Annotated in this window: 56 protein-coding genes and 1 other RNA gene (2 of these 57 only partly in view); 37 read left to right on the top strand and 20 right to left on the bottom strand. The window is 63.2% G+C overall.

What is annotated here, in order from left to right; translation table 11 throughout:
- On the bottom strand, window positions 1-150 hold the start of the coding sequence (gene gatA / locus BC443_RS16440; protein ID WP_071232913.1) for an Asp-tRNA(Asn)/Glu-tRNA(Gln) amidotransferase subunit GatA. The gene continues 1,308 nt to the left of window position 1, outside the view; the window shows 150 of its 1,458 coding nt (coding positions 1-150); the start codon lies at window positions 148-150; the stop codon falls past the left edge of the window.
- Window positions 151-388: 238 nt separating this feature from the next.
- Entirely contained in the window at window positions 389-679 is a 291-nt protein-coding gene (gene gatC, locus BC443_RS16435) for an Asp-tRNA(Asn)/Glu-tRNA(Gln) amidotransferase subunit GatC (RefSeq protein ID WP_071232912.1), read from the bottom strand.
- Between the two features lie 270 nt (window positions 680-949).
- Between gatC and BC443_RS16430 the strand changes: the two genes are divergently transcribed.
- The 7 genes from BC443_RS16430 (at window position 950) to tldD (ending at window position 11,504) form a co-directional block, all read left to right on the top strand.
- The gene (locus BC443_RS16430) at window positions 950-1,987 is read left to right on the top strand and encodes a rod shape-determining protein (RefSeq protein WP_071232911.1); all 1,038 of its coding nucleotides are present in this window, start codon (window positions 950-952) and stop codon (window positions 1,985-1,987) included.
- Between the two features lie 56 nt (window positions 1,988-2,043).
- Window positions 2,044-3,015 carry a rod shape-determining protein MreC gene (gene mreC, locus BC443_RS16425; protein WP_276232420.1) on the top strand — a complete coding sequence of 324 codons (972 nt, stop codon included), beginning with the start codon at window positions 2,044-2,046 and terminating at the stop codon, window positions 3,013-3,015.
- Between the two features lie 2 nt (window positions 3,016-3,017).
- Window positions 3,018-3,497 (top strand): rod shape-determining protein MreD, encoded by a 480-nt coding sequence (gene mreD / locus BC443_RS16420; protein ID WP_071232910.1) that lies wholly within the window; start codon window positions 3,018-3,020, stop codon window positions 3,495-3,497.
- A 188-nt stretch (window positions 3,498-3,685) separates the two neighbouring features.
- A complete protein-coding gene (locus tag BC443_RS16415; RefSeq protein ID WP_071232909.1) occupies window positions 3,686-4,288 on the top strand; it encodes a Maf family protein in 603 nt (200 codons plus the stop codon).
- A 256-nt stretch (window positions 4,289-4,544) separates the two neighbouring features.
- On the top strand, window positions 4,545-6,008 hold the full coding sequence (gene rng, locus BC443_RS16410; protein WP_071232908.1) for a ribonuclease G: 1,464 nt from the start codon (window positions 4,545-4,547) through the stop codon (window positions 6,006-6,008).
- 28 nt (window positions 6,009-6,036) lie between these two features.
- The gene (locus BC443_RS16405; protein WP_170835896.1) at window positions 6,037-10,038 is read left to right on the top strand and encodes an AsmA-like C-terminal region-containing protein; all 4,002 of its coding nucleotides are present in this window, start codon (window positions 6,037-6,039) and stop codon (window positions 10,036-10,038) included.
- 11 nt (window positions 10,039-10,049) lie between these two features.
- Window positions 10,050-11,504, top strand: coding sequence for a metalloprotease TldD (gene tldD / locus BC443_RS16400; protein ID WP_071232972.1), 1,455 nt, complete (start codon window positions 10,050-10,052; stop codon window positions 11,502-11,504).
- A gap of 105 nt (window positions 11,505-11,609) precedes the next feature.
- Here the strand turns inward: tldD and yjgA are convergent, their stop codons facing one another.
- On the bottom strand, window positions 11,610-12,125 hold the full coding sequence (gene yjgA, locus BC443_RS16395) for a ribosome biogenesis factor YjgA (protein ID WP_071232906.1): 516 nt from the start codon (window positions 12,123-12,125) through the stop codon (window positions 11,610-11,612).
- A 125-nt stretch (window positions 12,126-12,250) separates the two neighbouring features.
- On the opposite strand from yjgA, the gene pmbA reads away from it, so the two are divergent.
- Window positions 12,251-13,591 (top strand): metalloprotease PmbA, encoded by a 1,341-nt coding sequence (gene pmbA, locus BC443_RS16390; protein WP_071232905.1) that lies wholly within the window; start codon window positions 12,251-12,253, stop codon window positions 13,589-13,591.
- A gap of 197 nt (window positions 13,592-13,788) precedes the next feature.
- On the opposite strand, the gene BC443_RS16385 is transcribed toward pmbA, so the two are convergent.
- The 11 genes from BC443_RS16385 to BC443_RS16335 all read right to left on the bottom strand — a co-directional run bounded on the left by BC443_RS16385 (window position 13,789) and on the right by BC443_RS16335 (window position 22,639).
- Window positions 13,789-14,178, bottom strand: a complete 390-nt coding sequence (locus BC443_RS16385; protein ID WP_071232904.1) for a hotdog domain-containing protein — start codon at window positions 14,176-14,178, stop codon at window positions 13,789-13,791.
- A gap of 70 nt (window positions 14,179-14,248) precedes the next feature.
- Window positions 14,249-15,604, bottom strand: a complete 1,356-nt coding sequence (mgtE, locus tag BC443_RS16380) for a magnesium transporter (protein WP_071232903.1) — start codon at window positions 15,602-15,604, stop codon at window positions 14,249-14,251.
- A gap of 108 nt (window positions 15,605-15,712) precedes the next feature.
- The gene (locus BC443_RS16375) at window positions 15,713-15,982 is read right to left on the bottom strand and encodes an HPr family phosphocarrier protein (protein WP_071232902.1); all 270 of its coding nucleotides are present in this window, start codon (window positions 15,980-15,982) and stop codon (window positions 15,713-15,715) included.
- Window positions 15,969-16,925, bottom strand: a complete 957-nt coding sequence (gene rapZ, locus BC443_RS16370; protein ID WP_071232901.1) for an RNase adapter RapZ — start codon at window positions 16,923-16,925, stop codon at window positions 15,969-15,971. Before rapZ ends, BC443_RS16375 begins: the two co-directional genes overlap by 14 nt.
- A gap of 2 nt (window positions 16,926-16,927) precedes the next feature.
- Window positions 16,928-17,410, bottom strand: a complete 483-nt coding sequence (gene ptsN / locus BC443_RS16365) for a PTS IIA-like nitrogen regulatory protein PtsN (protein WP_071232971.1) — start codon at window positions 17,408-17,410, stop codon at window positions 16,928-16,930.
- 9 nt (window positions 17,411-17,419) lie between these two features.
- Entirely contained in the window at window positions 17,420-17,728 is a 309-nt protein-coding gene (gene raiA / locus BC443_RS16360) for a ribosome-associated translation inhibitor RaiA (protein WP_071232900.1), read from the bottom strand.
- Between the two features lie 131 nt (window positions 17,729-17,859).
- On the bottom strand, window positions 17,860-19,293 hold the full coding sequence (locus BC443_RS16355; protein ID WP_071232899.1) for an RNA polymerase factor sigma-54: 1,434 nt from the start codon (window positions 19,291-19,293) through the stop codon (window positions 17,860-17,862).
- Window positions 19,294-19,442: 149 nt separating this feature from the next.
- Window positions 19,443-20,168, bottom strand: a complete 726-nt coding sequence (gene lptB / locus BC443_RS16350; RefSeq protein ID WP_071232898.1) for an LPS export ABC transporter ATP-binding protein — start codon at window positions 20,166-20,168, stop codon at window positions 19,443-19,445.
- 100 nt (window positions 20,169-20,268) lie between these two features.
- Complete coding sequence (gene lptA, locus BC443_RS16345) at window positions 20,269-20,811, bottom strand: lipopolysaccharide transport periplasmic protein LptA (RefSeq protein ID WP_071232897.1); 543 nt, start codon at window positions 20,809-20,811, stop codon at window positions 20,269-20,271.
- On the bottom strand, window positions 20,808-21,437 hold the full coding sequence (gene lptC / locus BC443_RS16340) for an LPS export ABC transporter periplasmic protein LptC (protein WP_071232896.1): 630 nt from the start codon (window positions 21,435-21,437) through the stop codon (window positions 20,808-20,810). Before lptC ends, lptA begins: the two co-directional genes overlap by 4 nt.
- A gap of 191 nt (window positions 21,438-21,628) precedes the next feature.
- A complete protein-coding gene (locus BC443_RS16335; protein WP_071232895.1) occupies window positions 21,629-22,639 on the bottom strand; it encodes a KpsF/GutQ family sugar-phosphate isomerase in 1,011 nt (336 codons plus the stop codon).
- Between the two features lie 200 nt (window positions 22,640-22,839).
- On the opposite strand from BC443_RS16335, the gene BC443_RS16330 reads away from it, so the two are divergent.
- The 9 genes from BC443_RS16330 to hisD all read left to right on the top strand — a co-directional run bounded on the left by BC443_RS16330 (window position 22,840) and on the right by hisD (window position 29,742).
- Complete coding sequence (locus BC443_RS16330) at window positions 22,840-23,655, top strand: ATP-binding cassette domain-containing protein (protein WP_071232894.1); 816 nt, start codon at window positions 22,840-22,842, stop codon at window positions 23,653-23,655.
- A complete protein-coding gene (mlaE, locus tag BC443_RS16325; RefSeq protein ID WP_071232893.1) occupies window positions 23,652-24,434 on the top strand; it encodes a lipid asymmetry maintenance ABC transporter permease subunit MlaE in 783 nt (260 codons plus the stop codon). Before BC443_RS16330 ends, mlaE begins: the two co-directional genes overlap by 4 nt.
- Window positions 24,431-24,892, top strand: a complete 462-nt coding sequence (mlaD, locus tag BC443_RS16320; RefSeq protein WP_071232892.1) for an outer membrane lipid asymmetry maintenance protein MlaD — start codon at window positions 24,431-24,433, stop codon at window positions 24,890-24,892. The genes mlaE and mlaD overlap by 4 nt, the downstream gene beginning before the upstream one ends.
- An 89-nt stretch (window positions 24,893-24,981) precedes the next feature.
- Complete coding sequence (locus BC443_RS16315; RefSeq protein ID WP_071232970.1) at window positions 24,982-25,611, top strand: ABC transporter substrate-binding protein; 630 nt, start codon at window positions 24,982-24,984, stop codon at window positions 25,609-25,611.
- Window positions 25,608-25,970, top strand: a complete 363-nt coding sequence (locus tag BC443_RS16310; protein ID WP_071232891.1) for an STAS domain-containing protein — start codon at window positions 25,608-25,610, stop codon at window positions 25,968-25,970. The genes BC443_RS16315 and BC443_RS16310 overlap by 4 nt, the downstream gene beginning before the upstream one ends.
- Window positions 25,971-26,115: 145 nt before the next feature.
- Window positions 26,116-26,370 (top strand): BolA family protein, encoded by a 255-nt coding sequence (locus tag BC443_RS16305; RefSeq protein WP_071232890.1) that lies wholly within the window; start codon window positions 26,116-26,118, stop codon window positions 26,368-26,370.
- 57 nt (window positions 26,371-26,427) lie between these two features.
- Complete coding sequence (gene murA, locus BC443_RS16300; RefSeq protein WP_071232889.1) at window positions 26,428-27,690, top strand: UDP-N-acetylglucosamine 1-carboxyvinyltransferase; 1,263 nt, start codon at window positions 26,428-26,430, stop codon at window positions 27,688-27,690.
- 18 nt (window positions 27,691-27,708) lie between these two features.
- Window positions 27,709-28,356, top strand: a complete 648-nt coding sequence (gene hisG, locus BC443_RS16295; protein WP_071232888.1) for an ATP phosphoribosyltransferase — start codon at window positions 27,709-27,711, stop codon at window positions 28,354-28,356.
- A 75-nt stretch (window positions 28,357-28,431) separates the two neighbouring features.
- Window positions 28,432-29,742 carry a histidinol dehydrogenase gene (hisD, locus tag BC443_RS16290; protein ID WP_071232887.1) on the top strand — a complete coding sequence of 437 codons (1,311 nt, stop codon included), beginning with the start codon at window positions 28,432-28,434 and terminating at the stop codon, window positions 29,740-29,742.
- 70 nt (window positions 29,743-29,812) lie between these two features.
- On the opposite strand, the gene BC443_RS16285 is transcribed toward hisD, so the two are convergent.
- Complete coding sequence (locus tag BC443_RS16285; RefSeq protein ID WP_083387477.1) at window positions 29,813-31,108, bottom strand: Do family serine endopeptidase; 1,296 nt, start codon at window positions 31,106-31,108, stop codon at window positions 29,813-29,815.
- Between the two features lie 284 nt (window positions 31,109-31,392).
- On the opposite strand from BC443_RS16285, the gene BC443_RS16280 reads away from it, so the two are divergent.
- The gene (locus BC443_RS16280; protein ID WP_071232886.1) at window positions 31,393-32,151 is read left to right on the top strand and encodes a Nif3-like dinuclear metal center hexameric protein; all 759 of its coding nucleotides are present in this window, start codon (window positions 31,393-31,395) and stop codon (window positions 32,149-32,151) included.
- A gap of 130 nt (window positions 32,152-32,281) precedes the next feature.
- Here the strand turns inward: BC443_RS16280 and BC443_RS16275 are convergent, their stop codons facing one another.
- Window positions 32,282-32,734: a DUF1043 family protein gene (locus tag BC443_RS16275; RefSeq protein WP_071232885.1), complete on the bottom strand. Its 453-nt coding sequence runs from the start codon at window positions 32,732-32,734 to the stop codon at window positions 32,282-32,284.
- A gap of 186 nt (window positions 32,735-32,920) precedes the next feature.
- Between BC443_RS16275 and zapE the strand changes: the two genes are divergently transcribed.
- The 5 genes from zapE to BC443_RS16250 all read left to right on the top strand — a co-directional run bounded on the left by zapE (window position 32,921) and on the right by BC443_RS16250 (window position 36,515).
- Complete coding sequence (zapE, locus tag BC443_RS16270) at window positions 32,921-34,102, top strand: cell division protein ZapE (RefSeq protein WP_071232884.1); 1,182 nt, start codon at window positions 32,921-32,923, stop codon at window positions 34,100-34,102.
- Window positions 34,103-34,331: 229 nt separating this feature from the next.
- Window positions 34,332-34,760: a 50S ribosomal protein L13 gene (gene rplM / locus BC443_RS16265; RefSeq protein ID WP_071232883.1), complete on the top strand. Its 429-nt coding sequence runs from the start codon at window positions 34,332-34,334 to the stop codon at window positions 34,758-34,760.
- Window positions 34,761-34,771: 11 nt separating this feature from the next.
- On the top strand, window positions 34,772-35,161 hold the full coding sequence (gene rpsI, locus BC443_RS16260; protein ID WP_071232882.1) for a 30S ribosomal protein S9: 390 nt from the start codon (window positions 34,772-34,774) through the stop codon (window positions 35,159-35,161).
- A 191-nt stretch (window positions 35,162-35,352) separates the two neighbouring features.
- Window positions 35,353-35,979: a glutathione S-transferase N-terminal domain-containing protein gene (locus BC443_RS16255; RefSeq protein ID WP_071232881.1), complete on the top strand. Its 627-nt coding sequence runs from the start codon at window positions 35,353-35,355 to the stop codon at window positions 35,977-35,979.
- A gap of 35 nt (window positions 35,980-36,014) precedes the next feature.
- Window positions 36,015-36,515 (top strand): ClpXP protease specificity-enhancing factor, encoded by a 501-nt coding sequence (locus tag BC443_RS16250; protein ID WP_071232880.1) that lies wholly within the window; start codon window positions 36,015-36,017, stop codon window positions 36,513-36,515.
- A gap of 125 nt (window positions 36,516-36,640) precedes the next feature.
- On the opposite strand, the gene BC443_RS16245 is transcribed toward BC443_RS16250, so the two are convergent.
- Genes BC443_RS16245 through BC443_RS16230 form a run of 4 tightly spaced genes read right to left on the bottom strand, consistent with a single transcriptional unit; the run spans window position 36,641 to window position 40,082 of the window.
- The gene (locus BC443_RS16245; RefSeq protein ID WP_071232879.1) at window positions 36,641-37,195 is read right to left on the bottom strand and encodes a BON domain-containing protein; all 555 of its coding nucleotides are present in this window, start codon (window positions 37,193-37,195) and stop codon (window positions 36,641-36,643) included.
- A 5-nt stretch (window positions 37,196-37,200) separates the two neighbouring features.
- Entirely contained in the window at window positions 37,201-37,794 is a 594-nt protein-coding gene (locus BC443_RS16240) for a phosphoheptose isomerase (protein ID WP_071232878.1), read from the bottom strand.
- Window positions 37,795-37,816: 22 nt separating this feature from the next.
- Window positions 37,817-38,218: a YraN family protein gene (locus BC443_RS16235; protein ID WP_071232877.1), complete on the bottom strand. Its 402-nt coding sequence runs from the start codon at window positions 38,216-38,218 to the stop codon at window positions 37,817-37,819.
- Window positions 38,202-40,082: a penicillin-binding protein activator gene (locus tag BC443_RS16230; protein ID WP_071232876.1), complete on the bottom strand. Its 1,881-nt coding sequence runs from the start codon at window positions 40,080-40,082 to the stop codon at window positions 38,202-38,204. Before BC443_RS16230 ends, BC443_RS16235 begins: the two co-directional genes overlap by 17 nt.
- 241 nt (window positions 40,083-40,323) lie before the next feature.
- Between BC443_RS16230 and rsmI the strand changes: the two genes are divergently transcribed.
- The 14 genes from rsmI to ftsA all read left to right on the top strand — a co-directional run.
- Entirely contained in the window at window positions 40,324-41,178 is an 855-nt protein-coding gene (rsmI, locus tag BC443_RS16225) for a 16S rRNA (cytidine(1402)-2'-O)-methyltransferase (RefSeq protein ID WP_071232875.1), read from the top strand.
- A gap of 205 nt (window positions 41,179-41,383) precedes the next feature.
- An RNA gene (gene rnpB, locus BC443_RS16220) (RNase P RNA component class A) lies at window positions 41,384-41,734 on the top strand.
- Window positions 41,735-41,765: 31 nt separating this feature from the next.
- Window positions 41,766-42,767, top strand: a complete 1,002-nt coding sequence (gene rsmH / locus BC443_RS16215) for a 16S rRNA (cytosine(1402)-N(4))-methyltransferase RsmH (protein WP_071232874.1) — start codon at window positions 41,766-41,768, stop codon at window positions 42,765-42,767.
- 8 nt (window positions 42,768-42,775) lie between these two features.
- Window positions 42,776-43,108, top strand: coding sequence for a cell division protein FtsL (ftsL, locus tag BC443_RS16210; protein ID WP_071232873.1), 333 nt, complete (start codon window positions 42,776-42,778; stop codon window positions 43,106-43,108).
- Window positions 43,105-44,835 carry a penicillin-binding protein 2 gene (locus BC443_RS16205; protein WP_071232872.1) on the top strand — a complete coding sequence of 577 codons (1,731 nt, stop codon included), beginning with the start codon at window positions 43,105-43,107 and terminating at the stop codon, window positions 44,833-44,835. The genes ftsL and BC443_RS16205 overlap by 4 nt, the downstream gene beginning before the upstream one ends.
- Complete coding sequence (locus tag BC443_RS16200) at window positions 44,832-46,364, top strand: UDP-N-acetylmuramoyl-L-alanyl-D-glutamate--2,6-diaminopimelate ligase (RefSeq protein ID WP_071232871.1); 1,533 nt, start codon at window positions 44,832-44,834, stop codon at window positions 46,362-46,364. Before BC443_RS16205 ends, BC443_RS16200 begins: the two co-directional genes overlap by 4 nt.
- Complete coding sequence (gene murF, locus BC443_RS16195) at window positions 46,361-47,761, top strand: UDP-N-acetylmuramoyl-tripeptide--D-alanyl-D-alanine ligase (protein ID WP_071232870.1); 1,401 nt, start codon at window positions 46,361-46,363, stop codon at window positions 47,759-47,761. The genes BC443_RS16200 and murF overlap by 4 nt, the downstream gene beginning before the upstream one ends.
- A gap of 9 nt (window positions 47,762-47,770) precedes the next feature.
- Window positions 47,771-48,853, top strand: a complete 1,083-nt coding sequence (gene mraY / locus BC443_RS16190; protein WP_071232869.1) for a phospho-N-acetylmuramoyl-pentapeptide-transferase — start codon at window positions 47,771-47,773, stop codon at window positions 48,851-48,853.
- Window positions 48,854-48,857: 4 nt separating this feature from the next.
- On the top strand, window positions 48,858-50,270 hold the full coding sequence (gene murD, locus BC443_RS16185; RefSeq protein WP_083387476.1) for a UDP-N-acetylmuramoyl-L-alanine--D-glutamate ligase: 1,413 nt from the start codon (window positions 48,858-48,860) through the stop codon (window positions 50,268-50,270).
- Entirely contained in the window at window positions 50,264-51,478 is a 1,215-nt protein-coding gene (ftsW, locus tag BC443_RS16180; protein ID WP_247643311.1) for a putative lipid II flippase FtsW, read from the top strand. Before murD ends, ftsW begins: the two co-directional genes overlap by 7 nt.
- Window positions 51,475-52,560, top strand: a complete 1,086-nt coding sequence (murG, locus tag BC443_RS16175; protein ID WP_071232868.1) for an undecaprenyldiphospho-muramoylpentapeptide beta-N-acetylglucosaminyltransferase — start codon at window positions 51,475-51,477, stop codon at window positions 52,558-52,560. The genes ftsW and murG overlap by 4 nt, the downstream gene beginning before the upstream one ends.
- Window positions 52,561-52,594: 34 nt before the next feature.
- Window positions 52,595-54,004, top strand: coding sequence for a UDP-N-acetylmuramate--L-alanine ligase (gene murC / locus BC443_RS16170; protein WP_247643315.1), 1,410 nt, complete (start codon window positions 52,595-52,597; stop codon window positions 54,002-54,004).
- 91 nt (window positions 54,005-54,095) lie between these two features.
- A complete protein-coding gene (locus tag BC443_RS16165) occupies window positions 54,096-54,815 on the top strand; it encodes a cell division protein FtsQ/DivIB (protein WP_071232866.1) in 720 nt (239 codons plus the stop codon).
- Window positions 54,816-55,174: 359 nt separating this feature from the next.
- Window positions 55,175-56,284, top strand: partial view of a cell division protein FtsA gene (gene ftsA, locus BC443_RS16160; RefSeq protein WP_071232865.1) — the 5' portion only. 162 nt of this gene lie beyond the right edge of the window; the window shows 1,110 of its 1,272 coding nt (coding positions 1-1,110); its start codon is at window positions 55,175-55,177; its stop codon lies off the right edge, out of view.

The following is a 56,284-nucleotide window of genomic DNA, read 5'->3' as shown; positions in this document are numbered from 1 at the left end:
CAGCGCCTGGTCACGAGTGACGGTGATGAAGCTGTTGATGTCGCCATCCAGCCGCTCGATGCGGTCGAGCAGGCTGGTGGTCAGCTCTCGATTGGAAAAGTCGCCGGCCTTGAGCCCTTTGGCGAGCTCCGTGAGCGTCATATGGTGCATGGGGTCGCAGTTCCCTGAATCAAATCGCTACGCAGAATGGGTGACAAACGGTGCCGGCCCATCGAAGAAGTGGCGCCGAACCTGGTCGTCTCGCCATCGGCGTCGAACTCGTTTGTCGGTTCATGACGTCGAACGCATTCGGCTATTCACGGCGTCGAACTTATTCGGCTGTTCACAGCGTCGAACTTATTCGGCTGTTCACAGCGTCGAACTTATTCGGCTGTTGATAGCGTCGAACTTATTCGACGACGCGCGGTACCAGATAGAGGCCATCGGCCGTTTCCGGCGCACAGGCCTGGAAGGCTTCGCGCTGGTTGGTCTCGGTGACTTCGTCCGGTCGCAGACGCTGAGTGGCGTCGAGCGGGTGAGACAAAGGGGCTACGCCGTCGGTGTCCACTGCCTGCAGGCGGTCGACCATTTCCAGGATCCGGGTCAGATCGTCGACATAGCCGGCAGCTTCGGCGTCGCTGTTGAGGCCCAGGCGTGCCAGGTGCGCTGCGCGCAACACGTCTGCGTGTTCGATTGCCATGTAGTGAAGGTCCTCTCGTTGGGACATCGCGTCGTTGGTGTCGGAGACGCCGCATCGGCGGCGGTTGCGTCTCCGGAACGATTCGTCTCTGAGCGTTCGTTGCAAAAAAGGTCGCGAAGGTTCGCGACTTCCTGTTCGCCACGTCAAGAAATGGAGGAGACATTATCATATTCGCGCCCCCTCTGGCAGGCTCGCGCTTGCTGCTTTACCCCCACGGTGATACCGTTTGCGTCCGCACAGGGTTCCGGTCTGGACTAGGTAAAAGTTTCCATGTTTAAACGTTTACGGGGGCTGTTCTCGAGCGATCTGTCGATCGATCTGGGAACCGCCAACACGCTGATTTACGTCCGCGGTCGCGGTATCGTCCTGGACGAACCCTCCGTTGTGGCGATTCGCCAATCCGGCAACATGCGCAGTGTTGCGGCCGTCGGCCTCGACGCCAAGCGGATGCTGGGGCGCACGCCCGGTAACATTACCGCCATCCGTCCGATGAAGGATGGCGTGATTGCTGACTTCACCGTTACCGAGCAGATGCTGCAGCACTTCATACGCAAGGTTCACCAGAGCACCTTCCTGACTCCCAGCCCGCGCGTGCTGGTGTGCGTTCCCTGCATGTCGACGCAGGTCGAGCGCCGCGCGATCAAGGAGTCCGCCGAGGGCGCCGGGGCGCGCGATGTCTATCTGATCGAGGAGCCGATGGCTGCCGCGATCGGTGCCGGTCTGCCAGTCGAGGAAGCCCAGGGATCGATGGTCGTCGATATCGGTGGCGGCACGACCGAGATCGCGATCATTTCGCTCAACGGGGTGGTCTATTCCGAATCCGTGCGTGTGGGTGGCGACCGCTTCGACGAGGCAATTACTTCCTACGTGCGCCGTCACTACGGCAGCCTGATCGGTGAAGCCACGGCGGAGCGGATCAAGGAAGAGGTCGGGTGTGCCTATCCCGGTGGCGAGCTGCGCGAGATTGATGTGCGCGGCCGCAATCTGGCCGAGGGCATTCCGCGCAGCTTCACGCTCAACTCCCACGAGATTCTCGATGCGCTGCAGGAGCCGCTGGCGTCCATCGTGACCGCGGTCAAGAGTGCGCTGGAGCAGTCGCCGCCGGAGCTTGCCTCGGATATCGCCGAACGTGGCCTGGTGCTGACCGGTGGCGGGGCCCTGTTGCGGGACATCGACAAGCTGATCGCCGAGGAAACCGGCCTGCCGGTCATCATCGCCGAGGATCCGCTGACCTGCGTGGCACGCGGTGGCGGCAAGGCGCTCGAGATGATCGATCAGCATACCTTCGAACTGCTCTCCAGCGATTGAGGCCAGCCGCGACGGATGACGCCACCGGTGGCGCCATCCGTCCTCGGTAGATGGGGGTGAGGCCTATCAAACCGCTGTTTTCCTACGGCCCGATACCGACGTACCGCATGCTGTTGTGTGCGGTACTGGCATTCGGGCTGATGTTTGCCGAACATCGCTTCAGTGCGGTGGAGACGGCACGTTCTCATTTGACCACGGTCGTGGCGCCCATTCAGTGGCTGGTGGCGCTGCCGAGCGAGGGTGTGCGCTGGAGCGCCATGGCGATCTCCGATCAGCAGGCGCTGATCGACGAGAACGGGCGGCTGCGCGAGCAGTTGCTGACGCTCTCCAACCGCGTGCAGCGCATGGCGAGCCTGACCGCCGAGAACATCCATCTGCGCGAGCTGCTGAACGCGCCCAATCCTGCCGACGTGCCCTATATCACCGCCGAGCTTTTGTCGCTGGACTCCGATCCGTTCACCCAGCAGATGGTGATCAATCGCGGTCGCCGCGACAGTGTCTACATCGGCCAGCCGGTGATGGATGCCTCGGGGCTGATCGGTCAGGTAGTGTCGGTATCCGCCTATACCAGCCGCGTGCTGATGGTGGCCGACGCCAACCACGCCGTGCCGGTGGAGATCAATCGTAACGGTCTGCGCTTCATCGCCCAGGGCACCGGTCAACTCGATACGCTCAATATCCCCAGCGTGCCGGCCACGGCGGACATCCGCGAAGGCGACCTGCTGGTGACCTCCGGCCTGGGAGGGCGTTTCCCGCAGGGATATCCGGTGGCCCGGGTGGATGAAGTCAAGCGCGAGTCGAGCCAGGCATTCATGGAGGTGTCGGCCGAGCCGATTGCCCAGCCGGAGCGATCGCGCTATTTCCTGCTGCTGTTTCCCCCCGAGCGACCCGAGGTGAAGCTGGACGGACCGGAGCGTATGGCGCGGCAGGTGGTCTGGCCGGGGGATCCGGCGCATCCCGACGCCAACCGTATCAGTGAAGAGGCGTTGACCGCAGCGCTGATGCTGCAGTCGACGGAGCAGGAGTGAACATGGGCCCGTTCGGTTATCTCTTCGTCTGGTTCACGCTGCTGCTGGCGCTTTGCCTGCAGGTGATGCCGCTGCCGGATGCCTGGCTGGTATGGCGTCCGGACTGGCTGGGCGTGTTGCTGGCCTACTGGTGTGTCGCCACGCCGCAGCGGGTCGGCGTGCTGCATGGGTTCGTGCTGGGCCTGATGCTCGACCTGATCGAGGGCGCGCCGCTGGGGCAGAATGCGCTGGTGCTCTCGCTGTTGGCCTATCTCTTCTTGCTGCTCTATCAGCGCTTCCGGGTCTACTCGATCTGGCAGCAGGCGGTGCTGGTGTTCATCCTCCTGGGTATCGCGCAGCTGGTGGAGCAGTGGCTGCGCACGATCTTCGGGCCGATCTCCGTCAGCCTGGAATTCCTGCTGCCGGCACTGATCGGCGGGCTGCTGTGGCCGTGGCTCTTCACCATGATGCAGGTGGTGCGGCGCCGGCTGGGGATCGGTTAGAAAACACTGCCTAAATGTCTGCGCAGGCGAAGCGATGCTGGAGCGCCAGCTCGACCGGAATTCTCACCTATATCCCCTAGGCTCCGGTTGCTGCGCTCCGGGCGTCTTGCGATGGAGTGCCGTCCACTTCATCCTGCTCGACGATTGATACAGCGTTTCCTCGGTCTGTCTTCACCTGGAGCCTTCGGATGCTTTCTACCGCTATTCCCATGCTGCGCCTGGCATCGGCCTCGCCGCGCCGGCGCGAGCTGCTCTCATCGATCGGTGTGGCGGTGGAGGTGGCGCCCACGGATATCGACGAGTCGCGCCGCAAGGGCGAGTCGCCCGAGGATTTCGTTTCCCGGCTGGCCCGCGAGAAGGCCGAGGCGGGCCACGTCGACAGTTCGTTGCCGACGCTGGGCGCGGACACTGTGGTGGTCTGCGATAACGCCATCTTCGGCAAGCCGAACGACGAGACGCACGCCCGCGAGATGCTGGCGGCGCTGTCCGGGCGGACCCATCGCGTGCTCTCGGCCGTGGCAGTGATCGGCGCCCACGGTATGCGTGACTGTCTCGTTGCCACTCGGGTGTCCATGCGCCGCATCGACGAGGCGGAAATGGCCGCCTACTGGGCGACGGGAGAGCCGGCGGACAAGGCCGGCGGTTACGCGATACAGGGCCGCGCCGCAATCTTCGTCGAGCGCCTGGAAGGAAGCTATTCGGCGGTCGTCGGGCTGCCGCTTTACGAGACGGCGGGACTCATGCGCGCTCAGGGCATCGCCTTGTGGGATGGTGTCGGGGCTGTGTCATAATCCCGAGCACGGCCCCAACAACTCGCGAGAATCCGTTGACGACCTCGCGAGCTAGAGTCTCGATTTTGGATAATTCGGGCGAAAACACTTTAGGAAGCGGAGTTTACATGGGGTTAAATGAGCATTCCGAAAGTGTCTGACTCGCTTCGCTCGCCCTACGGGCCAGCCTCCGGCTGTTGTCTCCGCGAAGCTCCGACTCAACAATGTCTGGCCGACGCGCAGCAGATCGTAGGCAGGTTCTGACAAGGATGTCCGCATGAGCGGTGAAGTACTGATCAATCTGACTCCGATGGAGACGCGGGTTGCCGTGGTGGAAAACGGCGTGCTGCAGGAAGCCTTCATCGAACGCAGCCGGCGCCGCGGTATCGTCGGCAACATCTACAAGGGCAAGGTCGTGCGCGTGTTGCCGGGCATGCAGGCCGCCTTCATCGATATCGGGCTCGAGCGCGCGGCGTTCATCCACGTCAACGAAGTGCTGCCGCCCGATGCGCCCCACGAAGAACCGGCCTCGATCAGTCATCTGCTTTACGCGGGGCAGCCGCTGGTGGTCCAGGTCACCAAGGACCCCATCGGTTCCAAGGGCGCGCGGCTGACGACCCATCTCTCCATTCCTTCCCGCTATCTCGTCTACATGCCGGATTCGCCTCATGTCGGCGTGTCGCAGCGCATCGAGGACGATACCGAGCGCGAGCGACTGAAGGCGCTGGTCGAGAGCGGCAAGGCCGAGCTGCCGGACGAAGGCTGCGGTGGCTTCATCATTCGCACCGCCGCCGAAGGCGTCGGCCAGGAAGAGCTGTTCGCCGACATGGTCTTCCTGCAGCGTCTGTGGCAGAAGATCGCCGAGCGACGCGCCACGGCGCCGGTTGCGACGCCGATCTACGATGACCTGCCGCTGTTCATTCGCACCCTGCGCGACGTGATGCGGGACCAGATCGAGAAGGTGCGCATCGACTCCCGCGAGAACTACTTCAAGCTCAAGGAGTTTGCCCGGGAGTTCATGCCGACGATGGAGTCGCGCATCGAGTACTATCCCGGCGAGCGGCCGATCTTCGATCTCTACAGCGTCGAGGACGAGATTCAGAAGGCGCTGGGGCGCAAGGTGCAGCTCAAGTCCGGCGGCTATCTGGTCATCGACCAGACCGAGGCGATGACCACCATCGACGTCAACACCGGCGGCTATGTCGGCCATCGCAATCTCGAAGAGACCATCTTCAAGACCAACCTGGAAGCGGCCACCGCGATTGCCCGCCAGCTGCGACTGCGCAATCTCGGCGGCATCATCATCATCGATTTCATCGACATGGAAGAGCTCGAGCATCAGCGTCAGGTACTGCGCGTGCTCGAGAAGTCGCTGGAGCGGGATCACGCCAAGAACAAGCTGACCGGCGTCACCGAGCTGGGCCTGGTGCAGCTGACCCGCAAGCGCACCCGAGAGAGCCTCGAGCAGACGCTGTGCGAGCCGTGCCCGACCTGTCTGGGTCGTGGCTCGCTGAAGACACCGGAGACGGTCTGCTACGAAATCTTCCGCGAGATTCTGCGCGAAGAGCGTGCCTACTCGCCGGAAACCTACATGGTGCTGGCATCGCAATCCGTGGTCGATCGTCTGCTGGACGAGGAATCCGCCGCCGTGGCCGATCTCGAGTCCTTCATCGGCAAGACCATCCGCTTTCAGGTCGAGGCCCACTACTCCCAGGAACAGTACGACATCGTACTGATGTGAGCCGATGAGCCGTCCGTGGATCACTCGTTTGCGATTGACATGGCGCTGGCTGCTGACGCTGGTCGCTCTCGTCGCCATCGTCGTCGCCGTGCTCTCGACCGGCGTTCGACTGGCGGCGTGGCAGATCGACAGGCTGAGTCCCTGGCTTGCCTCGACGCTGGAACATCAGCTCGATGCCCAGGCCGAATTCGGCCGACTGTCGCTGGCAGTTCACCACTGGAATCCTCGTCTGGCAGTCGACGATCTTCGCCTGACCAGCGAAAGCGGCCAGCCACTGTTCCGTATCGACCACGCGGCAGGCCGTCTCGAGACTCTGGCGAGCTGGCAGCTGGGCGTGCCGGTGATTCGGGGTGGCGAAATCGATGGCATGACGCTGCATCTCTACCAGACCGCCGATGGACAGTGGGCCTGGCCGGACGGCGCGGGCAGCCGCTGGTTCGGCGGTTCCGACGATTCGAAATCTTCGTCTTCACTCGGCGTCGATGGCTGGCTGCGCACGCTGATGCGCCAGCAGGCGACATTCGAGGATGTCACGCTGGTGCTGCATGGACAGCGCGAGCAGGATGGGCAGCGCGAGCAAGCGCGGGTTTCGGTATCGCAACTGGCGCTGGCCAGTCGAGGCAGTCAGGCGTCGATTCAGGCGACGCTGGCTGTCGGAAACGAACACGCCGGGCAGCTACATCTGACGATCGGGAACGGCGACCAGGACAAGGGCGCTGGCGTGGATACGCCCGGCGGCGTCGGTCATCCCGAGGCGCGCTTTGCCGGAACGCTCGATCTGGCTGCGCTGTCGCCGGCGCTGGCGGTGGCGAGTTCGGGCTGGGCCAGGGCGCTGGGAGAGATCGACGGGCAGGCATCCGCGACAGGAGAGTGGCGTGACGGCGGATTGCGCGACGGCCGTCTATCCGTGGACATTCCAACCCTCCGAGTGGTCGATACCAGCAATGAAATCTCCGAGACGCTGACACAGCTAGGCTTCGATGCGGGGCTGCAGAGAGGGACGGACGGCCACTGGCAGGCCTGGCTGGACGGCCTGACGCTCTCCCATGCCGGGCTGGCGGCGATCGACTGGCCGCAGCAGCTGCAGGCGCGATCCACCGACAGCGGCTGGCGGCTGCGCAGCGCGCCCTTCGAGCTGGCGGGCATGACGGATTACCTGCGCTACCTGCCGCTGCCGTTCGAGCTTTCCCAGACCTTGATCCAGCTCGACCCTCGCGGTCACGTCGCCGGCCTCGAAGTAGGGCAGGATCATGGGGAATGGTATGCGCAGAGTGCACTCGAGAAAGCCTCGGTAACGGCCTGGAACGAAATCCCCGGTGGCGGCCCCCTCGATGCATGGGTCACCTATCGCGGGCGTGGTGGCACGGTTTCCTTTGCCGGAGACGAATCGACGCAGTTCTCGATCCCCATCGTCTACGCCGATCCGCTGGATCTTTCCCACGCCAGCGGTCAGGTCGACTTCGAATTGACTCGGCAGGGCGCCGTCATCAGCGGCCAGAATCTCAAGGCGGGGTGGCGTGGTGCTAGTGCCGAAGGGCGGTTCGGCCTGACGCTCTACGATGCCCAGGACAAGCCCGGCACCTTCCTCCTCGATCTCGCCTTTGCCAATGCCGATGCGCGAAACTCGCGAGTGCTGTCGTGGCTGCCGACGCGGGTGATCGATGACGAGCAACTGCGCGAGTGGTTCGGCGGCGATATCGGCGGCATCGTCAAGCAGGGAAAGCTGGGGCTATCGGTCACCTTGAGCGACAAGGAAGCGCCGGAAGGGAAGATGTTCGTCAACCCGGACGACTACTTCACCCTGTCGCTGGACGTCGCCGACGGGCGGCTACAGTACGCGCCGGACTGGCCGGCACTGGAGCGGGTCTATGGTCACCTGCAGATGCAGAACATGGATCTCGATGCCGACATCGAACATGCCACCAGCCATGGTCTGACGACGCGAAACGCGGTGGTCAAGCTGGCCGACAAGCAGCTGAGCATCGACGGCGATGTCAGTGGCAGTAGCGGCGGCGTGCTGGATTTTCTGGCTCACGCACCGCTGGAGTCGATGAGCGAAACGTTCTCGCGCTGGCAGAGCAAGGGCGCGGTCGATGCCAGGCTTCATGTCGCCATGCCGATGACCGAGGAGAGCGATGCCGAGACCGACATGATGGTCGATATCCAGGGGCAGGTCGACGCAAAGAGGCTGACCTTTCCCGAACTGCAATTGACGCTGAACGATATTGGCGGCGACTTGCGTTATCGTCGTGAAAAAGGCGAGGACTACGTCACGGGGGATCTGAACGCCCGTGCTTTCGACGGATCGACCCAGGCTCACTTCAACATCGGTGGCTACCAGAATGGCCCCAGCGGTATCGCGTTCGAGGGGCAGGTGCGGGGGAGCGGGCTGCTCGAATGGGCCGGTCTGGCCCGTGTCGATGGCCTGCTGAGCGGTTCCTTCCCTTATCAGGCCAGCGTGGTTTTCGAGGACCAGGGCGATTCCAAGGACCAGGGCGATTCCAATAGCGGCATCAGCCTGACGCTGCGTAGTGACCTGCAGGGGCTGGCAATCGCATTGCCGCCGCCATTCGGCAAGGTACCCAAGGCTAGGGAGCCGTTGGCGATCGATGCCGATATCGCCGCGGGTACCGGCAGCGTGACGCTGGGCAGCTGGGGGCACGCGCGCTGGCGCACGATCGAGGATCAGGCGCAGGGGCAGGTATGGCTGGAAGGGTGGCCGGGCAAACAGGCGGCCTGGCCCAGCGAGCCGGGCTGGTATGTGCTGTGGCGCCCGGACCGCGTGGATACGCAGCGGTGGGTCCAGGCGCTGACCCAGTTGGGGGTTACGGAGGCGAATTCGACGCCGGAAAGCCGCCCCGAGACCACGCTGGAAGAGGATGTCGGAAATCCGGACGTCCAGCCTGTGAACGAGGGTGACGGGCTCAAACGGGTGGCGCTGTCGACGCCATGCATCCTGGTGAAAGGTCGCTGTCTCGGGGGCTTGCAGGTCGACGCCGCACCGCTTTCCAATGGCTGGCGGCTATCGCTCGATGGCGGCATCGCCGTTGGCAAGGCCAGCTGGCAGCCGGAGGCAGCGATGCCGATCGATGTCGACCTGCAGCGACTCAATCTCGATGCGCTGACGCCCAGGAAAGCGGAAGATCAAGACCAGGCATCGAACCTGATGGGCGAGATCGAAGTCGCGCCTCATCCGATTGCGCTGCCTGCAGAGCTTGCCAAGGCGCCAGCGGGCCACGTGCGCGTCGCGGAGTTCGAGCGCCAGGGGCAGCGATTCGGGCCGTTGGAAGCGACCTGGCAGGCCGACGAGCAGCGGTTGTCCGTCGAGCCATTGACGCTTTCTCTGGGCGAGCTGGACCTGTCGGGATCGCTCGACTGGGAAGCCGCCGGGAGCGCGAGCCTGAGCCGGGCCCGGCTACAGGCCAGCGGTGGCGATGTCGGGAGTGTGTTCCGTGTGCTGAATCAGCAGGTGCCGATTACCAGTGAAAGCGCCGAGGTCGATCTCCAGCTATCCTGGCCGGGTGCGCCCTGGCAGTTTGCCCTGCCGCTGTCCACGGGGCGGGTTCAGGCCACGATGGGCAACGGGCGGCTGCGTCAGATCCATTCGTCCGGGGCCAAGCTGGTGGGGCTTTTCAATCTCGACAATATCCTGCGGCGTCTGCAATTGGATTTCTCTGATGTCACCAGCGGCGGTACCTCTTTCAATGGCCTCAACGGCAGCGCTACCCTGTACAACGGGCGTCTGCAGACCGAAGGGCCGATCGTGATCGATGGCACCGCGACCCGGTTCACGCTGGCCGGCAGCGTCGATCTCAATCGCCAGACGCTGGATCAGCGTCTCGGGATCACCGTTCCCGTGAGCCAGAATCTGCCGCTCGTCGCGGTCATGGCCGGCGCGCCGCAGGTCGGGGTCGGCCTGTTCGTCTTCGACCAGTTGTTCGGCCGCTGGCTGGATCGGGCGACGCAGATTTACTATCGCATCGAGGGCCCCTGGTCCTCGCCGAACATCAACCTGGAAAGTGCCCAATGACACTGAGTCCGATGAGACAAACGAGTGATGATGCCCTGAAGCAGGCGTCGACGCTGTTGTTGACCCCGGGTGGGCTGGACGTGGAATCGTTGAATGTCGGCCTCGGCCACGCCATGGGCGTCGGCATCGATTACGCCGATCTCTTTTTCCAGCGCACCTGGCACGAGATGTGGGTACTGGAGGATGGGGAGGTCAAGGACGCCAGCTACAGCATCGATGGCGGCGTCGGCGTGCGTTCGCTCTCCGGCGAGAAGACCGGATTCGCCTACTCCAGCCAGATCAGCCAGGATGCCCTGCTGGATACCGGGCGCACGGCTTCCGGTATCGCCCGCAGCGGCCAGCGGCACGCCCCGAAGTCGATCCAGGTCGCCGCGGCGGCCTCTCGCTATCAGGGCATCGACCCGTTGAGCGGGTTGAGCGCCGAGGACAAGATCGCCATGCTCAAGCAGGCGGATCGCGTGGCGCGGGCGGCAGACCCCAGCGTGACACAGGTCAGCGCATCGTTGACCGGTGTTCACGAAGTGGTGCTGGTATGCGCCAGCGATGGCACGCTGGCGGCCGACATCCGTCCGCTGGTGCGCTTCAACGTCAACGTGATCGTCGCGAAGGACGGCAAGCGTGAACGGGGCAGCGCCGGCGGTGGCGGCCGTTATTCCATGGAGCGATTGCGCGACGAGAACGTGGCCGACAAGTACGCTCGCGAAGCGGTCCGCCAGGCACTGGTCAATCTGGACGCGGTGGCCGCGCCGGCGGGCCAGATGCCGGTGGTGCTGGCCAATGGCTGGCCCGGTATCCTGCTGCATGAAGCGGTGGGTCACGGGCTCGAGGGCGACTTCAACCGCAAGGGAAGCTCCTCCTTTTCCGGTCGCCTGGGTGAACGGGTCGCCGCCAAGGGCGTCACGGTGGTGGACGATGCCACGCTTACCGATTGCCGCGGGTCGCTCAGCATCGACGACGAGGGGACGCCGGGCCAGTACACGCCGCTGATCGAGGATGGCATTCTCACCGGCTACATGCAGGACAAGCTCAACGCCCGGCTGATGGGCATGAAGCCCACCGGCAACGCGCGTCGGGAATCCTACGCCCACGTCACCATGCCGCGCATGACCAACACCTACATGCTGGCGGGCCAGGACGATCCGGAAGAGATCGTCAAGAGCGTCAAGCGCGGCATTTATGCGGTCAGCTTCGGCGGCGGCCAGGTGGACATCACGTCCGGCAAGTTCGTGTTTTCCGCCTCCGAGGCGTATCTGATCGAGGACGGCAGGATCACGGCACCGGTCAAGGGCGCCACATTGATCGGCAATGGTCCCGAGGCCATGTCGCATGTCTCGATGATCGGCAACGACATGGCGCTGGATAGCGGCATCGGAGTCTGCGGAAAAGAGGGGCAGGGGGTGCCGGTCGGCGTAGGCCAGCCGACGCTGAAGCTGGACGAGATCACGGTCGGTGGTACGGCATCCTAGGCCACGAGCCACGAGCCACGAGCCACGAGCCACGAGCCACGAGCCACGAGTGCAGAGGATGCGTAACTCGACTGTTTGCCGAGGCCGGAGCGTCGCGGCTGGCGCTCAGAGCCCGACGGTATCGCGAATCAGCTGGAACAGCTTGCGCGAACTGGCGGGCGGCTTGCCGCGCTGCTTCTCGCTGCGAGCGTTGCGAATCAGCTGGCGCAGTGCCTGGCGATCGACCTGGGGATGCGCTTCGATGAACGGCTCCAGTGCGGCGTCATCGTCGATCAGGCGATCGCGGAGCTGCTCGAGCCGATGGAAAGCCGCGTTGCGCTGGGCATGCTCCTGGTCGATCTCCTCGAAGGCGGCCCGGATCGCCTCGCGATCTTCCTTGCGCATGACCTTACCGACGTACTGCATGTGGCGACGGCGGCCTTCGTGGGAACGGATGCGCCCGGTTTCCTCGACAGCGTCACGCATGTCGTCGGATAGCGGCAGTCGAGCGCGCACGGCCGGGTCCAGCGCGATGATGCGTTCGCCCAGTGCCTGCAGCTCCTGCATTTCGCGTTTGAGCTGGCTCTTGCTGGGAGGTGCGTCGTCCTCGAAAGCCATGTCGTTGTCCGAACCCTTGCCCATGTTGTTACCCCAAGCGACGAATGAAGGCCGCAGTATATCAGTGTGAACCCGCACGCCAACGCATGGGTGCATCGTACCCAGGTCCGAATGTCGATGATCCGAGTTTCATGAATCAGGAGTCTGAGATGAGTCAAGCTTTCAATGCCGAGGCGCAGCAGTCGCGTCTTGAGGAGCGCGCCGGCATGGCGCTGGAGCTCGCCAAACGACTGGGAGCGGACGCCTGCGAGGTGGGTGCCAGCGTCGACCAGGGGCTGGGCGTGAGCGTGCGTCTCGGCGAGACCGAGACCGTGGAGCTCTCCCGCGATCAAGGCATTGCGGTCACGGTGTACGTGGGCAACCGCAAGGGCAACGCCTCCTCGTCGGACGCGGGCGATGCCTCCATTCGTGCCGCGGTCGAGAAAGCCATTTCGATTGCGCGATATACCGGCGAGGATCCGGCTTCGGGGCTGGCGGATGCCGAACTGATGGCGACCGATCTGCCGGATCTGGATCTGCATCATCCCTGGGCGTTGAGCACGGACGAGGCGATCGAGCTGGCGTTGCGCTGCGAAACGGCCGGCCGCGAGCAGCCGGGCATCACCAACTCGGAGGGAGCGAGCCTGTCTTCTTCCGAGGTGGTCACGGTCTACGCCAACAGTCACGGCTTTCTGGGCAGCAAGCGTGGCACGCGGCACTCGCTCTCGTGTCTGCTGATCGGGGGCAGTGGGGACGGCATGCAGCGCGATCATGATTTCACCACAGCGCGCCGGGCCAGCGATCTGGCAAGCCCCGAGTCGGTGGGCATCAGCGCCGCCGAGCGCACTCTGCGCCGGCTGGGCGGCCAGCGCCCGAAGACCGGCCGTTTGCCGGTGCTGCTGGCGCCGGACATGGCGCGCGGATTGGTCGGCAACCTGCTCAACAGCATTGCCGGCGGTGCGCTTTATCGCGAATCCTCGTTCCTTTGCGACCAGTTGGGCGAGACGCTGTTTCCCGAGTGGTTCTCGCTGGGCGAACATCCGCGCGAGCTCGGTGGCTTGGCGAGTGCCGCGTTTGATGGCGACGGCGTGGCCACGCGTGACAACGTCTTCATCGATCGCGGCAGGCTGGCGAGCTACATGCTGGCTGCCTATAGCGCTCGCCGGCTGGGGCTAGAGACCACCGGCAACGCCGGCGGCGCGCGTAACGTGCGCATCCAGGCACCGACCACCTCGCTGAAAGACCTGATGCAGCAGATGGGGACGGGTATCATGGTGACCGAAATGATGGGTCAGGGGCTCAATTCAGTGACCGGGGACTACTCGCGGGGCGCTGCGGGCTTCTGGATCGAGAATGGCAAGATCTCTCATCCGGTGGAGGAGTTCACGGTGGCGGGCAACCTGCGCGATATGTTCGCCGGCCTGCAGGGCGTGGGTGACGACATCGACCGCCGCGGCAGCATCCAGACCGGTAGCTGGCTGCTCGACTCGATGACCATCGCGGGGCAGTAGACGCTGGAGCTACGGGCTACGACTGCGCTGGCTTCGGGGCGCTAAACAGCAGCTACGAGCTACGAGCTACGAGCTACGAGCTACGAGCTACGAGCTACGAGCTACGAGCTACGAGCTACGAGAAACGTCAGCGACGGTGTCGCTGACGTTTTGTTTTTCCCGACAGGAACCGCATTCTGGTTTCGCGGCTCGCGGCTTCAGCCCTCAAGGCGGTCCTTGATATAGGTAATCTCGGTGCGACCGTGGGGTGCGGGGGTGCCGTCTTCGCCGAGATTCACGAAGACCATTCTGTCGATCGTCAGGATGCTCTTGCGGGTGATCTTGTTGCGCACGTGGCATTCCAGCGTGATCGAGGTGGTGCCGAAGTGCGTGGCGGTAATGCCGAGTTCGATGATATCCCCCTGGCGGGCGCTGGAGACGAAGTTGATCTCGGAGATGTACTTCGTCACGACCTGGGCGTTGCCCAGCTGGATGATGGCGTAGATCGCGGCTTCTTCGTCGATCCAGCGCAGCAGGCTTCCGCCGAACAGTGAACCGTTGGGATTGAGATCCTCGGGCTTGATCCATTTGCGGGTATGAAAGTTCATCCGCTGCTCCTCGTTGGCATCACCCGGCGTCGTGGCCCGCCTGGGTTCGATGATCGGGCCTGCCGGGTCGTTACAGGTAAAAGGCGGTCGCCAGACCCAGGAAGGCGACGAAGCCGACCACGTCGGTAATGGTCGTCAGCAGCACGCCGCCGGATAGCGCTGGGTCGATCTTGAATTTCTTGAGCAGTACCGGGATCAGGGTGCCGGCCATCGTGGCGACGGTCAGGTTGATGACCATCGCCATGGCGATGATCTGCCCCAGCCGGATGTCGTCGAAGCGGAAGACCGACATGGTGCCCACGACCACGGCCCAGATCAGGCCGTTGGTCATGCCGACGAGCAGTTCGCGGATCAATAGCCAGCGCACGTTGGCGCCGGAGACGTGGCCCAGCGCAATGCCGCGAATCAGCACGGTCAGCGTCTGCGAGCCGGCGATACCGCCCATGCTGGAGACAATCGGCATCAGCACCGCGAGGGCCGCGATCTGCTGAATGGTGTCCTCGAAGAAGCCGATGGCGATGGAGACGATCGTTGCCGCGATCAGGTTGATACCGAGCCAGAACGCCCGGCGACGGCTCGTTCGCAGCGCCGGGGCGAAGGTGTCTTCGTCCTCGTCGAGACCGGCCATGCTCATGACCTGGTGCTCGGCATCCTCGCGGATGACGTCGACCACGTCGTCGATGGTGATACGGCCGAGCAGTTTGCCGTCGATGCCGACCACCGGCGCCGAGATCAGGTCATGCTTCTGGAACAGCGTCGCGACGTCGCTGTCCGAGGCGGTGGCCTGTATCGAGTGGAAGTCGGTTTCCATGACCTCGCGCACCAGCACCGAGACATCGGAGACCAGCAGGCGGTTGAGCGACAGAATGCCGATCAGCTCGTCACGACGCGTGACGACCAGCAGGGTGTCGGTGGCATCGGGCAGGCGCTCGTGGCGGCGCAGGTAGCGCAGGACCACATCCAGCGTGATATCCGGGCGAATGGTGATCGCGTCCGGGTTCATCAGGCCGCCGGCGGTGTCCTCCGGGTAAGAGAGGACCGCTTCGACCCGCTGGCGCTCCTGCGCCTCCATCGACTGGAGGACTTCCTGGATGACGGTATTGGGTAGCTGTTGCAGCAGGTCGGCGAGGTCGTCGACATCGAGACCCTCGGTCGCCGTCAGCAGCTGTTCGGCATCCATGCGGTTGAGGAATTCGATCTGGACGTCATCGCCCAGATACTGCAGCACGTCGCCATGCAGCTCGGGGTCCAGCAGGCCCCAGAGAATCTCGCGTTCCTTGGGCGGGCTGGACTCGAGCAGATGGGCGACATCCACCGGCGCCAGGCCGCGATTGAGCATGCGCCGTGCCTGATCCAGCGCGCCGCTTTCAAGAGCTTCGTTGAGCTTGGCCAGCCGTGGCTGCAGCTTTTCGGGATTGTTGCTCATCCTGAACGGTCATCCTTGAACGACTGGCGGGATGAGCATTCTACCATCGTCGAGCAAAATGACGAGGATGGAAAACGCTGTTCACGAACGCTGTGGAAGGAGCGGGAGCTACTCGTCCTCGTGGAAACGCGCCTCGAAAAGCTCGATGATGGCCTCCATGGCGGCGTCTGCATCGTCGCCTTCGGTCGTCACGGTCAACTCGGTTCCGCAAGGCGCGGCCAGCATGAGTAGAGACATGATATTGGCGGCATCGGCCTGGCGTTCACGGTGATGAATCGCCACACGGACGGCGAAGGGCTGGCAGCATTGGACCAGTTTGGTGGCGGCACGGGCATGCAGTCCGCGACGATTGGTCAGGCGAAGTTCACGTGTCGGCATCGCGCTTGAGTGATCCTGCGTCTTTTGATGGTGCATCCTGCGGCGCCGGCTCTCGCGGTGTGGAACCCTGCGAGAGGGCGGTATGGATACCGAGTTCGCGATGGCGAAGTCGGATGTCGGCGGATTCATGGTGGAAATGGCGGGCCAGGCGCTCGATCAGGTAGACCGAACGGTGCTGGCCACCGGTGCAACCGATCGCCACCGTCAGATAGCTGCGGTGACTGGCCAGGTAGGCCGGCAGCCAGCGGTCCAGCCAGGCATGGATGTCGCCGGCCATGGCGTGGACGTCGGGATAGGTTTCCAGAAATTCGACGATCTGAGCGTCGCGGCCGTCATAGGCACGCAACCCGGGATCCCAGAACGGGTTGGGCAGGCAGCGCGCGTCGAACACCATGTCGGCATCCAGCGGAACGCCACGTTTGAAGCCGAAGGATTCGAAGGTCAACGTCAAACGGCCACCGGTGTGCCTGGCGACCTGTTCTCCGATCCGTGCACGGAGTTCGTGGACCGAGAGCCCCTGAGTATCGATCACCAGATCGGACATGCGGCGAATCGGTGCAAGATATTCCTGCTCGTGATCGATCGCCTCGGCCAAGGTCATGTCGTTGCCGCGGGTCAGCGGGTGGCGTCGTCGGGTCGCCGAGTAGCGTTCCAGCAGAATCTTGGCATCGGCGGTGAGATAGACGACCTGCGTGTCGATTCCGCGTTCACGTACTGCGTTCAACAGGACCGGGAAGCGCTCCAGCGCTTCCGGCAGGTTGCGGGCATCGATACTGACCGCCACGTTGGGGCGTGTGGGCGGGGCGCTGCGCAGTTCGTCGATCAGTGGCGCCAGCAGGTTGGCCGGGAGGTTGTCGATGGCATAGTAGCCCAGGTCTTCCAGTGCCTGCAGGGCGATCGATTTTCCCGAACCGGAGCGACCACTGATGATGACGAGTTGCATCTCTAGTAGCCGTTATCGCTGGGTTGGTGATGACGGATGGCATCGATCAGCGCGTCGTGCAGCGCTTGCTGAGTCTCTGCGTGACGCAACTGCTGTCTGACGCTGCCCTGATTCATGACGCCGGCGACTTCGGCCAGTAGCGAAAGGTGGGTATCGTCCGCTTCCTCCGGTACCAGCAGCACGAATACCAGATCCACCGGTTCACCATCGATCGCGTCGAAGTCGATGGCGTCCTTCAGGCGCATGAATCCCGCGATCGGCCCCTTGCAGTGAGGGCTGCGCGCGTGGGGGATGGCAACGCCGTTGCCGATCCCCGTGCTGCCCAGTCGCTCACGGCCGATCAGGCGGCTGAAGACTTCCTGGCTGTCCAGGCTGGGTGTGTTTTGGGCGATGAAGGTGCTGAAAAATTCCAGCAGACGTTTTTTGCTGCCCCCCGTGACCCCGTAAAGGGTGCGTTCGGGAGGCAGAATGCTTTCCAGTGTCATCATCAGGCGTTAACGGGCGCCGGCGCCTTGGGCGCGGGCTTGTGCCTTCTCTTTGTGTTTGACCAGTTGACGGTCGAGTTTGTCGGCCAGTGAATCGATGGCGGCATACATGTCGGTATCGCTGGCTTCGGCGTGCAGATCGCCGCCTGCGGCATGCAGGGTACAGGCTGCCTGTTGGCGCTCCTTCTCGACACTCAGGGTGACCTGAACATTGGTGATGTTGTCGTAGTGACGCTCCAAACGAACGAGTTTTTCTCCGACATAGTCCCGGAGGGCATCGGTCAGCTCGACATGGTGGCCGGTAACGTTCACTTGCATGACACACTCCTGTTGCGGCAGATGGCACTTTTGATTGTAACCCTTTTCAGGTCACTGCAAAGGCATCGTGATCGATATCGCCCGGTTTGGCGAGCCCTGGATCGATTTTGCCTCGTCGTGCAGTCGGGACGTCAGGAAAGGCGCTTGCGTTCGCTGGACGAGGGAATGCCCATGGCTTCCCGATATTTGGCCACGGTGCGCCTGGCAACGCAGATATCGGACTGGGCAAGCAATTCGACCAATTTGCTGTCCGAGAGCGGCTTCCTGGGGGGCTCTTCGCCGATGAACTTCTTGATCCGGGCGCGAATCGCCGTGCTCGAATAGCTGTCGCCTTCCCCGCGCTGACCGCCCACCTGGCTCGAGAAGAAGTACTTGAGCTCGAACACGCCGCGTGGCGTGTGGATGTACTTCTGGGTCGTGACACGGGAAATCGTCGACTCGTGCATGTCGACGCTACCGGCGATATCGGCCAGGATCAGCGGCTTCATGGCTTCTTCGCCGCGCTCGAGGAAATCGACCTGGCGCGACATGATCTCCCGGCCGACACGCAGCAGCGTGTCGTTGCGGCTCGACAGGCTCTTGAGCAGCCAGCGGGCCTCTTGCAGATGCTGGCGCAGGAAGGTGTTGTCGTCACTCTTGTCGGCGCGCTTGATCAGGGCGGCGTAGTCGGGCTGGATGCGCAGACGCGGCAGCGCCTCGGCGTTGAGCTCGATGCGCCAGCCCTCGGGGGAGGGCGTGGCGACGAGGTCGGGAATCACGTAGTCGTCGCGGCTGGTATCGAAGCGCTGCCCGGGGCGTGGTTCGAGCGTGCGGATCATTGCGATGACGCTGTCGAGTTCGTCGTCCTCGAGCCGCAGTCGGCGTTTGAGCAGTCGCCGATCGTTGCCAGCCAAGGCCTCAAGAAACTGGCGCACCAGGCGTTTGGCTTGTGGCAGCAGCGGGGTATCCGTGTCCAGCGTGCCGAGCTGGAGCAGCAGGCATTCGCGCAGGTCGCGGGCGCCGACCCCGGTGGGGTCGAACTGCTGCAGGCGCATCAGCATGTGTTCGAGATCCGCCGTGGTCACGCGGTCGCCGCGCTGGGTGCGGAGGCTGAGGGCCAGCTCGTCGAGCGAGCCGGTGAAGTAGCCGTCGTCATTGATCGCGTCGATCAGACATTCGCCCAGCTCGCGCTCGCGGTCGTCGAAATCGCCCATCGCCATCTGCCACAAAAGGTGGTCGTGCAGACTGGTGGCAGCGGCGTTGCGGTCGAAATCCGGCGCCTCTTCGCTGCCACTGCTGCTGCCCAGCGATCCGGCGGTGGCGTCCTGATAGGTGTCGCTCCAGTCGCTGTCGAGCGCCAGCTCTTCGGGAATGTCGCTGGACCAGTCGTCTTCCGGCGTCTCCTGGGTCTCCTGCTCCGAGTACGGCTCTTCCAGCTCCAGCATCGGATTGGATTCGAGCGCTTGTTGAATCTCCTGGCACAGGTCGAGCGTCGACAGCTGCAGCAGTTGAATCGCCTGCTGAAGCTGAGGCGTCATGGTCAACTGCGTGCCGACTCTGAGTTGCAGCGAAGGCTTCATGGACATGGCGAAACGGACGTCATAATCAACGAGGGAATAGCCACGTTACTGATTGATCTGACGACATGCAACGATTTATGCAAGAAACATGCCACTAAGGGCGGCTCAGGTAGGGCTGGCCGCCGGAAAGAAACAGGATAGGGCGGGAAATCGGATTATAACCGGAATTCGTGGCCAAGATAGACGTCGCGAACGCGCTGGTTGTCGAGGATGGCATCCGGGCGGCCCTCGGCAATGATCTGTCCGTCGCCGACGATGTAGGCGTTGTCGCAGATGTCCAGCGTTTCGCGCACGTTGTGATCGGTGATGAGAACGCCGATCTCCCGATCGCGGAGCTGGCGGATGATGCTCTTGATATCACCGACCGAGATCGGATCGACGCCGGCGAAGGGCTCGTCGAGCAGGACAAAGGCCGGCTCCGTGGCCAGCGCGCGGGCGATCTCGACGCGCCGGCGTTCGCCGCCGGACAGGCTCATGCCGAGGTTGTCGCGAATATGGTCGACGTGAAAATCGGCGAGCAGCCGCTCGAGCTGTTCGCGTCGCCCGGCGCGGTCCAGATCCTTGCGCGTCTCGAGAATGGCCATGATGTTGTCGGCGACACTCAGTTTGCGAAAGATCGAGGCTTCCTGCGGCAGATAACCGATCCCGGCTCGGGCCCGGTCGTGCATCGGTGCACGGCTGAGGTCGTGGTCGTCAATATGAACGCTGCCGGCATCGGCCTTGACCAGGCCGACGATCATGTAGAAGGAGGTGGTCTTGCCGGCGCCGTTGGGGCCGAGCAGGCCAACGATGCTGCCCTGGCGCAGGGTCAGGCTGAAATCGTGGACGACGCGACGTCCCTTGTAGCTCTTGGCCAGATTGGCGGCCGTTAGCGTTTTCATGGATACGGTCCTTGTGGCGACGCGGCGCAGAGCGATTCGGGCCCGGTGGGCATGGTCGGAAACAGAGCCCGAATCTTCTCTGGAGTCATGACTGTAAGAACTATTGGGACGGCTGCTCGGAAGCGTTGCGCGGCGTGAGGGTCATGCGAACGCGACCGTCGCCGCTGCCGTCGCCGTCCTGGCTGGAACGAGCCTGGACGCGGCGCGAGTCGAGATAGTATTCGACGTAGGCGCCATCGAAGGTGTCGCCGGCCTGATGCAGTTCGGCGTTGCCGACCAGTTCCACGCGGCGCTCGGCGGCATGATAGATGACGGTATCGCCCCACCCCTTGACGATCGCTTCGTCGGGGGCCGGCCGCTGTTCGAGATAGGCGCGCTCGCCACCGCCGCCCTTGGCTGTGACCTGGCTGACCTGGCCGTCGTCGGCTCGCTGGATGTCGACGCGTGCGGCCTTCAGGTTCATGCTGCCTTGCTGCATGTCGACGCTGCCGGTATAGACCGCGGTACCCTGACGGTCGTCGAGCTCGAGCTGGTCGGCGGCGATCTCGATCGGCGCGCTGGCATCGCTTTCCAGTGCCATGGTCGGAAGGCTGGTGAAGCCCAGCGCGGTAAGCACCAGGAGTTGGCCGAGTTCTCGCCTCATGATCCTTGATCCTCAGATTGCTGTGACTGGGATTGCTGTGATTGGGATTGCTGTGGCAGGTACCCCTGCACGTTATCGGTCAGGCGCATACGGTCTTCGTCGATCCAGGCGTCGAAGCGATCACCGCGCATGCGCTGGTCATGCTGACGTAACACAGAAGACGTGTCACTCCATGCGTGGGCTTCGCGGTTGTCGTAATGCAGTGTCTGCGTTTCCAGGCTCCATGCCTGTTCGGGTTGTACCAGACGTGCATTGCCTTCCAGCGTCAATTGTTCGCCGCCCCGGCTCAACTGGCCGGTATCGCTGGTTACCTGCCATTGGCGCTGCTGGTCGTCGATGAGGTAGCCGTGGGGTGTCTCGGTACGAATGACATCGTCTGCAGGCGTGTGTACCAGCCGCGGCGTATCCAGGCGTTGATAGGCACGCCCCTGTGCATCGAAGCGCGTCATTCTGGCATCTTCGAGGTAGTAGTCGGGCTCGCCGCCCGCCGTGTTGCTGATGGCGGACTCCTGCTGGTCTTCGCCGCGCTGATCCAGATAGGTCAGCCCGCCACCCAGTATCAGCAGTAGTGCCAACAGGCCGAGGCGCCGCCACCAGGGTGACTGAAATCCGGCTGTCTTGGCCACGGTTGCTCCTTGTCTTAAACGAAAGCCTTGATCGAATTGGCGTTGATGAATCTATGAGCTCTGACGGCTCGAACCGCATCGTTGTCCGGGTGCTGGAAACGACATGGTCATTTCATTGAGACGATGCCATCAGGGTACAACGTCGACGACGAATCAGATGTTCGACGATGAATCGGATGTTCGACGACGAATCAGATGACTCCGCTTCTCAGCAGGTCGTGCATGTGAAGCGCTCCCACGGGGACACCCTCTTCGATCACGGCCAGTGCGGTGATCCGATTGTCCTCCATGATCCTTACCGCTTCCGCGGCCAGCATGTCGGGCGTCGCCGTCTTGCCACCCCGGGTCATGACGTCGTCGACACGAAGCAGGGTGAAATCGCCGCGCTGGTCGAGCGTTCGGCGCAGATCGCCGTCGGTATAGACACCGACCAGCAGGCCGCGTTCATCGACGACGCAGGTGAACCCCATGCCCTTGAGCGTCATCTCCAGCAGCGCCTCTCGCAACGGGCTGCCGGTGGGAACGCTGGGGAGTCGGCTGCCTTCGTGCATGAGGTCGGCGACGCGCAGCAGCAGGCGTTTGCCGAGCGTGCCGCCCGGATGCGAGAGGGCGAAATCGTCGGCGCTGAAACCGCGCGCCTCGAGCAGCGCCAGCGCCAGCGCGTCGCCCATCGCCAGCGCGGCGGTGGTGGAAGAGGTCGGCGCGAGATCGTGGGGACAGGCTTCGCGGGAGACGCCGACATCGATATGCACGTCGCTGTAGCGCGCCAGGGTGGATGCCGGCCGGCCGGTCAAGCTGACCAGCGGCGCGCCGAGGCGCTTGAACAGCGGGAGCAGGCCGGTGATTTCCTGAGTTTCGCCCGAATTGGACAGGGCGATGACCACGTCGTCGCCGGTAATCATGCCGAGATCGCCGTGGCTGGCTTCGCCGGGGTGTACGTAGAACGCCGGCGAGCCGGTGCTGGCCAGGGTGGCTGCCATCTTGCGGGCGACATGGCCGGACTTCCCCATGCCGGTCACGATAAGGCGGCCACGACAGTCGAGCAGCAATCTGCAGGCGGCGTCGAAACAGCCGTCGAGTTTCTCGACGAGTTCACCAATGGCCTGCTGTTCCAGTGTCAGCGTGCGTCTGGCGCTGGCGCGAAAATCTAGCGTAGCGGGTTTGCTCTGGGACGCGGCGGAAGCGACTCGGGGATCGGTCATGGCATGAATGTCGTCGTGGAATGGTGGGCGCAGGGCGATCTCGGCGCGGCGCGATACGCAAGAGTATACCTTCGATCGTCTAATGATTCGTCCCTTTGCAGGATAGCAGGTGTAACGGTTGTTCAGTGACGGCTGGTCGCTACTGTCAAGGTTAGGATACAATGTTCGATAATTGATCTCACTGGATTGGTGGATGCTGCATGGATGATCCGATTATGGTCGAGGTCAAGGATCTGCATTTTTCCCGCGGCAACACGGATATCTTCCGTGGTGTCGACTTGCAGATTCCGCTCGGCAAGATAACCGCCATCATGGGGCCCAGCGGAACCGGCAAGACGACACTGCTGAAGTTGATCGGTGGTCAGCTGGTGCCGGACCGGGGGCAGGTTCTGATCGACGGCCAGGACGTACACCAGCTATCGCGGCGTTCGCTTTTCAAGCTGCGCCGTCGCATGGGCATGCTGTTTCAGAGCGGCGCGCTGTTTTCGGACCTCGACGTGTTCGAGAACGTCGCGTTTCCGCTGCGTGTACATACCGAGCTGCCGAACGCCATGGTGCGTGACATCGTGCTGATGAAGCTTCAGGCGGTCGGGTTGCGTGGCGCACGCCACCTGATGCCATCCGAACTGTCCGGCGGCATGGCTCGACGGGTGGCGCTGGCTCGCGCGGTGGCGCTGGATCCGGATCTGGTGCTCTACGACGAACCTTTCGTCGGCCAGGATCCGATTTCGATGGGGGTATTGGTGCAGTTGATCAAGAAGGTCAACCAGGCGCTTGGGCTGACCGCCGTGATGGTCTCCCATGACATCAAGGAGACGCTGTCGATCGCGGACTACGTCTACATCATCGCCGATGGCAAGGTCATGGCGCACGGCACTCCGCAGACGCTGGACGTCAATGATGACGCCCATGTGAAACAGTTCGTGCATGGCGAACCCGACGGCCCGGTGCCGTTCCATTACCCGGCACCGGATTTCTTCGACGACATCCTGGCGCCGGCGGGGCAGTTCTCATGATGCGACATATCCATGCGCTCGGGCGGGCGACGCTCGATATCGTGAGTTCGATCGGCCGGGCCGGGCTGTTTCTGGTCCAGTCGATCGTTTGCCTGCCATCTCGCGAGGGCTTTCATCTTTGGGTCCGACAGATGCACTTCGTCGGCGTGATGTCGGGGGCGATCGTGCTGGTGTCGGGGCTGTTCATCGGCATGGTGCTAGCGCTACAGGGCTTTACCATTTTGGTCGGCTTTGGTGCCGACGAGGCGCTGGGGCAGATGGTGGCGTTGTCGTTGGTTCGTGAGCTGGCTCCCGTGGTCGCCGCGCTGCTGTTCGCCGGCCGCGCGGGATCGGCGCTGACCGCCGAAATCGGTCTGATGAAAGCCACCGAGCAGCTCACCAGCATGGAGATGATCGGCGTCGATCCGCTGCGTCGCATCGTGGCGCCTCGACTCTGGGCCGGTTTCGTCTCGTTGCCCATTCTGACGGTGATGTTCGCCGTGGTCGGCATCTGGGGCGGGTATCTGGTCGGCGTCGACTGGCTCGGCGTCTACGAGGGCTCCTACTGGAGCAACATGCAGGACAGCGTCGACTTCGTCGACGATGTGCTCAACGGCATGATCAAGAGCTTGGTGTTCGGGCTGGTCGTGACCTGGATCGCGGTCTTCCAGGGCTATGACCTGATTCCCACCTCGGAAGGTATTTCGCGCGCGACCACCCGCACGGTGGTATACGCCTCGCTGGCGGTATTGGGCCTCGATTTCGTGCTCACCGCGCTGATGTTTGGAGACCTCGGATGAAGCGCAACAACTTGTTGGAACTGGGCGTCGGCATTTTCATGCTGGCAGGCATTCTGGGGCTGGTGTTCCTCGGGCTCAGGGTCAGCGGTCTGGGCATTGGCGTGCCCAACGACACCTTCACGCTGACGGCCAATTTCGCCAACATTGGCGGGTTGCGGCCGCAATCCAAGGTCACCATGTCCGGTGTGCGCGTCGGCAAGGTGACCAATATCCAGCTCGACCCCAAGTGGTTCGATGCCAAGGTCACCATGGAGCTGGATTCGGAATACGAAGGCAAGCTTTCCAATGACACCACTGCGGCCATCCTGACCTCCGGTCTGCTGGGCGAGCAGTACATCGGCCTGACCGTGGGCGGGGCGCCGGAGATGCTGCATGACGGTGACGTCATCCACGACACCCAGCAGGCGCTGGTGCTGGAGGAACTCATCCAGCAGTTCGTGTCGAACATGGCCAATTGATTTCAGACGAGGAGTCGATGATGAACATGAGTTTTGCGCGGTATGACTCGGCGGCGCCGAAGCGCGTCTCAGGCCTGAGCAGGGCCTGGATGGCAGGTGTTGCCCTCGTTGCAATGTGTCTGGCGAGCGTCGCGCCGGTGGCCCAGGCCCAGCAATCGCCGACCCAGGTGATTCAGCAGAGCGTCGATTCGCTGATGTCCGAGCTGGAGGGCAAGAAGGACTACTACGCTCAGCACGAGGGTGAGCTCGCCAAGCTCGTCGATACCAACATGGCGGAAGTGGCCGATTTCCGTTACATCGGCGCCAGCGTCATGGGGCGCTATTTCCGTGGTGCCACGCCGGAGCAGCGGTCTCGGTTCGTCAACGTCTTCCGCAAGACATTGATCGACACCTATGCCAAGGGGCTGGTGACGTTCGACTACCAGACGCTCCGGGTGAAGGAGAGCGAGAACGCCGGACGCTACGAGGACCAGGCATCGGTCCCCATGGAGGTGGTTTCCACCAGTGGTGAAACCTTCCCGGTCAATTTCACGCTTCGCCAGAACGATGGCCAGTGGAAGGTGATCAACGTGATCGTCAATGGCATCAACCTCGGCCTGACGTTCCGTAACCAGTTCGATCAGTCGATGCGTGACAACAATCGTGACATCGAGACCGTGATCAACAACTGGGCGCCGGAAGTCGGTACCGACGAGCTTGAAAAGGGCGGCGACGCGTGAGTCTGCTGCTCGAACGCGAGGACGCCACGCTGGAAGTCGTCGACGGCAACGTGCTGACGATTCGCGGCGAGGCGGACTTCGACAGCGCTGGCCCGCTGGCCCAGGCGGGGCGCCACTGGCTGGCGGATCAGCCGGAAAACGCCAAGGTCTCCTTCGACCTGACCGGCGTGCAGATCCCCAGCAGTGCGGTACTCAGCGTGCTGCTGGTGTGGGTGCGTAGCGTGCAGCGTCACTCGCTGAGCCTGCAGCGGGTGGCGCTGTCATCGGCCTTGAAACGGCTGATGGATATCACGGAACTGGCGCCGCTGCTGCCGGCCGTCGAGACGACCTGCGTCGAACCGATGCAGACTCCGCGTTAGATACACGATCCGCAGTCCTTGAGTGAAACGGTGGCTTGCGGCGTTTTTGCACACCGCCAAGATCGCCAAGACGGGGCGCTTTCCGCTACCATGTGGCGCTTTCCCTGCGCATCCGGCGCAGCAGCCACAAGGGAGCCCGATCGTCATGCAACCCAGCGATGTCAAAAGCCGTCTCGAAAGCCAGATCGATGGCTGTGAATTTCATATCCAGGGCGAAGGCTGCAACTTTCAGGTCATCGCCGTGGGCGAGGTTTTCGAGGGCATGAGCCCGGTCAAGCGCCAGCAACTGATCTACGGTGCCCTGGTCGACGAGATCGCCTCCGGCGCGCTGCACGCCATCAGCATCAAGACGTATACGCCTGCCCAGTGGGAAACGGCGCCCGAGAATCCCGGCGTCTGATCTTCCTTCTGGGCCTCTCGGGCCGGTCATCTCTATTCGATTCTATAGCGAACCTTCATGGACAAGCTGATCATCACCGGTAATGGGCCGCTCGATGGCGAGGTCTGGGCCAGCGGGGCGAAGAATTCCGCGCTGCCGATTCTGGCCTCGACGCTACTTGCCGACGAGCCCGTTACCATCGGCAACCTGCCGCACCTTCAGGACATCACCACGACGCTCGAACTGCTCGGCCGAATGGGCATCGAGCCGGTCATGGGCGAGAAAATGAGCATCCAGATCGACGGTTCGCAGGTGCGCGACTGCCACGCACCTTATGAATTGGTCAAGAAGATGCGCGCTTCGATTCTGGTGCTCGGTCCGCTGCTGGCGCATTTCGGTACCGCCGACGTGTCGCTGCCGGGGGGCTGCGCCATCGGCTCCCGGCCGGTCGACCTGCATATCCGGGGGCTCGAGGCGATGGGGGCCGACATTACCGTCGAGGGAGGCTACATCCGCGCCCGCGTCGATGGCCGGCTCAAGGGTGCCACGATCTTCTTCGATACCGTGACTGTGACCGGCACCGAGAATCTGCTGATGGCGGCCACGCTGGCCGAGGGCACGACGATACTCGAAAATGCCGCGCGCGAGCCGGAAGTGGTCGATCTGGCCGAGTGCCTGATCGCCATGGGCGCCAACATCCGTGGGCAGGGCACCGATACCATCACCATCGAAGGTGTCGAGCGCCTCCACGGCTGCCACTATGATGTGATGCCGGACCGTATCGAGACGGGGACGTTTCTTGTCGCCGCCGCCGCGACCGGTGGGCGGGTTCGCGTGCGCAAGACCCGCGCGGACATCATGGAGGCGGTGCTGGCCAAGCTCGAGGAAGCCGGGGCGACCATCACCACCGGCGAGGACTGGATCGAGCTCGACATGGGCGGGCGCCGGCCCAAGGCCGTCAACCTTCGTACCGCGCCCTATCCGGCTTTCCCCACCGATATGCAGGCGCAGTTCGTGGCGCTGAATGCGGTGGCCGAAGGGACCGGCACGGTGGTCGAGACGATCTTCGAGAACCGCTTCATGCACGTGCAGGAGCTCAATCGCATGGGGGCGCATATCGCTCTCGAGGGCAACACGGCGGTCGTGACCGGTGTCGAAAAGCTGTCCGGCGCGCCGGTGATGGCGACCGATCTGCGGGCTTCGGCAAGCCTGGTCATCGCGGCGATGGTGGCTCAGGGTGAGACGATGGTAGACCGGATCTATCACATCGACCGCGGCTACGAGTGCATCGAAGAGAAATTGCAGCTACTGGGCGCGCGCATTCGTCGCGTGCCGGGTTAGGCGACGGCAAGAGAGAACATGAGCAACCAACTGATTCTGGCCCTGTCCAAGGGCCGTATCCTCGAAGAGACCCTGCCGCTGCTGGCGGATGCGGGCATCACGCCGGCGGACGATTTCGGCAAGAGCCGCAAGCTGCTGTTCGATACCAATCTGCCGGACGTCAAGCTGGTGGTCATTCGTGCCGTGGATGTGCCGACCTACGTGCAGCTGGGCGCGGCCGATCTTGGCGTCGCCGGCAAGGACGTTCTGCTGGAGCATGGTGCCGAGGGGCTCTACGAGCCGCTCGATTTGGGGATTTCACGCTGCCGCTTGATGACGGCGGGCATCGTGGGTGCGCAACCGGCGCATGCCAAGCGGCGAGTCGCGACCAAGTTCGTCAATGTGGCGCGCCGCTATTACGCGGAGCAGGGCATCCAGGCCGAAGTGATCAAGCTCTACGGGGCGATGGAACTGGCGCCGTTGATGAACCTGGCGGACGAGATCGTCGATATCGTGGATACCGGCAATACCCTGCGGGCCAATGGCATGGAACCGCGTGAGCTGATCGAGAACATCAGCACGCGACTGGTGGTCAACAAGGCGTCGATGACGATGAAACACGAGCGGTTGAGGCCGCTGATCGAGCGCCTGCGTCAAGCCGTGGCATCGCGTCTTCCGGCCGCCTGAGACGTCGATCCGTCAGGCGTGCCTGGCGTGCCGGTCGGTGGACGGCGATCGGCCGAACGTAGAGAGAATGCAAAGATGAGCCAAACGACTACCATTGCCCGCCTCACCACGCGGGATACCGATTTCGATACGCGTCTCGAGTCACTGCTGGCCTGGGAGGGTGTCTCCGACCATGAGGTCGGGGAGCGGGTCGCGGAGATCATTGCCGCCGTTCGCCAGCGCGGCGACGACGCCGTGATCGAGTACACCAACCGTTTCGACCGTCTGTCCGCCACCGACATGTCCGAGCTGACGATCGGCCCGGCACGTCTCGAGGCGGCATTCGAGAGCGTGCCGACGGAACAGCGCGAGGCGCTGCGGCATGCCGCCGAGCGCATCCGGCTCTACCATGAGCGCCAGAAGCCGGAATCCTGGCAGTACAGCGAGCCGGATGGCACCGTGCTGGGCCAGAAGGTGACACCGCTCGATCGGGTCGGTATCTACGTACCCGGTGGCAAGGCCGCCTATCCCTCGTCGGTACTGATGAATGCCGTGCCGGCGCACGTCGCCGGCGTGCGCGAGATCATCATGGTCGTGCCGACGCCGGATGGCATCGTCAACGAACTGGTACTGGCCGCGGCGCACCTTGCCGGGGTCGACCGGGTGTTCACGCTGGGCGGCGCCCAGGCCGTGGCGGCGCTGGCTCATGGCACTCGGAGCGTTCCTCGGGTCGACAAGATCGTCGGGCCGGGCAATATCTATGTGGCGACGGCCAAGCGCGCGGTATTCGGGCAGGTGGGCATCGACATGATCGCCGGTCCCTCCGAGATCCTGGTCGTTTCCGATGGCGGGACCGATCCCGACTGGCTGGCAATGGACCTGTTTTCCCAGGCCGAACATGATGAAGACGCGCAGGCGATTCTCGTCACCTGGGATGCCGAACATCTCGAAGCAGTCCAGGCGTCCATCGAGCGGCTGCTGCCGACCATGGAGCGCGAGGCGATCATCCGTGAATCGCTGGCGCGGCGCGGCGCGCTGGTGCTATGCGACGGCCCCGAACAGGCGGTCGAGCTGATCAACCGGATCGCTCCCGAGCACCTGGAGCTTTCCGTGGAGGCGCCGCAGGAGATGGCAGCGAAGGTGCGTCATGCCGGGGCGATCTTCATGGGGCGCTACACCGCGGAAGTGCTGGGTGACTACTGTGCTGGCCCCAACCACGTGCTGCCGACTTCCGGCACGGCACGCTTTTCGTCGCCGCTGGGTGTCTACGATTTCCAGAAGCGCTCTTCACTGATTCAGTGCTCCCCGGAGGGAGCCGATACGCTGGGCCGGACCGCCTCCGTGCTGGCGCGAGGGGAGTCGCTGACGGCTCACGCGCGCTCGGCGGAGAATCGCCTGAAGCGCTGAGCAGTCACTGTTCGGACCTGTTCGATCGCCGCCCTTGCCGGGGCGGCGATGTCGTTTCTGGCCTATGACGCTATGGAGAGGTGCCTTCCTTGTCGGTGCCGGGTGTGGGGGAGGCCGAATCATCGGCATCCGCCGGTGCATTGGCTTGACGGGCGGCATTGTGGCCGGGCTCGACAGGTTGCGGGCGCTCGCCGACGGTCAAGGTGATCTCCCGCTTTTCACCGCCCCGGACGATGGTCAGCGGGAGCTGGGTGCCGGGCGGAATTTCGGCAATGTCGACCTGGGTTTCCCGCGGGTCGAGGATCGGCTTGCCATCGATCGCCAGCAGAATGTCGCCGGGTCTTAGCCCAGCCTCGTCTCCAGGGCCGCCGGGCACCACATTGGCGATGATGACTCCGCTCAGTGTCTTGAGGCCGAACGAGGCGGCCAAGTCCGGGGTCATCTGCTGGGCGTCGATGCCCAGCCAGCCGCGGATGACACGTCCATGGGTCACGATGTCGTCGAGGATGCCGCGTGCCAGATTGGCCGGAATCGCGAAGCCGATGCCCTGCGAGCCGCCGGAGCGGGAAAAGATTGCCGTATTGATACCGATCAGAGAGCCGTTGGCATCCACCAGCGCGCCGCCGGAATTGCCCGGGTTGATGGCAGCATCGGTCTGGATGAAATCTTCATAACGGCTCAGGCCGAGGTGATCGCGTCCGGTGGCGCTGATGATGCCCATGGTCACGGTCTGGCCGACGCCAAAGGGGTTGCCGATGGCCAGCGTGACGTCGCCGATGGCAATGTCTTCCGAATTGCTCAGTTTGATGACCGGCAGGTTCTTCAGGTCGATCTTGAGTACGGCCAGATCGCTGTCCGGATCGGTTCCGATGACCTGGGCGATGGCTTCACGACCATCTCGCAGCGCGATCTGGATCTGGTCGGCGTCATTGATGACGTGGTTGTTGGTCAGGATGTAACCTTCTTCGCTGACTACCACGCCGGAGCCGAGGCTCGACAGCATGCGCTGGCGCTGCGGCATGTTCTTGCCATAGAACTGGCGAAAGAAGGGGTCCGACATCAATGGGTGCTGGCTGGTGTCGACGACGCGCGACGAGTAGACGTTGACGACTGCGGGGGCGGCGCGGTTGACGGCCCGGGAATAGCTGACCGGGCCTTCGTGACGATCCAGTGCCGGCGCGTCGACGACATCGGGTGGCGGCCGTTCGGCATTCTGTGAGCCGGTCGTGGTGGCGATGCCGACTGGCCGGGAGGTCTCCTCGGGTGCGCCCCGTCCCAGCAGTGACGGAAACGCGTAGAGCAAGACGACGGCAAGCAGAATGCCGCAGAGGGCGGGCCACAGATAGGCGGCTAGGTGGCGGCGCATGTGCTGAGTCCTTAGACTGAAAACCCGAGTGGTCTCGTGAAATCCGTGTCGCCGTGTCACCGAATCGATATGTCATCCTTGCGACTCGAGGACGCCGCAAGCGGTTTGTCGGAGCCTCGCCGGCTGCGGCAAGCGACCGAATATGCAATCACGTCAGGCTCGTCGATCGAGAGGGGACGAGTTAGAGAAACGACGTCCGTCATCACATCTCGCAACGTGGGCGAGACCATGGCGACAAGTGACACAAGTGTAACATTCACCAAGGCTTTTCGCTGGGAGACAGTATGATTTTGCGGCAGACGCTACAGGCGGCTATCGATACGGAGCTGCGTACCGATGCGTTCAAGGACTACACGGTCAATGGGTTGCAGGTAGAGGGACGGGAGTCGATCGGCCGGATTTTGACCGGAGTGACGGCCTGTCAGGCACTGCTGGACGAGGCCGTCGCGTGGGGAGCCGATGCCGTGCTGGTGCACCATGGGTATTTCTGGAAGAACGAGCCGGTCAGCGTGACGGGGATGAAGCGCCGTCGTTTCGCTACCTTGTTGAACAACGATCTCAACCTGCTGGCCTATCACCTGCCTTTGGATGCACACCTTACGCTGGGCAATAACGCCTGTCTGGGGCGGCGGCTGGGCTTCGAGGTGGAGCGTTGTCTCGATGGCGAGCTCGGGCAGGGGTTGCTGTGGATGGGCAAGCCCGACACCGAACTGGATAGTCGGGCGCTTGCGGCTCGCCTCGAGCAGGCGCTGGGCCGCACGCCTCTGTTGATCGAAGGGCATGTCGGCACCATCCGCAACGTGGCCTGGTGTACCGGCGGCGCGCAGGACATGCTGCCGCTGGCGGCCGAGGCGGGGGCGGACGCTTTCATTTCCGGCGAGATTTCCGAACGTACCACGCACATGGCGCGCGAGATGGGCATTACCTACCTTGCAGCGGGGCACCATGCCACCGAACGAGACGGTATCCAGGCTTTGGGCGAGTGGTTGAAAGGCCGCTTCGGCATCGAGCACCGTTTCGTGGATATCGACAATCCGGCGTGAAGGGAGAAGGCCGGCATGAAGGAAGAAAGTCGGCGTGAAGAGGGAAGAATAGGAGGGGAAAGAATATAAGGTGAAGGGTAGATGGGGCGGCCCGTCGGGAGCCGGTTTCGACTGCCGACGGGGAGAGACATCAATAGCGAGGCGGCTGGGGAGCGCTATCCTGCTGTTCGGCCGTCTTGCGCTGACGGACGCCATAATCCTCGGCTAGCGTGCCGCCTGTGCCATCGGCGTAGTCACGCGGTACCTGCGGCGCATCGACGTCTTCGCTTTCGTCCTGAGTGCCGTGCAGCCGGCGTTTCAGCTTGAGGTCATCGACCAGCTTGTCCGCGCCATTGATCAGATGCTGCTCGAGATCGTGGCTCTGGCGCTGAATGCTGGAAGCCAGATCGGCCACTTTGGCAAAGTGATCGTTCAGGGCATCCTTGACCTGATTGAGTTCCAGTTCGGTTTCGGCCAAGCGCTGGCGCACTTTCTGGTTGCGGGCCACGTTGGCGTTCAGCAGATGGTAACAAAGGGCGCCGATACCGATGCCCGCCAGGAAGCAGGCGATTGCCAGAATCCAGTCGATATTGCTTTCGTTCACAATGCGCTCCTCATCGTCGTGCTGGGCACGACCTTTCTCATAGACCGTTCTTAAGGTCGGTGCGGGGCCATTATATCGACCCGCTCGGCTACCGGGTCAAACCTTCCTTGTCTGACTGCCACTGTCAAGACTTTCGTCGGAGGTTATAATGCCGCCACCTGTTTCGACCGAGGCCACGATACCGCCATGAGTTCTCCCCAGTCTGCGACGTCACATTCGAACGCCATGACGCCGATGTCTCGCTACCGCGCCGATCTGGAGCGTGATGACTTCAGCTACGACGCCGCGCAGGAGAATGCCGTCAAACATCTGCAGCGTCTGTATGACGATCTCCAGCGAACCCCGGCTCCCAGGCCGTCCGCCGCTGTCTCCGGGGAGTCGAAGCTCTCCAAGATGGCGGGACTGTTCGGCAAGCGCAAGGCATCGGAGCCCCAGGCACCCGAGAAGCCGCAGGTGATGGGACTCTACTTCTGGGGCGGTGTGGGTCGCGGCAAGACCTACCTGGTCGATGTGTTCTACGAATCGTTGCCGTTCGATCGCAAGATGCGAACGCACTTCAACCGATTCATGCAGCGCGTGCATCGCGAACTCGAGGTGCACAAGGGCGAAAAGAATCCGCTGACCCGGATCGCGGCCAAGTTCGCCGGAGAGGCGCGCGTGATCTGCTTCGACGAGTTCTACGTCAAGGACATCACCGATGCGATGATCTTGGGCAATCTCATGGAAGCGCTGTTCGCGCAGGGCGTCGTGCTGGTGGCGACTTCGAATATCGTGCCTGACGATCTCTACAAGGACGGCCTGCAGCGGAGCCGGTTTCTTCCGGCAATCGATCTGCTCAAGCGCCACTGCGAGGTGGTCAATGTCGATTCCGGCGTGGACTATCGCCTGCGGGCGCTCGAGCAGGTCGAGATATTCCATTCTCCGCTCGATGCCGATGCCGAAAAGCAGCTGGCGAAGAGTTTCCGTTCGGTGGCCGGTAGCGAGGGGCAGCGCGATGAGACGCTGACGGTCAATCATCGCAAACTGACGACGCGCCGTCGCCATGAAGGCGTCGTCTGGTTCGATTTCAAGATGCTCTGCGACGGACCGCGCAGCCAGAACGATTACATCGAGCTGTCGCGGGAATTTCATACCGTGCTGGTGTCGGATGTGCCGCGCATGGGCGGGAGCAACGACGATCAGGCGCGGCGCTTCATCAGCATGGTCGACGAATTCTACGATCGCGCGGTCAAGCTGCTGCTCTCCGCGGAGACCGAGGTCGAATCGCTCTACACGGGGGGCAACCTCAGTTTCGAATTCGAGCGTACGCTGTCGCGCCTTCAGGAAATGCAGTCCCGCGATTATCTGGCGTTGGCGCACAAGCCGTGAACCAGGTCGAGGCCGATCGACAGAAGTGGCCCAAGAATGGTCGCGTAGCAAATTGCAAGTCGATCTTTCGTCGCTCGTCGGGCTCGTGTACAATGCGCGCTCTTCGATCCGTTGCCGTCCGAATGGAAGCTGCTCTGCGGCCTTCGGTGGACGAGCAACCCAAGAAAAATAGGGATGGCCGAGAAGCATCCGCTTCGACGCCCAAATACGCTTATTTGGTGAAACACTCATGAAGACGTTCAGTGCCAAGCCGCATACCGTGCAGCGCGATTGGTATGTCGTTGATGCATCGGGCAAGACGCTCGGTCGTCTGGCGACAGAAATCGCTCGCCGCCTGCGTGGCAAACACAAGCCGGAATACACCCCGCACGTCGATACCGGCGATTACATCGTCGTCATCAACGCCGAGAAGGTTCACGTGACCGGTAACAAGGCGCAAGCTAAGAACTACTACCGTCACACTGGTTACCCGGGCGGTCTGCGTACCATGTCGTTCGAGAAGCTGATCGACCATGCGCCGGAGCGAATCATCGAAGGCGCCGTCAAGGGCATGCTGCCCAAAGGTCCGCTGGGTCGTGCCATGCACGCCAAGCTCAAGGTGTATGCCGGTACCGAGCATCCGCACGCCGCGCAGCAGCCGCAAGAACTGAACATCTGAGGGTAACCGTCATGGCACAACAGTATTACGGCACCGGGCGTCGCAAGACTTCTACCGCTCGTGTGTTTCTCAAGCCGGGCACCGGCAAGATCACCATCAACGATCGCGAGCTGGGCGAGTTCTTCGGCCGCGTCACGGCGCAGATGGTCGTGCGTCAGCCGCTGGAGCTGACCGAGACCACTGGCCAGTTCGACGTCTACGTCACGGTCAAGGGTGGTGGTGGTTCCGCTCAGGCCGGCGCGATTCGTCACGGCATCACTCGCGCGCTGATGGAATACAACGAAGAGCTGCGTCGTCCGCTGCGTGCGGCTGGCTACGTGACCCGCGATGCTCGTGAAGTCGAGCGTAAGAAAGTGGGTCTGCGCAAGGCACGTCGTCGTCCGCAGTTCTCCAAGCGCTGATCCTGCAGGATCGCCTCTGCGCTCAACGCCCGACTTATTCAGTCGGGCGTTTTGCTGTTGGTACGTGGTTATTGGTGCGTGGCTATTGGCACGTGACACGTATGCATTCGAGCTTCCTGTGGTCGGCGAGGCGCCCGGCCGGGTTGCCCGTCGTGGTATCATGGTCGTTGAATTAATGCGAGGAAAGTCTCATGGGTGTAGTGGCCAAGCGATCGTCGATGATCTTTTACTCCGGTAGTGAGGATCATTTCAGCCATCGCGTCAGAATCGTGCTGGCGGAAAAGGGCGTGGCTGTCGATATCCTGGACGTCTCGGCCGACGAGCATAACGCTGAACTGGCGGATCTGAATCCCTACAACAGCGTGCCTACGCTGCTGGATCGTGATCTGGTGCTCTACGAGTCCAAGGTCATGATGGAATATCTCGATGAGCGTTTCCCGCATCCGCCGCTGTTGCCGGTCTACCCGGTGGCGCGTGCGCAGAGCCGTCTGTGGATGCATCGCATCGAGCGTGAATGGTGTCCGCTGGTAGAGCAGATCCAGCAAGGTTCCAAGAAGGACGCCGAAAAGGCGCGCAAGGAATTGCGTGAAAGCCTGACCGGGATCTCGCCCATCTTCGAAGACATGCCGTTTTTCATGAGCGAAGAGTTCACCCTGGTGGATTGCTGCATCGCACCGATCCTGTGGCGTCTGCCGGCACTGGGCGTCGAGTTGCCGGAAAAGCAGGTCGCTCCGTTGATGAGCTACATGGAGCGGGTCTTCGCGCGTGATGCTTTCAAGGTGGCGCTATCCGAATCCGAACGTGAGATGCGTAGCTGAACGGCGCCTGTCGTAAGCTGCCTGAAGGAGATGACATGCTGACTAGCCGTCCCTATCTGGCAAGAGCTCTTTATGAGTGGTTGCTGGATAACGAGCAAACACCGTATATCGTGGTCGATGCCGGGAAGCCCAACGTCAAGGTGCCGCAACAATTCGTGCAGAATGGTCAGATCGTGCTGAACATTGCACCGGCGGCCGTGCGCGATTTGATGATCGACAATGCGGCGGTCACTTTCGGGGCGCGCTTCAGCGGTCAGCCGATGCAGGTCGTCGTGCCGATGGATGCCTTGATCGCTATCTACGCTCGCGAAAATGGTGTGGGTATGGTCTTCGGCCAGGAGCCGGTCATGCCGAGCTTCTCGGATGGAGAAGAGGAAGCGGAGAGGGAAGACGAGGGGCGTCCGTCGCTGGAAAGCGTCGAGAACCGTTCGGACAGCACCTCTTCGAAGCCATCCGAATCTGCCGACGAGGAGAGCGGTGGCGAAGCGCCAAGCCGGCCGGAGAAGGGCAAGCCGTCGTTGCGTATCGTCAAGTAAGCTGCCGTTTGCGGTTGTCGCTGTGCCTGTTTTCATGCCAGTGACGGACCGGGATCACAAAAAGCCGCTGCCGAATCGAATTCGGCAGCGGCTTTTTTTGTCGCGGGTCGAGACCCGCCGAGTGATTAGTTGAGGTATTCGAATACCTTGACGATGCGTTGGACGCCGCCCACGCCGGAGGCGGCGGCGGTTGCCTGGCTGGCTTGCTGTTGCGTGACGAGCCCCATCAGGTAGACCGTGCCATTTTCGGTAATGACGCGAATCAGGTTGGCGTCCAGGTCCTCGTTGGCGACCAGGTTGGCCTTGATGCGCCCGGTGATCCATGTGTCGGTCATGCGCTGACTGACCGGTGTGTTGGCCGATACCATCAGCTCGTTATGGACCTGCCGAACGCTGCGCACGTTACGGGCGATTTCCGTGGCGCGCTGCTTGAGCTCGTCGCTGGGCACCTGCCCGGTCAGCAGAACATTGCTGTTGTAGCTATCGACATTGACGTGGGCGTCGCCGTAACGAGCGTCCGCGGCATTGAGGGCGTCGAAGATCTTGCTCTGGATGCTGCTGTCTTCGACCTTGGCGCCAGGCGTACGCTCGGCATAGTTCTCTGGCTGGCTTCCGGTGGCGCATCCGCCAAGCGTCAGCAGGCCGATCAGACAGGAGGAAGCGATCAGTGTCTTCTTCATGGGTCTCACTCGTTGCTGCCAAATAGCTGTTGGTCGATCAGATCACACAAGCAGTGAATGACCAAGAGATGAACTTCTTGAATTCGTGCGGTGGAGGTTGCCGGAACGCGAATTTCGCAATCTTCCTGGCCCAGTAACGAGGCCATGTCTCCACCGTCGCGCCCCGTCAGGGCAACGACGCTCATTTCCCGATCGTGCGCTGCCTGGATGGCCTGGACCACGTTGGCCGAATTGCCACTGGTCGAAATCGCCAGCAGGATGTCGCCTGGCTGGCCCAGCGCCCGGATCTGCTTCGAGAAAACATCATTATAGCTGTAATCGTTGGCGATCGAGGTCAGGGTCGAGGTGTCGGTCGTCAGGGCCAGTGCCGGCAGGCTCGGGCGCTCACGCTCGAAGCGGTTGAGCAGCTCGGAGGAGAAGTGCTGGCTGTCGCCAGCGCTTCCCCCATTTCCGCAGGCCAGAATCTTGCCTTCGCTGACCAGACACTGAACCATCATCTGGCTGGCGACTTCGATGAAAGGCGGCAAGACTTCACTGGCGTAGGTCTTGGTGTCGATGCTGGCGTTGAACAGGTCGAGTATGCGTGTCTGAAAATCCATGGGCTGCCTATTAGGGCCTGGGTCAATATGCGTCGAAGGCGGCGCGAATCCAGTCGAATTCGAGCAGGGGAGGGCTTCCGGTCACGCCCACGACGTCGAAGCGGCAGGGGCATGATAGCTGTTGCGCATGAAGATAAAAACGCGCGGCCTTGATGATGCGCCGCTGCTTGGCTGGCGTGATCGTCTCGAGCGGGCTGCCGTAGTCGCTGCGCTGGCGGTGACGTACCTCGACGAACACGAGATACTCGCCGTCGCGCATCACCAGATCGATCTCGCCACCCTTGGCGTGCTGGTTACTGGCAACCAGCGTCAAACCCTGTGTCGCGAGCCAGCGGGCAGCAGCCTGCTCGACCTGCTGCCCGAGTTGGCGCCGGCTGGGCGCTGCCTGATTGGCTGGCGTTGGGCGATCAGTTGGCGCTGGCATCGTCGGTATCGAGTGCGAATCCGTTGAGATCGCTACCGGATGCGTTTCGTGGCGCTTGCTGCGATACGCTGCCAGCGTCGCCGCCGGGATTCGAGGGTGAGCTGGCTGGTGCGGCTGCCGGTGCCATCAATAGCGGTTGTGGCGTGCCGGACTGGAACAGCGCCCAGGGCAGGGTGCGCTGGATGCGGCCGTCGTCGCGCGCCTGCAACGTACCGGTGGCGCCGAAGATCTGCGTGTTCGGTAATGCCTGGATCAGCGGCAGGCGGCGGGCGAGCTCGTAGGCATCGACGCCCATGGCGTTGAGCTTGAGCAAGCCGGGGTCGCTGTCTTGCTGCGATAGTCGGCGGAAGGTGGAAACGAAAGGCAGGGCGTCGACACCGCCGACGGCCGCGTCCGGAATCATCCACGGAATGTCCAGGAACTGAACGCCGTTTAGGTCATGATCGGCGCGCGGCTGTGGCGTGCCCTCATAGAGGTGAGAGGTGGCGTAGACAGGTAGATCGCCAGCGTAATAGAACTCCAGTGTCGGTGGTACCTGGCGGGCGTAGCTGGGCAGTGCGAGCAGGAACAGCATGTCCATGCTCGAGGGGTCGCTGTCGAGCAGATTGCGCACCGCCGTGGCAACGGATCCCGACGGATCGTAACTGACCACCGAATCGACGTTGCCCCCTTCGGTCTCCCACGCGTTGCGGAACGCGGCCAGAATGCGCGAGCCCCACTCGTTATCCGGAACCATGATGCCGGCCCGGCGGTGGCCGTCGAGATACGCGCGATGGGCGACCTGGCGTGCCTCGTCTTCCGCTGACAGGCCGTACTGGAACAGGTTGGTCGCCTGGTTGCGCGCATGCTGTCCATAGTTCAGCGCGAGCGTGGGCAGAGGCACGCTGCCGTGGGTTTCCAGCTCGCTGACCTTGTCCTTGTCGAGCGGGCCGATCACCGCCTGGGCGCCGCTCATCGTCGCCTGGGCGTAGAGGGCATCGAGATTCTGCTGGCTGGAGTCGATGAAGGTCAGTCGAGGGATGCGTTCTCCCTGACTTTCGGCATCGCTGGCGCGGGCTTCGAGGCCCTGGCGGATGGCCGAAGCGATATTGGCCAGCGGGCCGCTGTCGGGCAGGAATACGGCGATCTGGTCGACTTCATTGCCTGCGAGCTGGCGTAGCGCCGACAGATCCTGCGGCAGTCGTCGATTGGCCGGGTGGTTCGGATAGCGGCTACGCCACTGATCCAGACGATCGAACAGGTTGGAGATATCACCGCTGCTGGTACGGTAAAGGCGGGCAAGATCCACCCAGCCCTGAGTGACCGGGTCGCTATCCGTCGCAGCCAGGGCATTCAGCGCGGTGGGGCTGAGACCCGACAGCGGCTTCCAGATGTCGTCGTTCAGCTCGTAAGGAGCGCTGTCGCGCTGCAGGCCGATCAGCAGGCGGGCCGCCGCCTCCGGCTCGCCGATCATGCTCAGGGCAAGACCGCGGCGATAGCGCAACGTCTGCCGATCACCGGTCGAGAGCTCGCTCGTGCTATCGAGAATATCGGTGGCGCGAATCACGCTCTGACCATCTTCCTCGGCTAGCGCGCTGTCGGACAGCACCATGGCCCAGCGGATTCGCTGGGTGCTGTCGAGCTGGGTGCTGTCGATCTGGCTGGCGATCTGGAGTGCCTGCGCCGTGTCGCCCTGGCGTGCTAGGATATCCGCCGCCTCGAGGCGGGAAGCGGCAGCCTGTTGTCCGCTCTGGGTATTGGCCTGCTGGAGTAGCTCCTGGGCGCTCGGGCCGCTGATGTCCTGCATCATGCTCTGGCCTGCACAGCCTGCCAGCGTCAGAGTTGCCACCAGTGGCAGGAGGAGTCGCCGCAGCGCGTTATGCATAGTGTCTTTCCCTTTACTTGTTGAGAGGCCTTGCGCCCGGGACACCCGTCATCGATGAATCCACTATCGATAAATCGTAGCCCGAAGCATTGACCCTTACCCGTTCCGCTGAAGGCGTCTATCGATCGATGGCCTGTGGTCGTCCATCGCGGCCTTGCGGAGGCTTCCTTGCCGAAACTGAGCATCGAGTCTGCCAGTGGCGGTCGTCGATGTGAATGCATGTCAATCTGGATGGTACCGAATGAGCGAGACAAAGGAAGGCGTATTGTACGTGGTCGCTACGCCGATTGGGAATCTTGAGGACCTGAGCGCCCGGGCGGGCCGGGTTCTCTCGGAGGTCGATGCGATCGCGGCCGAGGATACGCGGCATACGCAGCGTCTGCTTCGGCATCTGGGTATCGAGCGGCCGCTGATCTCGTTGCACGAACACAATGAGGCGGCACGGGTCGAGCAGCTTCGTCGACGGCTGGCCGATGGGGCGCAGCTGGCGCTGGTCAGCGATGCCGGGACGCCATTGATCTCCGATCCGGGATTCGTCCTGGTGCGAGAGCTGCGTCGGGCCGGGTGTCGTGTGGTGCCGATCCCGGGCCCTTGCGCACTGATCGCGGCGCTGAGCGCCGCCGGATTGCCGACGGATCGCTTCACCTTCGAGGGATTTCTGCCGGCCAAGTCCGGTCCGCGGCGGAAGCAACTGGAGGTGGGCGCATCGCGGGAAGAAACTCGGGTGTTCTACGAATCGCCGCACCGGATTCGCGATCTGCTGGCGGATCTCGCCGCCGTGGTCGGCGAGCGCCAGGTGGTGCTGGCACGGGAGCTGACCAAGACCTTCGAGACACTGCTCGACGGTTCCGCGGCCGAACTGCTGAGCATCATGGATGAAGATCCCGATCAGGCGAGGGGAGAGTTCGTGGTCATGCTGGCCGGCGCGCCGCCCCGGGAGGAAGCTGCCGATGATGCCGAGGGCGAAGCGCTGCTCCGCGCGATGCTGGCCGAAGGGGTGGCGGTCAAGAATGCGGCGGCGGTCGTCGTGCGCCTTCTGGGCGGGCGTCGCAAGCACTGGTATCAGATGGCACTAGAATTGAAGTCTGACGTCTAGGTCGATACCCGGGATTCCTGGATGTTGTGAAGGTCTCTTTTGAAGATCTCTTGTAAAGATCTCTTGTAAAGATGTCTTTAGCCCTTGTCATGGGCTGCAAGTGTCGGCATTACGCGACGTTTTCGTGCCGATGGCAACGGCTTTCGCTCAACGCGGCAATGCTGTCTTGAGAGGGTCACGGGGGGCTGCTATTCTTGCGCGCTTGGGAGTCGGCCAGACAGTCGCCGCCGGCATTGCCGGGGGAGGAAAGTCCGGGCTCCATAGGGCAAGGTGCCAGGTAACGCCTGGGCGGCGCAAGCCGACGGCTAGTGCAGCAGAGAGTAGACCGCCTAAGCAGCGATTCGCTGCCGGTAAGGGTGAAAGGGTGCGGTAAGAGCGCACCGCGCGCCTGGTAACAGTGCGTGGCACGGTAAACCCCACCTGGAGCAAGACCAAATAGGGATCCTTTGGCGCGGCCCGCGCTGGATCCGGGTAGGTTGCTTGAGAAACGTGGCGACGCGTTTCCTAGATGAATGACTGTCTTAGACAGAACCCGGCTTATCGGCCGGCTCCCTCTTCGATTTCCGCCGTTCGATACCGAGATCTTCATGCAGCACCGCGACAACGCTCCAGAAGCACCCCAAGGCGGTGCGGCGAATCGCGCCGATTTTCGCCATACCAGCGTGCTGCTCGACGGAGCCGTGGATGCGTTGGTGCAGTCTCCCACCGGTGTCTATCTCGATGGCACTTTCGGCCGTGGTGGCCACTCTCGAGCGATTCTCTCCCGTCTCGACGAGAGTGGGCGCCTGATCGCGATCGACCGCGATCCTGCCGCGCTGGCGGTTGCCGCCGAGATCGACGATCCGCGGCTGACGGTATGTCGCGGCGTGTTTGGCGAACTGGACCGTCATGCCGAGGCGTGCGGTGTCCATGGCCGTTTGAGCGGCATTCTTCTCGATGTCGGTGTTTCTTCTCCCCAGTTGGACGACCCCGAGCGCGGCTTCAGCTTCCTGCGGGATGGCCCGCTGGACATGCGCATGGACCCGACCTCGGGCATTGGCGCTGCCGAATGGATCGCGCGCACCGACGATCAGGAGATGGCGCGTGTCTTCAAGACCTACGGGGAAGAGCGCTTCGCCAAGCGAATCGCGCGGGCCATCGTCGCGGCGCGTCGCGAGGCCCCGATCGAACGGACCCATCAGCTCGCCGAGATCGTCAAGGCGGCGCATCCTGCCTGGGAAAAGGGCAAGCACCCTGCAACTCGCGTCTTCCAGGCCATTCGCATCCATCTCAATGACGAACTGGGCCAGCTGGAACGCGCCCTGGCCGTCGCTCTGGATGCGCTGGCGCCTGGAGGTCGGCTGGTGGTGATCAGTTTCCATTCGCTGGAAGATCGGCTGGTCAAGCGTTTCATTCGCGATCAGTCTCGCGGGGATACGCATTTGCCCCGTGGCATGCCCATTCGCGAGGATCAACTCGACAAGCGGCTCAAGCCGGTAGGCAAGGCAATGCGTGCCAGCGACAGCGAGATCGATGCGAACCCCCGTGCGCGCAGTGCGGTCATGCGCATCGCCGAGAAGCTGGGGCCTGCCGTCGAGAAGTCGAGATAAGGAGCAACATGGCCGTTCAAGGACGACGACGCAGCCTGTTGGAGACCGGTGACTGGCCGTTCGCCCGCCGTCCGGGGTTCCGCGGCACACTGCTCGGCATCGTGACCATCGCGGTGCTGGTGACGGCGCTGGCCATCATCAGCACGTCTCATTTGACCCGGGTGCAGTATGCACGGTTGCAGAAGCTGGAAAATCAGCGGGACTCCCTGCAGACGGAGTGGGGGCGGCTGCTGCTCGAGGAGAGTACCTGGTCGTCACCGGCACGTATCGAGTCGCTGGCCAGCAAGCGTCTGAACATGCGCGTACCGAGTGTCGATGAAGTGAAGGTGATTCATCCATGAGTGCGACAAGACGCGCTGCCACGGACAGGCGACGCCGACCGGACGCCCCGCTGGGGGCGGGGCGCTACTGGTTCATGTTGTTCATCATCCTGGTGGCACTATCCGCCCTCGTGGGCCGCGTCGTCTATCTCCAGGTGATCGACCGCAGTTTCCTCCAGAACCAGGGCGACGCCCGCACGCTGCGCGTCGAGTCCATCGGGGCGCATCGCGGAATGATCAGCGATCGCAACGGCGACCCCCTGGCGATTTCGACGCCGGTCATCACGCTCTGGGCCAATCCGCAGGAACTGCCCCAGGATCCTATCCAGCAGACGCTGCTGGCGAAGGCGCTCAAGGTGGATCCCGGCCAACTGGCCGATCGCATCTCGCGTTACTCGGATCATGAATTCATGTATCTGCGGCGCCAGCTCACGCCGGCCGCAGCCAAGCCGGTTCTCGACCTGCAGATGCCCGGCGTCTACGCCCGCGACGAATACAAGCGCTACTATCCGGCGGGAGAAGTGGCGGCACAGCTCGTCGGCGTGACCAATGTCGACGACAAGGGGCAGGAAGGGCTCGAGCTCGCCTACAACCGCTATCTCACCGGCCAGCCCGGCAAGCGACGTGTGCTCAAGGACCGCAAAGGGCGGCTGGTTCGGGATCTGCATCTGATCGAGGAAGCCAAGCCGGGCGGTGATCTCTCGCTGTCGATCGATCTGCGCCTGCAGTACATGGCTTATCGCGAACTGGCAGCGGGGGTTCGCAAGAACGACGCCGACGGTGGTTCGCTGGTCATGCTGGATGCGCGGACCGGCGAGGTGCTGGCGATGGCGAACTTGCCATCCTACAACCCCAACAACCGCAGCGATGTCGATGTGCGCGGATTGCGCAATCAGGCGATTACCGACGCCATCGAGCCCGGTTCGGTGATGAAGCCGCTGGCCATGTCGGCAGCCCTGGCTTCCGATCAATTTTCGCCGGAGAGCATCATCGACACCTCGCCGGGCTGGATGGTGGTGGATGGCTACACCATCCGGGACTTCCGCAACTACGGCAAGCTGACGCCGGCGGGAATCCTGCTGCACTCATCGAATATCGGCATGTCTCACATCGCGTTGTCGCTGCCCCAGGATGCCATCTGGAATCGCTATCGCGAACTGGGCCTGGGGCAGTCGCCCGGAACCGGCTTCCCCGGTGAAAACAGCGGTAGCCTGCCCTCCACGATCAATCTGCCGCGTAGCGCCCAGGCGGCGATGGCTTACGGCTACGGCGTCGCCGTGACGCCGTTGCAACTGGCGAGCGCGTATACGGCCATCGCCAACGATGGCAAGCGGTTGTCTCCATCGCTGCTCAAACTCAATGGCGACCCGGATAGCGAGCAGGTAATGTCGCCGCGTATCGCCCATGAGTTGCTGGCGATGATGGAAAAGATCGTCCAGCCCAACGCGGGTGGACATCTGGCGATGGTGCCGGGCTACCAGATTGCCGGCAAGACCGGCACGGTGCGCAAGGTAACCAGCACGGGCTATCAGGAAGTCGAGTATCGCGGGCTTTTTGCCGGTATTGCCCCGGCTTCCAATCCGCGTATCGTCACGGTGGTGATGATCGACAATCCCAAGAAGGGTGACTACTACGGTGGCCTGGTCGCCGCCCCTGTGTTCAGTCGTGTCGTCGGTAACGCCTTGCGGCTGCTCGACGTGCCTCCCGATGCGCCATCCGGCGCGGCGGAACAGGAGTCCAACCCATGAAGACCGATACCGCAAGACTCGCCGACGCGCTGGCCTCGCTCTGGCCCGAGATCGCTCGCCCCGAGCGGTTGACTTCCTGGCTTCCCGCCTCGGTCGATTCGACGCTGTGCCTGGACAGTCGGCAACTGCAGGAGGGCGATTTGTTCCTGGCGGTGCCGGGCGTCAGCGCGGACGGGCGACAATTCATCGCCGATGCGCTTGGAGCCGGTGTCGCGGGCGTGCTGTGCGAGGCCGATGGGCTCGATCCGCAATGGTCGGATGACGAACGGGTTCTTGCGCTGCCGGGTTTGACGCGGCAGCTGGCGGCCCTCGGTCGCCGGCTGTTTGCGGTGCCGGATTCGTTGAAACTGATCGGTGTCACCGGCACCAACGGCAAGAGTTCGGTGACTCACTATATCGCCGCGTTGCTGGAGGCGCTCGGTACGCCGGCCGGGGTCATCGGTACGCTGGGTTATGGCCGGCCCGGCGCGGTACGTTCCGCATTGCAGACCACGCCGGGGCCGCTGGCGCTGCAACAGATGCTCGGCGAACTGGCGAGCGAGGGCATCGAAGTCGTGGCGATGGAGGTGTCGTCGCATGCACTGGCGCAGGAGCGGCTGGGCGATACCCGAATCGATACCGCGGTCTTCACCAACCTGAGCCGCGATCATCTCGATTATCACGGCAGCATGGCGGCTTACGCGGCGGCGAAAGCCAGGCTGTTCAAGCGCGACGGGCTGAAGCTGGCGGTCGTCAATGGCGACGACCCGCTCGCACGACTGATGCTGGCGGGGCTGCCGGAAGGCGTCCGGGTATTGGCCACCGGTAGCAACGAGGCGACGACCTTGCGGGTCGTCGATTGCGAGGCGCTGCCCGGCGGATTGCGCGCCATCGTCGCGACACCGGAGAACGAGGGCGTTCTCGAATTGCCGCTAATGGGGCGTTTCAACCTCGACAATGCGCTGTCGGCGATCGCCACGCTCTACGGGCTGGGCTACTCGCTGGATTCGCTGTGGCAAGCCGCGTCCCGGCTCCAGCCGGTGCCGGGGCGCATGCAGCGGCTGCCGAGAGTGGCCGATGCCGGCGGGCCTGTCGTGGTGGTCGATTACGCCCATACCCCCGATGCACTGGAGAATGCGCTCTCGGCACTGCGCGCACATCTGCCGAGCAGGGAAGGCGGCAAGCTCTGGTGCGTGTTCGGCTGTGGCGGCGATCGCGACAGCGGCAAGCGTCCGTTGATGGCCGCCGTGGCCGAAACGCTCGCCGATCGAATCGTCGTCACCGACGACAACCCGCGCAGCGAAGATCCGAGCCGCATTCGTGACCAGATCGTGGCCGGCCTGTCACCTTCGGCGCAAGCGACGGCCTGGTCTATCGATGGCCGGCGGCAGGCGATCGAGCGGGTCATCGACGCTGCCGGCGCCGACGACATCGTGCTGATTGCCGGCAAGGGCCACGAGGATTATCAGGAGATCGACGGCGTGCGCCACCCGTTCAGCGATATCGAAATCGCGACGGCGCTATGCCAGGTAAAGGGGAAAACCGCATGAGCGAGGTGTTGAGCACCATCGCCGCGCGGCTCGGTGCGCCTTTCGAAGGAGCAGATGCCGCGGTCACGCGAATCGTCACCGATACGCGAGCGCTCCGCCCCGGCGATCTGCTGGTCGCACTGCGGGGGGAGCGGTTCGATGCCCATGAATTTCTGGCTCAGGCGCGGGAAAAAGGGGCGGTCGGCGCCGTCGTCGACCATCCGGTAGCCGACTCGCTGGCACAGATCGTCGTGCCCGACACGCGTCTGGCGCTGGGTCTGCTGGCCCGCGCGCATCGGCTCGACTGGGACGGACAGCTGATCGCGGTCACCGGCAACAGCGGCAAGACCACGGTCAAGGAGATGCTGGCCTCGATACTGGGCCGGCGGGCACCGACGCTGGCCACGCGCGGCAATCTGAACAATGACATCGGCGCACCGTTGACACTGCTCGAGCTTGCCGCCGAGCATCGCTATGCGGCGATCGAACTGGGCGCCAACCATCTGGGGGAAATCGCCTGGACCACGGCGCTGGCCAAGCCGCAGGTGGCGATCATCACCAACGTCACGGGCGCGCATGTCGGCGAGTTCGGCGGCATGGGACAGATTGCCCAGGCCAAGGGGGAAATCCTGGCGGGTCTCTCCAGCGACGGTTGCGCCGTTCTCGATCGGGACGAAGCCTATTTTCCCGTCTGGCGGGCGCTGGCCGGGCGCGCCCGGGTCGTCGACTACGGTCTCGAGGACTACGGTATCAAGAACTACGGTATCAAGGACTACGGTATCGAGGCTGGCGCCAGTGTCACGGCTCGTGATCTGGTCTGCGACCCGGCCGGGCGTTATGCTTTCACGCTTTGCCTGCCGGGCGAGGCGTCGGTACGCGTCGGGCTTTCGCTGGTGGGCCGGCACAACGTACGCAATGCGCTAGCGGCGGCGGCGGCCTCGCATGCGCTGGGTTTCGTCGCAGCGGAGATCGCGGCCGGGCTCGAAGCCTGCCGCAGCATGGCGGGGCGAATGCAGGTGGTCGACGGCATTCGCGGCAGCTGCGTGATCGACGATACCTACAATGCCAATCCCGGCGCGATACGAGCGGCGCTGGAGGCGTTGTCGTCGTTGCCGTCGCCGCGCTGGTGTTTTCTCGGCGCGATGGGGGAACTGGGCGAGGATAGCGAGCGCCTGCACGCCGAGGTCGGCCGTTCGGCCCGCGATCTCGGACTCGATTTTCTGGGCACGTATGGTGAACCTGCACGTGCCGCATCCGAGGCCTTCGGTCACGAAGGCCATCATTTCGATGACTGGGCAGCGCTCGAGCGTTTTGCCCAGGATCAGCTTCCTTCCCGGGCCAGCGTGCTGGTCAAGGGATCGCGCAGCGCCGGCATGGAACGACTCGTCGCCGCACTGCGTGATGATGCCTCAAGGTGAATTCGACTCATGCTGCTTTTTCTGGCTGAACTGCTGACCCATTTCCAAAGTGCTTTCAATGTGTTCGGGTATCTGACCCTGCGCATGATCCTGGGGACGCTGACCGCACTGTTTCTGAGCCTGTGGATGGGGCCGCAGATGATTCGTCGTCTGGTCGAGCGCCAGATCGGCCAGGCCGTGCGCGACGACGGCCCCCAGTCGCACCTGTCCAAGGCGGGTACGCCGACCATGGGCGGTGCCATGATCCTGATCTCCATCGCCGTCAGCACGCTGCTATGGGGCGATCTGACCAATCACTACGTCTGGGTGGTGCTGGCCGTCACGCTGGGGTTCGGCGCCATCGGCTGGGTCGACGACTTTCGCAAGGTAGTGGAAAAGAATCCTCGCGGGCTGCCGGCGCGCTGGAAATATTTCTGGCAGTCGGTGATCGGCCTCGGCGCTTCGCTGGTTCTCTATTTCACCGCGGCGAGCCCGGTCGAGACCAGCCTGATCGTGCCGCTGTTCAAGGACGTGGTGATTCCGCTGGGCCTGTTCTACATCGTGCTGAGCTATCTGGTCATCGTCGGTAGCTCCAACGCGGTCAATCTCACCGACGGCCTCGATGGCCTGGCGATCATGCCGACCGTGCTCGTTGCCATGGGTCTGGCGGTCTTCGCCTATGCCAGCGGCAACACCGTTTTCGCCAACTATCTGCATATCCCCGAGGTGCCGGGCGCCGGCGAACTGGCGGTATTCTGCGGCACCATCGCCGGCGCGGGGCTCGGATTCCTCTGGTTCAATACCTATCCCGCCCAGGTCTTCATGGGGGATGTCGGCGCGCTGGCGCTCGGCGCGGCGCTGGGTATCGTCGCGGTCATCGTGCGCCAGGAGATCGTGCTGTTCATCATGGGCGGCGTCTTCGTCATGGAAACAATCTCCGTCATTCTCCAGGTCGGCTCCTACAAGCTGACCGGGCGTCGCATCTTCCGCATGGCGCCCTTGCATCACCATTTCGAGCTCAAGGGCTGGCCGGAGCCGCGAGTGATCGTGCGCTTCTGGATCGTTACCGTCATGCTGGTCCTGCTGGGTCTGGCGACCTTGAAGCTGCGTTGATGCCATGAGCGATTCCGTGCATTCCACCCCGTCAATCCATCGCCCGCCGGAACCTCATCGTCGAGATGGGGCTCCCTGGCTGGTCGTCGGGCTGGGGATCTCCGGCCGCGCGATCGCCCGCTTTCTGCAGCATCGAGGGGAGCGCTTCGTGGTGGCCGATACCCGCACCGCACCGCCGGGCATCGAGGCCTTCCGCGAGGCGTTCCCGACGGTCGAGATCCATCTGGGCGGTCTCGAGGCGCTGGATCTGCAGGCGTTCGCCGAGATCGTCGTCAGTCCCGGCGTGGATCTGCAGAAGTCCGGGCTGGCCTCGGTGAGGGATCGCGTCATCGGTGAGATCGCGCTGTTCGCACGCCACTGCAAGGCGCCGATAGTCGCCATTACCGGGTCGAACGCCAAGTCCACGGTGACCACGCTGGTCGGCGACATGGCGCGGCAGGCTGGCAGGCGGGTCGCCGTGGGAGGCAACCTGGGCGACGCTGCGCTCGATCTGCTGATCGATCAACCTGATGCCGAACTGTTCGTGCTGGAGCTGTCGAGTTTCCAGCTGGAGACGCTCGAGGGGCTGGGCGCGGTGTGCGCCGCCTTTCTCAACCTGTCCGTCGATCATCTTGATCGGCATGGCGACATGGCCGGCTACCGGCAAGCCAAGTCGCGAATCTTCGACAAGGCCAGGCGCGTCGTGGTCAATGCCGAAGACGAGGCGACCTGGCCGGAGGATGCGTCGATACCCTGCGAGCGCTTCACGACGAAGCAACCCGCGGGCGACACGTGGGGCATCTCGCCTCTCGAGGCAGGCGAATGGCTGTGCCACGGCGAGCGGCCGTTGATGCCGGTCAGCGAGCTGCGGCTGGCGGGGCGTCACAATCAGGCCAACGCACTGGCCGCAATGGCGATCGGGCATGTCATCGGGCTGCCGCTGGCGGTCATGCGCCAGGTATTGGGACATTTTGCCGGGCTGCCGCATCGCGGCGAGATAGTCGCCGAGCGCGGCGGCGTTCGCTGGATCAACGATTCCAAAGGCACTAACGTGGGCGCGACGCTGGCGGCCATCGCCGGTCTGGGCGAGACCTTGGCCGGAAAGCTGATCTGGCTGGGGGGCGGCGTCGGCAAGGGGGCGGATTTCACCCCGCTGGCCGCGCCGCTGGCTCGACACGCCCGAGAGGCGATCGTCTTCGGCCAGGATGCACCGCAGCTGGTGGCGGCATTGGCGCCACAGGTGGCGACGCATCGCGTCGATACCCTGGTCGAGGCCATGCAGCGGGCGGCCTCGATCGCCGAGGCAGGAGACTGCGTGCTGCTGTCGCCGGCCTGCGCCAGTCTCGATCAGTTCCCCAACTATCTGGCGCGTGGCGAGGCGTTCCGCGCCTTTCTTGATCAAGGACCGCTCGAACCAGGGCAGGAAGCCGCATGCTGAAGGCGATGTTGAAGACCTCGCAGGAGCGACTGACCACGCGGCATCAGGCATTCGATGGCTGGCTGCTGCTGGCGACGCTTTCGTTGATGTTGATCGGCTGGGTGATGGTGACTTCCGCTTCTACCGAAATCGCCGCGAGCCTGACCGGCAACCCTTACTACTTCAGCATCCGACATGGCATTTTCGTGCTCGCGTCGATCGGGGTGGGGCTGTTTGCCGTGCGTCTGCCACTGGACTGGTGGCGCCAGAAAGGGCCGTTGATGTTGATCATGGCGCTGCTGCTGCTGTTCGTGGTCCTGGTCGTCGGCCGCGAAATCAACGGTAGTCGGCGCTGGATTTCGCTCGGCATCATCAATGTCCAGGCATCGGAAGTCGCCAAACTGTGCCTGATCGTCTATATCGCCGGCTATCTCGAGCGCTACCTGCCCGAGGTGCGCCGAAGCTGGGGGGCGTTCATGCGCCCGCTGGCGGTAATGGCGTTGATCGGTTTTCTGCTGATTCTCGAGCCCGACTACGGTGCCGTCGTGGTGCTGACTGGCTGTGTCATGGGGATGCTGCTGCTGTCGGGGGCGCCGCTGTGGCGGTTCCTGCTGATCCTGATCGTCGTCGGGTCGGGCGCGGTCATGCTGGCGGTGGCGGAGCCCTATCGCCTGCAGCGTATCACCAGCTTCGCCAACCCCTGGGCGGATCAGTACAACACCGGTTACCAGCTGACGCAGGCGCTGATCGCCTTCGGTCGTGGCCACTGGTTCGGCCTGGGGCTGGGTAACAGTGTCCAGAAGCTGTTCTACCTGCCCGAGGCGCATACCGACTTCGTGTTTGCGGTGCTGGCCGAGGAACTGGGGCTGTTCGGCGCCGTGGGCGTGATCCTGCTGTTCGCGCTGCTGGTATTCCGCGCCTTTCGCATCGGGCGCAAGGCGGAGCTGGCCGGCATTCCGTTCGCGGCCTATCTCTGCTACGGCATCGCGCTCGTCATCGGTGCGCAGGCCTTCATCAACATCTCGGTCAGTTCCGGCATGTTGCCGACCAAGGGGCTGACGCTGCCACTGCTGAGTTACGGCGGCTCGAGTCTCATCATCAGCGGGATCATGATGGCGATTCTGTTCCGCGTCGACGTGGAGGTCAGGCGGCTGCAGCGTCGGCCGAAGCCCGCGACGGAAAACGGCGAGGCCAAGCCCACGAGCGAAGCGGTGGAGCCGACTCTATGAGCGAATTGAAACGTGTACTGATCATGGCTGGCGGCACGGGCGGGCATGTCGTGCCGGCGTTGTCGCTGGCCAAGGCACTGATCGAGCGCGGCGTGGCGGTGGAATGGCTGGGTAGCCCGAGGGGAATCGAAAACCGTCTCGTTCCCGAGGCCGGTATCGCGCTGAACCGGATCGACGTGGCCGGTCTGCGGGGCAACGGCCTGGCCGGCTGGCTGTCGATTCCGTGGCGGCTGACGCGAGCCATCCGGCAATCGCGTCAGGTGATCCGGCGCTTCGACCCTCAATTGGTGGTCGGTCTGGGCGGGTTCGCCAGCGGCCCCGGCGGGTTGGCGGCACGCCTGGCCGGCAAGCCGCTGGTCGTTCACGAGCAGAACGCCATTGCGGGGTTGACCAACCGGTCACTGGCGCGTCTGGCGACCAGGGTCTACGCGGCGTTTCCCGGGGCTTTCCCCGGCGGAAAGGCCGAGGTGGTCGGCAATCCGGTGCGTGCGGATATCGCAACGCTGGGCGAGCACCCCAGAACGGCGGCGCAGATGAATGGCCGTGCCTTGCGGCTGCTGGTGCTTGGCGGGTCGCTGGGCGCGCAGTCGCTCAATCAGAAGCTGCCGATTGCACTGTCGGCGCTGGACGCCTCGCGTCGCCCGCAGGTTCGTCATCAGGCCGGGCGCGACAAGGACGACGTCACGCGAGAAGGCTACCGCACGGCGGGTGTCGAGGCAGAGGTCAGCGCTTTCATCGATGACATGGCTGCCGCGTACGACTGGGCGGATCTCATCGTGTGCCGGGCCGGCGCGCTTACCATCGCCGAGCTCTCGGCGGCGGCCAAGCCTTCCTTGCTGGTGCCTTTCCCCCACGCGGTGGATGATCATCAGACACATAATGCGCGTCATCTGGTCGAGGCCGGCGGCGCGCAATTGATACAGCAGGCCGAGCTCACCCCTGAACGTTTGCAGGCGGCGCTCGAGTCACTTTTGCAGCCGGACGTGCTGGCGCGTATGGCGAGCCAGGCACGCCGGGTGGCTCACCTCGATGCCGTCGAACGTCTTGTCGACGGCTGCATGGAGATCGGTTTTGAGCGATAGCATTCAGACGCGTCCCGTGCGCTCGCATCTCGGCATGCGACGTATTCGAGGCATTCATTTCGTCGGGATCGGCGGCGCTGGCATGTGCGGCATCGCCGAAGTCCTGGTCAACGAAGGCTACGAGGTCAGCGGCAGTGACCTGCGCGAGTCGACCGTTACTCATCATCTGCGCGAGTGCGGCATTCGGGTGGCCATCGGCCATGCGGCGGTCAATGCCGAAGGGGCCGATGTCATCGTGGTATCGACGGCGGTGGACCCGGCCAATCCGGAAATTCAGTGGGCGCGCGAGCGTCGCGTGCCGGTGGTGCGGCGCGCCGAAATGCTGGCCGAGTTGATGCGCTTTCGTCACGGCATCGCGGTCGCCGGCACCCACGGCAAGACCACGACCACGAGCCTGCTGTCGACGCTGTTCGCCGAGGCGGGACTCGATCCCACTTTCGTGATCGGCGGCAAGCTGACCAGCGCGGGTACCAATGCGCGGTTGGGATCCGGCGACTTTCTGGTTGCCGAGGCCGATGAATCGGATGCGTCCTTTCTGCACCTGCAGCCGATGACGGCGATCGTCACCAATATCGACGCCGACCACATGGCGACCTACGATGGCGACTTCACGCGATTGAAGACGACCTTCATCGAGTTCCTGCACAATCTGCCGTTCTACGGTCGCGCCGTGCTGTGCCTCGACGACGATCACGTGCGTGAATTGCTGCCCCAGGTTCAGCGCCAGTTCGTGACCTACGGCTTCAGTGAAGAGGCCGATTTCCGCGTGCGGGATTTCCAGCAGACGGCCGGCGTCATCCGGTTCGTCGCCGAACGACCCGAGGGATTCGAGCCGCTGGCCATCATGCTGGCCATGCCCGGCACCCATAACGCCTTGAACGCTCTCGCCGCGATTGCCGTCGCTACCGATGCCGGTGTCAGCGACGACGATATCGTCAAGGGACTGGCATCGTTCGGAGGGGTTGGCCGACGGTTCCAGGTCCATGGCCACTACCCGCTTCCGCAGGGTGGCGAGGTGATGCTGGTCGACGACTACGGCCATCATCCGCGGGAGGTGGAGATGGTCATCCGTGCGGTGCGTGCCGGCTGGCCGCAACGACGTCTGGTGATGGTCTATCAGCCGCACCGCTATACCCGCACTCGCGACCTTTATGAAGATTTCGTCCGGGTGCTTTCCGGGGTCGATACGCTATTGCTGCTCGACGTGTATAGCGCTGGGGAAGCGCCGATTCCGGGTGCCGAAGGCAAGATGCTGGCGGGATCGATTCGCCAGCGCGGCCAGGTCGACCCGCTGTTCATCGAGAAAAAATCGGCCCTGCCGGATATTCTCGCGCGGGTGCTGCGCCCCGGGGACATCCTGATCACTCAGGGCGCCGGCGATATCGGCGGCATTGCGCAGGCGCTGGCACACAGTGCGCTGAGACTCGACGAGGTGGTCCTTTGAGTGTGGCGATCCTGTCCAAAGGTACGCGTCTGGCGAAGAGGTTCGGAGCCGTCGAGCGGCTTCATGGCAGCTCGAGGGTGGGGCGGGCGTCATGAATTCCAGTGCGCGGGGAACGCTGCTCGGCGTGCTCATGATCGTGGTGCTCATCGGCGCCGGCGGCAGAGCGCTGTGGTTGTGGCTGGACAAGCCCATCGCTCGCGTGTCGATCAGTGGCGACTTGAATTATGTGAGTGCGAGCTACCTGCAGAAGGAGTTGGCGCCGCTGGTGCGCGGTCATACCTGGCTTTCCCTGTCGTTGTCCGACCTGCGTGACGAAGCGCGCGAGATCGGATGGCTGCGCGAGGTCACCGTTTCACGGGAATGGCCCAATACCTTGCGGTTCGTGCTTTACGAACAGGATCCGGTTGCGCGCTGGAACGATGAACTCCTGCTCAATACGCGGGGACAGCCTTTTTCGCCTGGGCCGGTGAGCGATTTCGGTCGTCGCCTGCCCGATCTTGGCGGTCCCGCCGGGTCGGGGCGGGAAGTGCTCGGTTACTATGACTCACTGCGTCGCGCGCTATCGGGCCTGGGGGTTTCCATCACGCAATTGAGACTGGAACCACGCGGTGCCTGGCGCTTTCAAATCAATGATGGCGTTTGGATCATTCTCGGGCGTGCAGATCTGGATGCGAGATTGGCTCGTTTTATTGCCGCATGGAAGCGACAGTTGGGTAAAGAGGCGTCGCAGATTCGCTACATAGATCTTCGTTATCCCAATGGCGTTTCGGTGGCAAGGCATGGTGAAACGGCTACGGTCCCCAGTGATTAGCCTGGAAATCATTGGCAGCTAATCTCAATCGAGCCCCGCAGTTGACGGCCTCTCGGCTTTCCTCATCGGCAAGGAAGCAGGCCCGGCGGCGACCGGCATTCATACGCCGGACGCCATTCTTGGCCTCGGCTATCTATGTGTTCCGCCATGTCAGCCTATGTATTCCGCCATGTCGGCGCGACTTAAATAGCGGTAAGGCTTCTTCCTTATTTCCTTTTTAATGAAAAAGGGCTTACTGTGGCTTTTGTTTTCGCGATGGGCTGGTGAAAAAGGTCGTCTTGTTCCTATAATAAGCCCGACTCTTTATTGGCCCATTTCTATCCGGTTTATCGGTGAAGTTTGAGGAGCGACCCCGACCTATGGCAGGACAATCCAACGCTTCCAATATGGTGGTCGGGCTGGATATCGGAACATCCAAGGTGGTCGCCATCGTGGGGCAGCCCACTGATGATGGCGGGTTGGAAATTGCCGGGATTGGTTCGCATCCTTCTCGTGGCATGAAGAAGGGTGTCGTGATCAATATCGAATCAACCGTTCAGTCGATTCAGCGCGCCGTTGAAGAAGCCGAACTGATGGCAGGCTGCGATATCCACTCTGTGTATGTCGGTATCGCCGGTAGCCATATCAGCTCCATGAATTCCGATGGTGTCGTGGCGATCAAGGAGCGCGAAGTCGCGCCTGCAGACATCGACCGCGTCATCGACTCTGCCCGTGCCCGGGCCATTTCCGAAGGCCAGCGGGTGCTTCACGTCATTCCCCAGGAGTTCGCGATCGACACCCAGGAGGGCATCCGCGAGCCTCTGGGCATGTCCGGGGTGCGTCTCGAGGCCCGCGTGCATCTGGTGACGGCGGCGATGAATGCCGTTCAGAACATCGAAAAGTGCGTGCGACGCTGTGGCCTGGAAGTCGACGACATCATCCTCGAACAACTGGCTTCCAGCCACGCGGTGCTGACCGAAGACGAGCGTGAACTCGGTGTCTGCATGGTCGACATCGGCGGCGGTACGACGGACATCGCGGTCTTCACCGAAGGCGCTATTCGCCATACCGCGGTGATCCCCATCGCCGGCGATCAGGTGACCAACGATATCGCCATGGCGCTGCGCACTCCGACTCAGTACGCCGAAGAGATCAAGGTCAAGTATGCCTGCGCGCTGACCCAGCTGGCGAGCAGCGACGAGATGATCAAGGTTCCCAGCGTCGGAGACCGACCGGCACGGGATCTCTCCCGCCAGGCGCTGGCGGAAGTCGTCGAGCCCCGCTACGAGGAGCTCTTCACGCTGGTGCGCGAAGAATTGCGTCGCAGCGGCTACGAGGATCTGGTGGCAGCCGGGATCGTGTTGACGGGGGGCACGTCCCGGATGGAGGGGGTCGTCGAACTGGCAGAGGAAATATTTCACATGCCGGTCCGTATCGCTTGTCCGTACAATGTCCGCGGCTTGGCGGACGTAGTACGCAACCCGATTTAT

It is taken from the genome of Salinicola sp. MIT1003, from assembly GCF_001858555.1.
Classification (GTDB): domain Bacteria; phylum Pseudomonadota; class Gammaproteobacteria; order Pseudomonadales; family Halomonadaceae; genus Salinicola; species Salinicola salarius.
This window is presented reverse-complemented; position numbering and strand designations above follow the sequence as displayed.

Bases quoted from the DNA above. Each gene is read 5' to 3' on its own strand.
- BC443_RS16235 (WP_071232877.1), bottom strand. From the start codon at position 38,218: ATGCCAGCGCCAACTGATCGCCCAACGCCAGCCAATCAGGCAGCGCCC.
- BC443_RS16250 (WP_071232880.1), top strand. From the start codon at position 36,015: ATGCTGACTAGCCGTCCCTATCTGGCAAGAGCTCTTTATGAGTGGTTG.
- hisD (WP_071232887.1), top strand. From the start codon at position 28,432: ATGAGCCAAACGACTACCATTGCCCGCCTCACCACGCGGGATACCGAT.
- BC443_RS16430 (WP_071232911.1), top strand. From the start codon at position 950: ATGTTTAAACGTTTACGGGGGCTGTTCTCGAGCGATCTGTCGATCGAT.
- BC443_RS16280 (WP_071232886.1), top strand. From the start codon at position 31,393: ATGATTTTGCGGCAGACGCTACAGGCGGCTATCGATACGGAGCTGCGT.
- mreD (WP_071232910.1), top strand. From the start codon at position 3,018: ATGGGCCCGTTCGGTTATCTCTTCGTCTGGTTCACGCTGCTGCTGGCG.
- murC (WP_247643315.1), top strand. From the start codon at position 52,595: ATGCGACGTATTCGAGGCATTCATTTCGTCGGGATCGGCGGCGCTGGC.
- mraY (WP_071232869.1), top strand. From the start codon at position 47,771: ATGCTGCTTTTTCTGGCTGAACTGCTGACCCATTTCCAAAGTGCTTTC.
- gatC (WP_071232912.1), bottom strand. From the start codon at position 679: ATGGCAATCGAACACGCAGACGTGTTGCGCGCAGCGCACCTGGCACGC.
- BC443_RS16385 (WP_071232904.1), bottom strand. From the start codon at position 14,178: ATGAACTTTCATACCCGCAAATGGATCAAGCCCGAGGATCTCAATCCC.
- yjgA (WP_071232906.1), bottom strand. From the start codon at position 12,125: ATGGGCAAGGGTTCGGACAACGACATGGCTTTCGAGGACGACGCACCT.
- raiA (WP_071232900.1), bottom strand. From the start codon at position 17,728: ATGCAAGTGAACGTTACCGGCCACCATGTCGAGCTGACCGATGCCCTC.
- rng (WP_071232908.1), top strand. From the start codon at position 4,545: ATGAGCGGTGAAGTACTGATCAATCTGACTCCGATGGAGACGCGGGTT.
- ptsN (WP_071232971.1), bottom strand. From the start codon at position 17,410: ATGACACTGGAAAGCATTCTGCCTCCCGAACGCACCCTTTACGGGGTC.
- rpsI (WP_071232882.1), top strand. From the start codon at position 34,772: ATGGCACAACAGTATTACGGCACCGGGCGTCGCAAGACTTCTACCGCT.
- BC443_RS16355 (WP_071232899.1), bottom strand. From the start codon at position 19,293: ATGTCCATGAAGCCTTCGCTGCAACTCAGAGTCGGCACGCAGTTGACC.
- pmbA (WP_071232905.1), top strand. From the start codon at position 12,251: ATGAGTCAAGCTTTCAATGCCGAGGCGCAGCAGTCGCGTCTTGAGGAG.
- rplM (WP_071232883.1), top strand. From the start codon at position 34,332: ATGAAGACGTTCAGTGCCAAGCCGCATACCGTGCAGCGCGATTGGTAT.
- murG (WP_071232868.1), top strand. From the start codon at position 51,475: ATGAGCGAATTGAAACGTGTACTGATCATGGCTGGCGGCACGGGCGGG.
- zapE (WP_071232884.1), top strand. From the start codon at position 32,921: ATGAGTTCTCCCCAGTCTGCGACGTCACATTCGAACGCCATGACGCCG.
- mlaD (WP_071232892.1), top strand. From the start codon at position 24,431: ATGAAGCGCAACAACTTGTTGGAACTGGGCGTCGGCATTTTCATGCTG.
- murF (WP_071232870.1), top strand. From the start codon at position 46,361: ATGAGCGAGGTGTTGAGCACCATCGCCGCGCGGCTCGGTGCGCCTTTC.
- murD (WP_083387476.1), top strand. From the start codon at position 48,858: ATGAGCGATTCCGTGCATTCCACCCCGTCAATCCATCGCCCGCCGGAA.
- BC443_RS16255 (WP_071232881.1), top strand. From the start codon at position 35,353: ATGGGTGTAGTGGCCAAGCGATCGTCGATGATCTTTTACTCCGGTAGT.
- rsmH (WP_071232874.1), top strand. From the start codon at position 41,766: ATGCAGCACCGCGACAACGCTCCAGAAGCACCCCAAGGCGGTGCGGCG.
- BC443_RS16305 (WP_071232890.1), top strand. From the start codon at position 26,116: ATGCAACCCAGCGATGTCAAAAGCCGTCTCGAAAGCCAGATCGATGGC.
- BC443_RS16330 (WP_071232894.1), top strand. From the start codon at position 22,840: ATGGATGATCCGATTATGGTCGAGGTCAAGGATCTGCATTTTTCCCGC.
- BC443_RS16245 (WP_071232879.1), bottom strand. From the start codon at position 37,195: ATGAAGAAGACACTGATCGCTTCCTCCTGTCTGATCGGCCTGCTGACG.
- BC443_RS16335 (WP_071232895.1), bottom strand. From the start codon at position 22,639: ATGACCGATCCCCGAGTCGCTTCCGCCGCGTCCCAGAGCAAACCCGCT.
- BC443_RS16285 (WP_083387477.1), bottom strand. From the start codon at position 31,108: ATGCGCCGCCACCTAGCCGCCTATCTGTGGCCCGCCCTCTGCGGCATT.
- BC443_RS16200 (WP_071232871.1), top strand. From the start codon at position 44,832: ATGAAGACCGATACCGCAAGACTCGCCGACGCGCTGGCCTCGCTCTGG.
- BC443_RS16165 (WP_071232866.1), top strand. From the start codon at position 54,096: ATGAATTCCAGTGCGCGGGGAACGCTGCTCGGCGTGCTCATGATCGTG.
- lptB (WP_071232898.1), bottom strand. From the start codon at position 20,168: ATGAAAACGCTAACGGCCGCCAATCTGGCCAAGAGCTACAAGGGACGT.
- rapZ (WP_071232901.1), bottom strand. From the start codon at position 16,925: ATGCAACTCGTCATCATCAGTGGTCGCTCCGGTTCGGGAAAATCGATC.
- rsmI (WP_071232875.1), top strand. From the start codon at position 40,324: ATGAGCGAGACAAAGGAAGGCGTATTGTACGTGGTCGCTACGCCGATT.
- ftsL (WP_071232873.1), top strand. From the start codon at position 42,776: ATGGCCGTTCAAGGACGACGACGCAGCCTGTTGGAGACCGGTGACTGG.
- BC443_RS16375 (WP_071232902.1), bottom strand. From the start codon at position 15,982: ATGCCGACACGTGAACTTCGCCTGACCAATCGTCGCGGACTGCATGCC.
- BC443_RS16240 (WP_071232878.1), bottom strand. From the start codon at position 37,794: ATGGATTTTCAGACACGCATACTCGACCTGTTCAACGCCAGCATCGAC.
- BC443_RS16415 (WP_071232909.1), top strand. From the start codon at position 3,686: ATGCTTTCTACCGCTATTCCCATGCTGCGCCTGGCATCGGCCTCGCCG.
- lptA (WP_071232897.1), bottom strand. From the start codon at position 20,811: ATGAGGCGAGAACTCGGCCAACTCCTGGTGCTTACCGCGCTGGGCTTC.
- mgtE (WP_071232903.1), bottom strand. From the start codon at position 15,604: ATGAGCAACAATCCCGAAAAGCTGCAGCCACGGCTGGCCAAGCTCAAC.
- BC443_RS16230 (WP_071232876.1), bottom strand. From the start codon at position 40,082: ATGCATAACGCGCTGCGGCGACTCCTCCTGCCACTGGTGGCAACTCTG.
- mlaE (WP_071232893.1), top strand. From the start codon at position 23,652: ATGATGCGACATATCCATGCGCTCGGGCGGGCGACGCTCGATATCGTG.
- murA (WP_071232889.1), top strand. From the start codon at position 26,428: ATGGACAAGCTGATCATCACCGGTAATGGGCCGCTCGATGGCGAGGTC.
- BC443_RS16315 (WP_071232970.1), top strand. From the start codon at position 24,982: ATGGCAGGTGTTGCCCTCGTTGCAATGTGTCTGGCGAGCGTCGCGCCG.
- BC443_RS16205 (WP_071232872.1), top strand. From the start codon at position 43,105: ATGAGTGCGACAAGACGCGCTGCCACGGACAGGCGACGCCGACCGGAC.
- hisG (WP_071232888.1), top strand. From the start codon at position 27,709: ATGAGCAACCAACTGATTCTGGCCCTGTCCAAGGGCCGTATCCTCGAA.
- ftsW (WP_247643311.1), top strand. From the start codon at position 50,264: ATGCTGAAGGCGATGTTGAAGACCTCGCAGGAGCGACTGACCACGCGG.
- tldD (WP_071232972.1), top strand. From the start codon at position 10,050: ATGAGACAAACGAGTGATGATGCCCTGAAGCAGGCGTCGACGCTGTTG.